Below are 55,888 nucleotides of genomic sequence, written 5' to 3'. Positions count from 1 at the left end.
CGTCGTCGACGTCCCCGGGTCGCCCTGGACCGCGGCCCAGGCCCTGGACCCGGCCATCCCGCTGGCCGACCTGGCCCGGATCGTCGCCGAGGCGCCGCACCTGCGCCCGTGCGTGGCGGCGAACCCGTCGACGTACCCGGCGCTGCTGGACTGGCTCGGCGCGCTGGGCGACCCCGACGTGGACGCCGCGCTCCGCTCGCGCCGCTGACCCGGGTCTCGTCCGGGCGCCGGCGACGCGCCCGGACGGCCGGAGTGACCCGGCCCACCCACGGTGTACGGTGTCCCTGTGCATCGCACGGTGAGCCTCCTCCTTCGGTGCCGCGGCGGGGCCCACTAGAGGCCGGAACCCCGCCGCGGAGGTTCGTCGTGCCGGCCGACAGGTCACGACCGTCGGAACCGATCCGGGCAACAGCCCTCGGGGGACGGTCACCGCACCCCACCGAAGGACGCCTCATCATGCAGAACCCGCACCCCCACGGCATCGCCGGCGCCAACCCGCAGCGCCCCTCCGGGATGCCGTACACCCGCTACGCCCCGTTCCACGAGCAGATCACCGTCGACCTGCCGGACCGGACGTGGCCCGACCGCCGTATCGAGTCCGCGCCCCGCTGGTGCGCCGTCGACCTGCGGGACGGCAACCAGGCCCTGATCGAGCCGATGGACGCCGAGCGCAAGCTGCGCATGTTCGACCTGCTCGTGCGCATGGGCTACAAGGAGATCGAGGTCGGGTTCCCGTCCGCGTCGCAGACGGACTTCGACTTCGTGCGGACGCTCATCGAGTCGGGCCGCATCCCGGACGACGTCGTCATCCAGGTCCTGACCCAGTGCCGCGACCACCTGATCGAGCGCACCTACGACGCGATCCGGGGCGCCAAGCAGGCGATCGTCCACATCTACAACTCGACGTCGATCCTGCAGCGCGAGGTCGTGTTCCGCACCGACATGGACGGCATCGTCGACATCGCCCTGCAGGGCGCGCGGCTGTGCCGCAAGCTCGAGGAGACGATGCCGGAGACCACCGTCTACTACGAGTACTCGCCCGAGTCGTACACCGGCACCGAGCTGGAGTTCGCCGCCCGCATCTGCAACGAGGTGCTGGACGTGCTGGAGCCGACGGCGGAGCGCCCGGTCATCGTCAACCTGCCGGCGACGGTCGAGATGGCGACGCCGAACGTGTACGCGGACTCGATCGAGTGGATGAGCCGGAACCTCAACCACCGCGAGAACGTGGTGCTGTCGCTGCACCCGCACAACGACCGCGGCACGGCCGTGGCGGCCGCCGAGCTGGGCTACCAGGCGGGCGCGGACCGCATCGAGGGCTGCCTGTTCGGCAACGGCGAGCGCACCGGCAACGTCGACCTGGTGACGCTGGGCATGAACCTGTTCGGGCAGGGCATCGACCCGCAGATCGACTTCACCGTCGGCGGCGGCATCGACGCGATCCGCCGCACCGTGGAGCACTGCAACCAGCTCCCGGTGCACGAGCGCCACCCGTACGTCGGCGACCTGGTCTTCACCGCCTTCTCCGGCTCCCACCAGGACGCCATCAAGAAGGGCTTCGAGCACATGAAGGCCCGGGCCGAGGCCGAGGGCAAGCCGGTCGACGAGCTGACCTGGGGCGTGCCGTACCTGCCGATCGACCCCAAGGACGTCGGCCGCTCGTACGAGGCCGTCATCCGCGTCAACTCGCAGTCCGGCAAGGGCGGCGTGGCCTACCTGCTGTCGTCCGAGCACTCGCTGGAGCTGCCGCGGCGCCTGCAGATCGAGTTCTCCGGCGTCGTGCAGCACCACACGGACGCCGCGGGCAGCGAGGTCACCGGCGAGGACATCTGGCGGATGTTCACCGACGAGTACCTGCCCGTCGAGGAGGGCGACCCCCGCGGCCTGGAGCACTGGGGCCGCCTGACGCTGCGCGAGACCCGCACGACGGCGTCCGAGGGCGGGGTCACCACCCTGTCCGTGGACGTCACCGACGACGGCGTGGAGCAGACCCTGACCGGCACGGGCAACGGCCCGCTCGCCGCGTTCGTCGACGCGATCTCGCACGTCGGCCTGGACGTCCGGGTGCTGGACTACGCGGAGCACGCCCTGTCCGAGGGCGGCGACGCGACCGCCGCCGCGTACGTCGAGTGCGCCGTCGGCGCCGACGTGCTGTGGGGCGTGGGCATCGACCCGTCCATCACCACCGCGACGCTCAAGGCCGTCGTCTCCGCCGTCAACCGCGCGGCCCGCGCCTGACCGGTACCGGCCACGTGGCGCCCGCCGTGACGCGGGCGCCACGCGGGGGCGTCGACCTGGTTCAGACGGAGACCGAGTGGTCGGCGTGGCCCTACGCTTCGGCGGCGCTGGGGTACGTCGCGGTGGACGGTGCTCTCTTGGAGGGCGGTGTCGTTGCTGTGATGAACCCTGACGCCACCCACCTCGTGAGCGTCATCTTCCGGGTCCCCGCGGGGACGCTGGAGGACTCGTGGCAGTACGAGGTGCTGCGCACGATCCGCCCGGCACCATGAGTGCGGCAGCCCGTGCGGTCACGCCGCGAGCCGAACCCCGGTGATCGCCACGGCGGCCCCGAGGAGCATGAACGGGCCGAAGGGGATCGCCGTTGTCCGCGAGGCGCGGCGGGTGACGAGCAGGGCGACGGCGACGAGCCCGCCGAGGACGAACGGGAGCAGCGCGGCGGCCCAGAGTGCCGACCACCCGGACCAGGCGGTGACCGTCCCGAGCATGACGGCGAGCTTGACGTCCCCGCGCCCGAGTCCTGAGGGGCTGACGAGGTGCAGCAGCAGGTAGAGCCCACCCAGTGCCAGCCCGCCGGCCAGGGCGCGCCCGGCGGCGACCCACGTCCCGTCGGCGAGCGCCGCCAGGAGCAGCAGGGCGGCGACGGCGCCCGTCGCCGGGTAGGTGAGGGCGTTCGGCAGCCGGTGGGTGCGCGCGTCGACGACCCCGAGGGCGGCGCCCGCCGCCGCGGCGACGACGAGGGCGGGCGTGGACCAGCCCGGGCCGCTCGCCCAGATCGCCCAGGCCACGGCGGCGGCCGCCGTCCACGCGACGGCACGGCGGTGCGGCGCGATCTCGCCGCGGGCCCGGTCGAGCAGCGGCGGACGCGCCGGGGTCGCCGGCTGGTCGGTGGCCATGCTCGGATGCTACGGCGCCGGGGGCGAGGTCGTGGTTCCGTCCACAGGGTTCACCCGCCAGGTCGTGTGGGGTCGGGAGGGGGCTGACCTGTCGGCGGTACCTGGGACAATGACGACGTGCCCCTGTACCGAGACGACGCGATCGTGCTGCGCACCCACAAGCTGGGCGAGGCGGACCGCATCGTCACGTTCCTGAGCCGCGAGCACGGCAAGATCCGCGGCGTGGGGCGGGGCGTGCGGCGCACGTCCTCGCGGTTCGGGGCACGCCTGGAGCCGTTCATGATGGTCGACGTGCAGCTGCACACCGGCCGGTCCCTGGACACGGTGACCCAGGTGGAGACGATCGGGCCGTACGCCCGGCAGATCTGCGCCGACTACGCCCTGTACACGGCGGGCGCCGCGATGCTGGAGACCGCCGACCGGCTCGTCGCCGCAGAGCACGAGCCGGCGGTGCAGCAGTACTGGCTGCTCGCCGGCGGGCTGCGGGCCCTGGCCGAGCGCACCCACCCGCCGGGCCTGGTGATGGACTCCTACCTGCTGCGGGCCCTGGCGGTGGCCGGGTGGGCGCCGTCGTTCGCCGAGTGCGCCCGCTGCGGCGAGCCCGGCCCGCACCACGCGTTCTCCGTCGGGTCCGGCGGGGCCGTGTGCTCCCGGTGCCGGCCGCCGGGGTCGGCCGCACCCGCCCCCGAGACGTTCACGCTGCTGGGCGCCCTGCTCGGCGGCGACTGGGACGTCGCCGAGGCCGCCGAGCCGCGCCACCGCACCGAGGCGTCCGGGCTGGTGGCCGCGTACTCCCAGTACTACCTGGAGCGCACCCTGCGTTCCCTGCGCATGATCGAGAGAGAGGCCTGATGCCCGCGCGACAGTACGCCGAGCCCTACCCGCACCCCTCGGGTGCGACGCCGCCGCGCATCCCCGCGCAGTTCGTGCCGAACCACGTGGCGATCGTCATGGACGGCAACGGCCGCTGGGCCAACGCGCGCGGCCTGCCGCGGATCGAGGGGCACAAGCAGGGGGAGAAGTCGCTGCTGGACGTCGTGGCCGGGGCCGTGCAGATCGGCGTCAAGCACGTCTCGGCGTACGCGTTCAGCACGGAGAACTGGAAACGGTCGCCCGACGAGGTGCGCTTCCTCATGAACTTCAACCGGGACGTCATCCGCCGGCGGCGGGACGAGATGTCCTCCTGGGGCGTGCGCATCCGGTGGGCCGGGCGCCGGCCGAGGCTGTGGGGCTCGGTGATCAAGGAGCTGCAGGTCGCCGAGGAGATGACCAAGGACAACGACGCCTGCACGCTGACGATGTGCGTCAACTACGGCGGGCGGGCCGAGATCGCGGACGCCGCCGCGGCGATCGCCCGCGAGGCCGCGGCGGGGCGGATCAACCCGGCCCGCGTCACGGAGAAGACGGTGCAGAGGTACCTCGACGAGCCGGACCTGCCCGACGTCGACCTGTTCCTGCGCTCCTCGGGCGAGCAGCGCACCAGCAACTTCATGATCTGGCAGGCCGCCTACGCGGAGATGGTCTTCCTGCCCGAGCCGTGGCCCGACGTCGACCGGCGCCACCTGTGGCGCGCGTGCGAGGAGTTCGCGCGCCGCGACCGCCGGTACGGGGGAGCCGTGGACGCCGTCGGCGACGACCCCGCGGACGCCGCCGCCCGGTGACCCCCGCGCGTCGTCACCCCAGCGCGGCGATGAGTCCGGAGCCGCTCCCCGGTCCTTGCTCCTGACCGGCGCCCGACCGCGGGCGCCAGGACAGGGGAGCGGACCATGGGAGTCATCGACATCGAGCTGTTCGCCACGCTCGACCTCGTCGGGCAGGCGCCCGGCGGCCCCGAGGAGGACCCCGCCGGGTTCGCCTTCGGCGGGTGGCAGGCGCCCCTGATCGACGAGGTCGCCGGGGCGCAGATCGCGGCCGCGTACGAGGGCACGGACGCCCTGCTGCTCGGCCGGCGGACGTACGACATCTTCGCGTCCTACTGGCCCCACCAGGAGGGCGGCGCGGACGACGACATCGCCACGCTGTTCAACCGGGTGCCGAAGTACGTGGCCTCCCGCGGGCGGCCCGACCTGCCGTGGGCCGGCTCCGCGCATCTCGGGCCCGACCTGCCCGCGGCGGTGCGCGAGGTCCGCGACCGGCACGAGCGGGTCAAGGTCGTCGGGAGCCTGGACCTCGTGCAGACCCTGCTGCACGAGAAGCTCTTCGACCGCCTCGACCTGTGGGTGCACCCGATCGTCCTCGGCGCCGGCAAGAAGGTGTTCGACGGGGGCGAGGTGCCCACCAACCTCACCCTCCTCGAACCTCCGGCCGCCGGGCCCAAGGGCGCGGTGCTGCTGCGCTACGGGCTCGCCGACGGCGTCCCGGCGACGGGCGACATGAGCGCGCCCGACCGCGGCGTCGGCCAGGGCGGCTGACCGCCCCCGACGGCGGGCCCGGCACGCCCGGCCCGGGACACGGGGTCCCGGTCAGGCGGCGCCGTCGGCCCGGTGCCGCCCGACCGGCACCACCAGCGGCGTGCCGGACACCGGGTCGGGCACCACGCGGGCCGTGAGGCCGAAGGCGTCGCGCACCGCGTCCTCGGTGAGCACGTCGCCGGGGGCGCCCTCGGCGACGATCCGCCCGGCGCTCATCACCACCAGGTGGTCGGCGTACCGGGCGGCCAGGTTCAGCTCGTGCAGCACCATGACCACGGTCGTGCCGCGCTCGCGGTTGAGGTCGGCCAGCAGGTCCAGCAGCTCGACCTGGTGGGCGACGTCGAGGAACGTGGTCGGCTCGTCGAGGAGCACGACGTCGGTCTCCTGCGCGAGCACCATCGCGATCCACACGCGCTGGCGCTGGCCGCCGGACAGCTCCGCGACGGGCCGGTCGGCCAGGTCGGCGATGCCCGTGGACTCCAGCGCGCGGGCCACGACGGCGTCGTCGTCGGTGGTGTGCCGGGCGAACCAGCCCTGGTGCGGGTAGCGGCCGCGGGCCACGAGCTCCGCGACCCGCACGCCCTCCGGGGCGAGGGACGACTGCGGCAGCACGCCGACGGACCGGGCCAGCTCCCGCCGCGACAGGGACGCGACGTCCCGGCCACCGAGCGTGACGTGCCCGCCGTCCAGGGGGTGCAGGCGCGCCAGGCCCCGCAGCAGCGTCGACTTGCCGCAGGCGTTCGGGCCCACGATCGCGGTGACCCGGCCCGCGGGCAGGGCGAGGTCGAGGTCGGTGATGACGCGCAGCCCCTCGTATCCGAGGCTCACGCCGTGGGCGCGCAGGGTCACGTCCGCCGCGGCCGGACGTCCGGTGGCGGACTCAGGCATCCTGGCGCTCCTCGGCCGTGCGCCCGGCGCGCCGCGCCAGCCGGTACGCCACCCAGGCGACGAGCGCGACGAACCCGGCGCCGAGGACGGCGAGCGTCACGGGGTGGGTGATCCCCAGCATGACGGCGGCGTTCACCGCCGCCGACCCGACCGTCGTCCAGATGCCCGCCCACACGGCGCAGCCGACGAGCAGCGCCACCAGGTAGCGGGCGTACGGCATCCGGAGGTACCCGGCGGAGAGGTTCACGAGGGTCTGGACCCCGACGGTGAAGAAGCTCAGCGTGACGGCGGGCGGCCCCCACCGGTTGACCCGGTCGATGACGGCGGCGGCGCGCGGGCGGGCGAGCGCGTCGGCGACCCGGCCCTTCGCGGTGCCGCGCGCGACGCCCCGCCCGGCCCAGTAGGTGGCCTGCGCCCGCACCAGCACGATGCCGAACGCCGCCAGGTACACCACCCAGAACGGCACGCCCGCGATGGTGAAGACGCCGGTGCCGCCCTCGGCGGGTGCGGTCTCGGCGAGCAGGCGCTGGGTCGTGGCGGTCACGACGCCATTGTGCCTGACTGAGGTTTGCCTGCCCTCATCTCGGATGCGGCGGCGGTCACACGCGGGACCCGGTCATGCGCGGCACTGCGCGCAGGTGCCCCACAGCTCGACGGTGTGCTCGATGTCGGCGAACCCGTGCGAGGCGCCGACGGTCGCGGCCCACGACTCGACCGTGGGCCCGTCGATCTCCACGGCCGTGCCGCAGACGCGGCACACCAGGTGGTGGTGGTGCTCGCTGCGCTCGCAGCGCCGGTACAGGCTCTCGCCGTCCTCGCCGCGCAGCACGTCCACCTCGCCGACGTCGGCCATGGTCTGCAGCGTGCGGTACACGGTCGCGAGCCCGACGGCGTCGCCGCGCGAGCGCACGAGCTCGTGGAGCTGCTGGGCGCTGCGGAACTCGTCGGTGTCGCCGAGCGCGTCGGCCACCGCCGCGCGCTGGCGGGTGTTGCGCGGCGCGGTCCTGCCCGGCCGGGCGGCCGCCGGGCGCGGCTGGGTGTCGTTCACGGTGTGCACTCCTCCTCACGGTCTCCGGCCCGCGGTGCGGTGACCGCGACGTCGTCGGGGATGTCGGGGTGGGGGTCGGCCGGCGGGCGACGGCGGGACAGCAGCGGCTGCAGCGCCGCCACGACCGCGTACACGCCGATGGCGAGCACGACGATCAGGGCGCCCGGCGACACATTGTGCCAGTACGTGATCGACAGCCCGGTCACGCAGACCACCACGCCGATGGTGGAGGCAGCGAGCATCGTGCGGCGGAACGAGTGCGTGAGGAGCTGGCCGATCGCGACGGGCACGATCATCAGGGCGGAGACCAGCAGGAGCCCCACCACCCGCATCGCGACGGTGACCGTGAGGGCCGCCAGCACGGCGACGGCCATGTTCAGCGCCCAGACCGGCAGCCCCGAGGAGATGGCGAACTCCTCGTCGTGGCTCACGGAGAACAGCGCGCCGCGCAGGCCCAGCCCGATCGCGAGGATGAGGCCGCACAGCACCACGGTGACCCACACGTCCGCCGTGGTGACGGTGGAGATGGAGCCGAACAGGTAGGCCATGAGGCTGCCCGACGAGCCGCCGGCCAGGCCGATGAGCAGCACGCCGCCCGCGATGCCGCCGTAGAACAGGATGGCCAGGGCCAGGTCGCCGGAGGTCCGGCCGCGCCGGCGGACCACCTCGATGAGCACGGAGCCGGCCACGGCGGCGACGACGGCGCCGGGTACCGCCAGCACGTCGTCGGGGACCAGGCCCATCGCGGCGCCGACCAGCCAGCCGAGCGCCACACCGGTGAGCGCGACGTGCCCGATACCGTCGCCGAGGAGCGCGAGACGCCGCTGTACCAGGTAGGTGCCCACGACCGGGGCGCTGAGGCCGACGAGCAGCGCCGCCAGGAGGGCGCGCTGCATGAACGGGTCGGTCACCATTCCCCACAGGCCGCTCACTGCGCCGTCCTCTCGTCGTCGGTGCCGTCGAACCCGCCGTCGAACCTGCCGCCGGCCGTGCCCAGGCCGGCCTCGAACGGGCCTCCGGGCGGGCACACGTCCTGCGTGTGCACCGTGCGGGGCCGGGCGTGGGGGTGGACGTGGTCGTGTCCGGGGACCCCGTGCCCGGGCTGCGGTGCGGGGGGCGCGCCGTCGTGCACCACCGTGCCGTGCCGCAGCACCACCGCGCGCTGCACCAGCGGCGCGAGCTCGCCGAGCTCGTGCAGGACGACGAGCACCGTCAGCCCGTCGTCGACGAGGCGGGTCATCGTGGCGGCGAAGGCCTCCTGGCTCGGCCGGTCGACGCCGGCGACGGGCTCGTCCAGGACGAGCACCTCGGGGCGGCGCACGAGGGCGCGGGCGATGAGCACGCGCTGCTGCTGGCCGCCGGAGAGCTGGTGGGTGGGACGCTTGGCCCGGTCGGCGAGCCCGACGAGGTCGAGGGCCTCACGCGCCCGGGCGCGCCAGCCGCGCGGGAGGCGCAGGCGCCGCCCGTGCAGCAGCCCGGAGGCCACGACCTCCTCGGCGGTCGACGGCACACCGGCCGCGGCGCTGACCCGCTGCGGCACGTAGCCGACCCGCGCCCACGGCACGCCGGCGTCGAGCGGGTGGCCCAGCAGGCGCACGTCGCCGGCCGTGACGGGCAGGACGCCGACGAGGGTGCGCACGAGGGTCGACTTGCCGGAGCCGTTCGCCCCGAGGAGCGCGACGACCTCGCCGCGGCGGACGGTGAGGTCCACGCCCCGCAGCACGGGACTGGCGCCCAGGCGGACGTGGACGTCGTGGGCCTCGATCACGGGCGAGGCCTCGCCGCCCGTGCTAGGCGCCCCGCCGGCCGCCGGCGCGGTGCCGGCCCGCGGAGTCGTGGTGTCCGTCGCGTGGGTCATGCGCAGCCGAGCCCTTCGGTGAGTGCCGCCAGGTTCTCCTCCATGACGGACACGTAGTCGTCGCCCGCCGCGGTCTGGTCCTCGGACAGCCCCTCGAGCGGGTTGAGGACGGCCGTGCCGACACCGAGGTCGTCCGCGAGCGTCTCGGCGACCTTGGGGCTGGTGAGCGTCTCGGTGAAGATCGTCGTCACGTCGTTCTCCTCGACGATGCCACCCACCTCGCGCAGTCGCGCGGGGGAGGGCTCCGTCTCGGGGTCGAGGCCGACGATCCCGATCTGCTGAAGGTCGTAGCGCTCGGCGAGGTAGCCGAACGCCTCGTGCGACGTCACCAGGGTGCGGGAGTCGCACTGCGCCAGCGCGTCGGAGTACTCGCCGTCGAGGTCGGTGAGCCGCTTCTCCAGCGCCTCGGCATTCTGCGCGTACGCGGCCGCGTGCTCCGGGTCGGCGTCCCCGAGCGAGGCGGCGACGGCGTGCGCGACGGGCGTCAGGCGGGTGGGGTCGAGCCAGAAGTGCGGGTCGAGCGCGGAGGCGTGGTCGTGCCCGTCGTCCGCGCCCTCGTCCTCGGCGTGCTCGTCCTCGCCGGCGTGCTCCTGCTCGGTGCCCGGGTGCTCCTCGAGCGTCACGACGTCGGACGTGTCGATCACCCGCTCGGGCGACTGGGTCTCCACGGCCTCGTCGACGGCGTTCTGGAACCCCGAGGAGTACAGGACGAGGTCGGACGTGCCGATCTCGCGCACCTGCGCGGGCGACAGCTCCAGGTCGTGCGGCTCGGCGGCCGGCGGGGTGAGGTTGTCCACGGTGACGAGGTCGCCGCCGACCTGCTGGGCCACGTACTGCAGCGGGTAGAAGGACGCGAGGACCTGGAGCCCGTCGCCGCCGGAGCCGCCGCCGTCCTCGGTGGAGCACGAGGCGAGGACCGCCGGCAGGGCGAGCAGGGGGAGGGCGGCGAGAGCCGCACGACGACGAAGCATGAGAACGATTCTCAGTTCATGGGACGGTGCTTGTCAATCACGGCCCCTGTGACGTAGGGAACTCGCCGCGAGCGTGTCGCGGCGCGCCGCCAGGTGGTCGCGGTGCGCGGGGTCGTGGGTCAGCGACAGGGCCTTGTCGTAGGCCGCCGCGGCCTCGTCGCGCCGGCCGAGCCGGGCGAGGAGGTCGGCGCGCACGGCCCAGGCGGGCTGGTACCGCGCGGCCCGGTCGCCGACGGCGTCGAGCGCGGCGATCCCCGCCTCGGGGCCGTCCGTCTCGCCGACGACCGCGGCCAGCGCGACGGCGCCGCCCGTCGTCGGCGCGACGCGCTGCAGGGCCTCGTGCAGCCGGCGCAGCGTCGCCCAGTCGGGCGCCTCGCCCGCGCGGCGCGCGCAGTGCACCGCCTGGACGGCGGCCTCGAGCTGGAAGCGGCCCAGCGCGCCCCGGGCGTGCGCTGCGCGCAGGTGCTCGTGCGCCCGCGCGACGCGCGCCGCGTCCCACCGGGTGGGGTCCTGCTCGGCGAGCGGGACGAACCTGCCCCGGTCGTCGGTGCGCGCCGCCTCCCGCGCCGACGACAGCAGGACGAGCGCGGCGAGCCCGCGCGCCTCGGCGTCGTCCGGTGCGAGGTGCGCCAGGACCTCGGCCAGGCGCAGCGCCTCCGGCGGCAGCCGTCGCGGCTCGGGCGCGGCGGTGGACCACTCGATGACGTACGCGCCGTACACGGCCTCGAGCACGTCGGCCATGCGGTCCGGCAGGTGCGAACGGTCCGGCGTCGTGAACGGCACGCGTACCTCCTTGACCCGCCGCTTCGCGCGCACCAGGCGGGTGGCCATCGTGACCCGGGGTACGGCGAAGACGTCCGCGACCTGCTCGGCGGTGAAGCCGAGCACCACGTTGAGCATGAGCGGCGTGCGGGCGGCGGGCGCGATCGCCGGGTGGGCGCAGACCAGCAGGAGCTCGAGCCGGCGGTCGCCGACGGCGTCCGGGTCCACGTCGTCGAGGTGCACGGGCGCGTGGCGCTCGACGACCAGCGGGGCCGTCCGGCGCAGCTCCGCGGACCGCCAGCGGTCGCGCTGGCGGTTGCGGGCCACCGTGAGCAGCCAGCCCGCGGGGTTGGCCGGCACGCCGTCGCGCGGCCAGGTGCGCAGCGCGCGCTCCAGGGCGTCGGCGAGGGCGTCCTCGGCGGACTGCAGGTCGCCGTCGGCGGCCGCCAGCACCGCGACGAGACGACCGTAGCCGTCCCGCGCGGCGGCGGCCGCCTCGTCGTAGGCGTCTCGCACGGTGCCGTCCTACGCGGCGGGGCCGGACGCCGTCCACGCGCCGTCGACGATCGACGTGGCCACCGGGCGGACCTCCACGGAGCCGTAGGTCGCCCCCGGGCACTTCTCCGCCCAGGCGATCGCGGCGTCGCCGTCGGGCACCTCGATGATGAAGACGCCGGCGAGCGCCTCCTTCGTCTCGGCGAACGGCCCGTCCTGGACCTGCGTGGTGCCGGTGCGGCGCGTGACCGTCGTGGTGGCGTCCGAGAACTGCAGGACCTCGCCGGCCACGAGCACCCCGGCGTGGACCAGCGCGTCGGCGTACTCGGCGAAGAGGCGCTCCATCTCGGCCAGGCCCTCCGCGGGGATCTCGCCGGGCGCGGGCTCGGGGTTGTGCAGCAGCAGTGCGTAGCGCATCGTCCGTCTCCTTCGTCGTGAGCGGCCCGCGTGCGCGGGCTCACCATGGTGACGATCGAGCCGCCCCCGGATCGTCACCGTGCGCGCCGCCGGGCCGAACCGGCCCGCGGGGCGGGCCGGTAGGCTGGGTCCGCACCGCGGCCGGCCGGGGCCGGTCCACCCATCGTGGACCCGGCGTGCCGGCCGTGCCGCACCGAACCCCGTACCAGGCCCCACGAGCCACGTGGCGGCCCGACACCCAGGAGTGATCCGTGGCAGCACCGTCCGCCCAGCTCGACGCCGTCGTCGCCCTCGCCAAGCGGCGAGGTTTCGTCTTCCAGTCCGGGGAGATCTACGGCGGGACGCGCTCCGCGTGGGACTACGGCCCCCTGGGCGTCGAGCTCAAGGAGAACATCAAGAAGCAGTGGTGGAAGGCGATGACGCGTCGTGACGACGTCGTCGGCCTCGACTCCGCGGTGATCCTGCCGACGCCCGTGTGGGTCGCCTCCGGGCACCTCAAGGCGTTCAACGACCCGCTGACGGAGTGCCTGAGCTGCCACAAGCGGTTCCGCGAGGACCAGATGCTCGAGGAGTTCGAGGAGAAGAAGGGCCGCGCGCCCGAGGGCGGCCTCGACGAGATCGCCTGCCCGAACTGCGGCACCCGCGGGCAGTGGACCGCCCCGCGCGACTTCAACATGATGCTCAAGACGTACCTCGGCCCGGTCGAGGACGAGTCCGGGCTGCACTACCTGCGGCCCGAGACCGCGCAGGGCATCTTCGTGAACTTCAGCAACGTCGCGTCGGCGGCGCGCAAGAAGCCGCCGTTCGGCATCGCGCAGATCGGCAAGTCGTTCCGCAACGAGATCACGCCGGGCAACTTCATCTTCCGCACGCGCGAGTTCGAGCAGATGGAGATGGAGTTCTTCGTCGAGCCCGGCACCGACGCCGAGTGGCACCAGTACTGGATCGACCTGCGCCGCGACTGGTACGTCGACCTGGGCGTCGACCCGGAGAACCTGCGCCTGTACGAGCACCCGAAGGACAAGCTGTCGCACTACTCGACGCGCACCGTCGACATCGAGTACCGCTTCGGCTTCACCGGCAGCGAGTGGGGCGAGCTCGAGGGCATCGCCAACCGCACGGACTTCGACCTCACGACGCACGCGGAGCACTCGGGCAAGGACCTGTCGTACTTCGACCAGGCCTCGGGCGAGCGCTGGGTCCCGTACGTCATCGAGCCGGCCGCGGGCCTGACCCGCTCGCTCATGGCGTTCCTCATCGAGGCGTACGCCGAGGACGAGGCTCCCAACGCCAAGGGCGGCGTCGACAAGCGCACCGTGCTGCGCCTCGACCCGCGCCTCGCGCCGGTCAAGGCGGCCGTGCTGCCGCTGAGCCGCAACGAGCGGCTGTCGCCCAAGGCGCGCGACCTCGCGGCCGAGCTGCGCACGCACTGGAACGTCGACTTCGACGACGCGGGGGCGATCGGCCGCCGCTACCGTCGCCAGGACGAGATCGGCACGCCGTTCTGCATCACCGTCGACTTCGACACGCTCGACGACGACGCCGTGACGATCCGGCACCGCGACTCGATGACTCAGGAGCGCGTCGCCCTCGACAAGGTCACCGGCTACCTGGGTCAGCACCTGATCGGCGTCTGACCCGCACCCTCGACCCGATCGTTGTGGGTACGACCATGGCGAGGATCCGCCGACGGATCCTCGCCATTGTCGTACCCACAACGATCACAGGGCGACGTGGGTGGTGTGCACCACCTGCTCGATGACGGCCGCGACCGCGTCGAGCGCGGGCCGGCGGGGCGCCGAGACCGGTTCGAGCAGCACGATCTCGCGCTCGACGACGTCGCGCAGCATGCTGGTGCGCAGCTCGCCGGCCGGGCGCAGGCCCCGCATCAGCCCGGTGGCCAGCGCCACGCCGAGGCCCTGCGCGACCAGCGCCAGCGTCGTGGACGTGTCGTTGACCTCGTGCGCCGCCCGGGGCTCGAAGCCCGCCGCCCGGCACGCGTACCGCACCGCGGCGCCGTAGTGGGTCGGCATGGGCGGCAGGATCCACGGCTGCTCGGCGAGGTCCGCCAGGTGCACCCGCTCGGGCAGCCCCGACAGCGGCGCGGAGACGACCGCGAAGCGCTCCGTGCGCAGCGGCCGCAGCGCCGTGCCCGGCAGCCGGGGGATGGGGGCCGCGGGGTAGTCCAGCCCCAGCCCGAGGTCGACGTCGCCGCGCCGCACCGCCGTGGCGACGTCGTCGACCGTGAGCTCGTAGCCCGCCAGGACGATCCCCGGGTGCCGCTCGGCCACCTCCGCGACCAGGCGCGGCAGCAGGCCCGCCGTCACCGTGGCGAACGCGCCCACCCGCACGGTGCCGACCGCGTCGCCGGTGGCGGCACGCGCCGCGTCGACCGCCTCGCGCTGCGCGGTCAGCAGGCTCTCGGCGCGCGCGGCCAGCGCCGCCCCCGCCTCGGTGAGGACGACGCCGCGCCCGTGCGCGCTCACGACGTCGGTGCCGAGGGCGCGGGCCAGGGCGGCGAGCTGGTGCGACACCGCCCCCGTCGTGTACCCGAGGGCGCCCGCGGCGGCCGTCATCGTGCCGTGCTCGGACAGCGCGCGCAGGGCGCGCAGCCCCGCCCACGGCAGGTCGCGGGGGGCGACGTCCCACGGTGCGATGCTCATCGCTCCAGCCTACGACCGTTCAGAGATTCTCGACGGTCGTGACGACGAACCTTCGATGGTGCTGGACGCTCCGGCCGGTCCACGATGGGTCCAGGACGCAGGAGCCGCACGGACGAGGAGGTCGGGGTGGTGAGCGATGGCCCACGGTGACGCCCGCGGCACGCGGCCGCTGCCTGCCGCGGCCGAGGTGGTCGTCGTGGGCGGCGGGGTCATGGGCGCGTCGGTCGCGTACCACCTGGCGCGCGACGGGTCCGACGTCCTCCTCGTCGAGTCCGGCGAGCTGGCCGGCGGCAGCTCCGGCAAGCCGATCGGCGGGGTGCGCGCCCACTTCTCCGAGGCGGCCAACGTGGCGCTCGGGCTGCGCAGCCTCGAGCTGTTCGAGGACTTCGCCAGCCTCCCGGGAGCGGACATCGGCCTGGAGCAGCACGGCTACCTGTTCGCGCTGCCCACCGGCGCCGACGTGGCGGCGTTCGAGGCCTCCGCGGCGATGCAGCGGGGGCTCGGCGTCGACAGCCGGATGCTCGACGTCGCCGAGGCCCGCCGCCTCAACCCCTACCTGAGCGCCGGGTACGCCGGCGCCGCCTGGACGCCCCGCGACGGGTGGGCCCGGCCGCGCGCCGTCGTCGAGGGCTACGCCGCTGGCGCCGAGCGGCACGGCGCCCGGGTGCGCACGCACGCCGCGGTGACCGCCGTCGCGCACGACGGCGACCGGTGGCAGGTGGCCACCACCCGCGGCACCACGACCGGCTCCGCCCTCGTGCTGTGCGCCGGCGCGTGGTCCCGGGCGGTGGGCGCCATGGTCGGCCTCGACCTGCCCGTGGACCCCGTGAAGCGGCAGGTCGCGTTCACCGCGCCGCTCGACCCCGCACCGCCGCGCCTGCCGTTCACCATCGACTTCGGCACCACCTACTACCTGCACAACGCGGACGCCCCCGGCACCCTGCTGCTCGGCGCCAGCGACCCAGACACCCCGGTCGCCTTCGACACCGCCTACGACGCCGGGTGGGAGCCCTTCCTGCACGGCCTCGCGGCCCGCGCCACGCCGTCGCTCGCCGACGTGCCGCTGACCGGCGGCTGGGCCGGGCTGTACGAGACGACCCCCGACCACGACGCCCTGATCGGCGAGGCGGACGCGCCCGCCGGCGGCCGCGTGCTGTACGCCTGCGGGTTCTCCGGGCACGGCTTCCTCCAGGGGCCCGCCGTGGGGGAGGCGGTCGCCGACCTGTACGCCGGGCGGGCGGGGCCCGCCCGCCGGGGCGTCGACGTGTCCGCGTTCACCGCCGAGCGCTTCGCCGCGGCCGGCGCGGGGGCCGTGCGGCACGAGGCGAACATCATCTGAACCGCACGATCCGACGCACGATTCGACGCACGATTCGACCAGGCCCGGCGATCCCGGGCAGGAGGGAGCACGGCGGTGACGTCCGACGAGTTCTACGCACCGTGGCAGCTGCGCGCGGCGTTCGCGCGGTCGCTGTCCGACATGTACGGGCGCGAGGTGCCCGCGTACACGACGCTGCTGGAGGTGTCGCACGAGGTCAACGCCGACGTCGTCGCCGCCCGCGGCGCGGACGCCGAGCGGCTCGGGTCCATCGACCGGGTCACCGCCGAGCGGCACGGCGCCATCCGGGTCGGCACGCCCACCGAGATCTCGCAGGTGGCACGGATCTTCGGCGCCATGGGCATGCACCCGGTGGGCTTCTACGACCTGCGCGACGCCTCGAGCTCGTCCGTCCCCGTGATCTCGACGGCGTTCCGCCCGGTCGACCGCGCCGAGCTGGCCCGCAACCCGTTCCGCGTCTTCACGTCCATGCTCGTGCCGGGCGACCGCCGGTTCTTCACCGCCGACCTGCAGGAGCGCCTGGAGAGGTTCCTCGCGGCGCGGACCCTGTTCGGCCCGGACCTGCTGGCGCTCGCGGACCGCGCGGAGGCCGACGGCGGGCTCGCGGCGACCGACGCCGCGGAGTTCCTGCGCCTGGCCACCGAGGCCTTCGAGCTGTCCCACGAGCCCGTCGACCAGGCCTGGTACCGGGAGCTGGAGGCGGTCTCGGCCGTCGCGGCCGACATCGGCGGCGTCGCCTCCACGCACATCAACCACCTCACGCCGCGCGTGCTCGACATCGACGACCTGTACGCGCGCATGGAGGCGCGCGGCATCACGATGATCGACCGCGTCCAGGGTCCGCCGCTGTGGGAGGGGCCGGACGTGCTGCTGCGGCAGACGTCGTTCCGGGCGCTCGCCGAGCCGCGGACGTTCCGCACGCCCGACGGCGACGTCGTGCAGGACTCCCTGCGCGTGCGCTTCGGCGAGGTCGAGGCGCGCGGCATCGCGCTGACCCGCGAGGGGCGCGCCCGGTACGACGAGGCGATCGTGCGGGGCGCCACGCCCGAGGTGTGGCGCGAGACGTTCCCCGACACCGAGGCCGGGCTGATCGAGGCCGGGCTCGGCTACTTCACGTACGAGGTGCCCACCGGGTCGGGCGCCGCCGGCCCCGGAGACGTGCGGCGCGAGCCGGTCGTCTACGAGGACTTCCTGCCGCGCTCGGCGGCCGGCATCTTCCAGTCCAACCTCACGGACGAGGGCTCCAAGGACGCCAGCCAGGCGGGCGAGGAGCGCGACGCCGACTGGATGGCCGGCGCCGTCGGACGCGAGCTGCACGACCCCTTCGACCTCTACGCGGCGCAGGTGGCGGCCTCCCTCACGGCCGCCGCCGACCGCCTCGGCGTGGCGCCGGCGACCCTGGCCGCGACGCCGTCGACGGAGCCCATGACCAGCCCCACGACCAGCACGGGAGCCGACGCATGACCACCACGACCACCACCCCCCTCACCGTCGAGCTGCGCGACGCCGCCACCGCCGCGCTGAGCCGGCTGGGCGCCGACCTGCCCGCGGCCCCCGCGTCCGGCGGGCTGCCCGTCGTCTCGCCGCTGTCCGGGGAGCCCGTCGTCACCCTGCCCGAGGACACCGCGGACGACGTCGCGGCCGCCGTCGGCGCCGCGGCGGACGCCTTCCGCGCCTGGCGCGCCGTGCCCGGCCCGGCACGCGGCGCGGTGATCAAGCGCCTCGGTGACCTGCTCACCGAGCACAAGGACGACCTGGCCGAGCTCGTGACCATCGAGGCGGGCAAGATCGGTTCGGAGGCCGCCGGCGAGGTCCAGGAGATGATCGACATCTGCGACTTCGCCGTCGGGCTCTCGCGGTCCCTCGGCGGGCGCACGATGCCGTCCGAGCGGCCGGGCCACCGGCTCATGGAGCAGTGGCACCCCCTCGGCGTCGTCGGCGTGGTCAGCGCCTTCAACTTCCCCGTGGCCGTGTGGTCGTGGAACACCGCCGTCGCGCTGGTGTGCGGCGACACGGTCGTGTGGAAGCCGAGCGAGAAGACGCCGCTGACGGCGCTCGCGTCGAACGCGCTGCTGCGCCGGGCGCTGCGCGAGGCCGGGCACCCCGCCGAGATCAGCAGCGTCGTCGTCGGCGGGCGTGAGGCGGGCGAGGCGCTCGTGTCGGACACCCGGGTGGCTCTCCTGTCCGCGACCGGCTCGGAGCGCATGGGCCGGCAGGTGGCCCCGGCCGTCGCCGCCCGCGGCGGGCGCTACCTGCTGGAGCTCGGCGGCAACAACGCGGCCGTCGTCGCGCCGTCGGCCGACCTCGACCTCGCCGTGCGCGGCATCGTGTTCGCCGCGGCTGGCACCGCGGGTCAGCGGTGCACGTCGCTGCGGCGCCTCATCGTGCACTCGTCCGTGGTGGACGACGTCGTGGCGCGGCTGGAGCGTGCCTACACCGGCCTGCCGGTGGGGGACCCGCGCGCCGAGGGCACGCTGGTGGGCCCGCTGACCGACGCGGCGGCGCGGGACGCGATGGCCGCCGCCCTGGACGAGGCACGGGCGGACGGCGGCACCGTCGTCGTCGGCGGCGAGCCCGTCGAGGTCGAGGGTGCCCCGGGGGCGGCGTACGTCGCGCCGGCGCTCGTGCGCATGCCGGCCCAGACCGACGTGGTGCGGCGGGAGACGTTCGCGCCGATCCTCTACGTCATGTCCTACGACACCCTGGACGAGGCGATCGCGCTGCACAACGACGTCCCGCAGGGGCTGAGCAGCGCCATCTTCACGCTCGACGTGCGCGAGGCCGAGACGTTCCTGTCCGAGGGCGGCTCCGACTGCGGCATCGTCAACGTGAACATCGGCACGTCGGGGGCGGAGATCGGCGGCGCGTTCGGCGGCGAGAAGTCCACCGGCGGCGGGCGCGAGTCCGGCTCGGACGCGTGGAAGCAGTACATGCGGCGCGTCACCAACACCGTGAACTACTCCACCGAGCTGCCCCTCGCCCAGGGGGTCAACTTCGGCTGACCCCGTCGGCGCCGCCTCGCCATGACAGATGTCATGGCGAGGCGGTGACAGGCGGCTCTCCAGGTCAGGGCGCCGGGCGGTGAGGATCGAGGCATGACCTCGACCACCGCACCCACCCCCGCGCTGAGCCTGCGGGGGCTGCGCAAGGAGTTCGCCTCGCCCGCCGGCCCCGTCCGCGCGGTCGACGGCGTCGACCTGGAGATCGCCCCCGGCGAGGTGGTGGCCTTCCTCGGCCCCAACGGCGCGGGCAAGACCAGCACGATCGACATGGTGCTCGGACTGAGCGCCCCGACCTCCGGCACGGTCCGCGTCTTCGGCGCGGACCCCGCCGACGCGATCGCCGCCGGCCGCGTCGCCGCCGTCATGCAGACCGGCGGGCTGCTGCGCGACATCACCGTCGCCGAGACCGTCGCGCTCACCGCGGCGCTGTTCGGCAGCTCGGGGTCGCCGGTGCCCTACCTCGAGCGCGCCGGCATCGCCGACCTCGCCGACCGCATGGTCGGCACGTGCTCGGGCGGCCAGCAGCAGCGGCTGCGCTTCGCCATGGCGCTCGTCAGCGAGCCCGACCTCCTCCTGCTCGACGAGCCCACCACCGGCATGGACGTGGAGGGCCGCCGCGAGTTCTGGGCCGCCATCCGTGCCGACGCCGCCGCCGGCCGCACCGTCGTCTTCGCCACGCACTACCTGGAGGAGGCCGACACGTACGCCGACCGCGTCGTGCTGGTCAGCGAGGGCCGCGTCGTGGCCGACGGCTCCACGACCGAGGTCAAGAGCCTCGCGTCGGGGCGCACGGTGAGCGCCCGCGTCGACGACGACGGCGAGCGCGCGGCCGTCGCCGCGCAGCTGCGCGCCCTGCCTGTCGTGGACGCCATCGACCACCGCGGGTCGCGGCTCGTCGTGCGCACCGCCGACTCCGACGACGTCGCCCGCTTCCTGCTCACGCAGACCGCCGCGAGGGACCTCGAGGTCGCCTCCGACAACCTCGAGGACGCGTTCGTCGCCCTCACGACCGCCGCGACCGCGTCGCCCCTGGACGGAGCCACCCGATGAGCACCACGACCCCGACCGCCCCGGCGGGCACGACGCGCACGAGCGGAGCGCGGCCCCGCGTCCCGGTCGCGACGGCGGTGCGCACCTACCTCGCCGTCGAGCTGCGCCGCTCGCTGCGCAACCGGCGGTCGCTGATCTTCTCGGTGGTGATGCCGCCCGTCTTCTTTCTCATCTTCGGCCTGCAGGGCGACTACGCGGACCAGAGCGCTGGGAACGGCAACGTGACCGCGTGGATCGCCGTCTCGATGGCGCTCTACGGCGCGATGGTCACCGCCACGGGCGGCGGGGCGAGCGTCTCGGTGGAGCGCGCCCAGGGCTGGACCCGGCAGCTGCGGCTCACGCCGCTGCGGCCCACCGTCTACGTCGTGGTCAAGCTCGCCGCCGCGATGGCGCTCGGCGCGGTCTCCGTCGCGGTCACCCTGGCGGTGGCAGCGGCCACCGGGGCGCAGATGCCCGTGGGCGCCTGGATCCTGTGCGCCCTGCTCGCCTGGGTGGGCTCCCTCGTCTTCGCGGCCTTCGGCCTGTTCATGGGCTACCTGCTCCCGGCGGAGAACGTCATGCAGATCCTCGGACCGGTGCTCGCGCTCCTCTCCTTCGGCGGCGGACTGTTCGTGCCGCTGGGCGACGGCTGGTGGGCCACCGTGGCGCAGCTCTTCCCGACGTACGGCCTGGCCGAGCTGGTGCACGCGCCCCTCGGCGGCGACCTGGGTGTCGGGGCCGTCGTGAACGTGGTCGCCTGGGCCGCGATCTTCTCGGCCGGCGCCGCGTGGCGGTTCCGCAAGGACACGGCCCGGGTGTGAGCGGCCGGACCCGTCCGGCGCCCGCCGGGCGTGGCACCGTGGGGGACGTGACCACGACGCCCCCCACCGGCACCTCCGCCGACGGGCCCCGCGCGGAGGGCGCCCCCGCGCCGGACCCCGTCGGCCCGCCGCGGATCGGCCCGGTCCTCGCCGTCGTCTGGGTCGTGTTCCTCGCCGAGCCGTTCACCGCCTCGCTGGACGCCGCCGACCCGGCGCTCCGTGTGCTCGGCGTCCTGGGGGTGCTCGGTGTGGCGGCGGTGTTCGTCGTCGCGGTGCTGCGCCTGCGCGGGGGCCGCACGATGCGGCGAGGCACCGCCCTCGCCCTGCTGGCGGCGCAGACGGCGTGCGTCGCCGTGAGCTGCCTGGCCGCCCGGGAGCACGGGCTGGTGGGACTGGTCTTCGTGTGCGTCACCGCGATCTACACGTTGCGCGGTCGGGCACCGCTGGCCGTCGTGGCCGGCAGCGTGGTGGTGATGGTCGTGCTGCCGCGGGTGCTGCCCGGCTGGCAGGTCGAAGACGGCAACGTCCTCGCCGTCGTCCTGGCGAGCCTCGCCGTCTACGGCTTCCTGCAGGTCATCGACCGCAACCGCCGCCTGCGGGAGGCGCAGCAGGAGGTCGCCGACCTGGCGGTCGCCCGCGAGCGCGAGCGGATCGCCCGCGACATGCACGACGTCCTCGGGCACTCCCTCACGGTCGTCTCGGTCAAGGCCGAGCTCGCCGCCCGGCTCCTGCGGGCCGGGGCACCGCCGGACGGCGCCTCCGGGCCGCAGGCACGCGCGGCGCAGGAGGTGGCGGAGATCCAGGACCTGGCGCGCGGCGCCCTGGCGGACGTGCGCGGCATGGTGGCCGGGCAGCGCCGCGTCACGCTGGCCGCGGAGCTCGCGGCCGCCCGTTCCGCCCTCGACGCCGCCGGCATCGCCGCGCAGCTGCCCGGCGCCGTCGACGCGGTGCCGGCCGAGCGGCGTGAGCTGTTCGGCTGGGTGCTGCGCGAGGCCACCACCAACGTGCTGCGGCACGCGGGCGCCTCGCACGTGGTCGTCACCGTGACCGCCGACTCGCTCGTCGTGGACGACGACGGCCGAGGGCCCGGCGACGCGCGTCACGCTGCCGGCCACGGGCTCACGGGCCTCGCGGCGCGCGCCCGGGCGGCCGGCGCGGTCCTGGAGACCGGGCCCGGGCCCCTCGGCGGCTTCCGCCTCGCCGTCGTCGCGCGGCCGGCCGACGGCGATGCCGCGACCGGTGCCAGGATCGTCCCGTGATCCGACTGCTGCTCGCCGACGACCAGGCCCTCGTGCGCGGCGCCCTCGCCGCGCTGCTCGACCTCGAGAGCGACCTGGACGTGGTCGCCCAGGTGGGGCGCGGCGACGAGGTGCTCGACGCCGCCCGCGACTCCGGCGCCGACGTGGCCCTGCTCGACGTCGAGATGCCCGGCCTCGACGGGATCGCGGCCGCCGCCCGGCTCCGCGAGGACCTCCCGTCGTGCCGGTCCCTGATCGTGACGACGTTCGGGCGCCCCGGCTACCTGCGCCGTGCCCTCGACGCCGGCGCGAGCGGGTTCGTCGTCAAGGACACCCCGGCGGAGCAGCTCGCCGACGCCGTGCGGCGCGTGCACGCCGGGCTGCGCGCCGTCGACCCCGACCTGGCGGTGGCGTCGCTCGCGGTGGGGGACAGCCCCCTGACGGAGCGGGAGGCGCACGTGCTCGCGCTCGCCGCCGACGGCGGGACGGTCGCGCTGATCGCCGCCGAGGCCTTCCTCTCCGAGGGCACGGTGCGCAACTACCTCTCGTCGGCGATGGGCAAGACGGGCGGGCGCACCCGGGCCGAGGCCGTGCGGATCGCCCGCGAGAACGGCTGGCTCTGAGAACGCTCCCGGCCTGCTACGACGACGAGTCGACGGTCGAGGTCGTCTCCGCATCCCGAGCGGCGCCCCAGCGCCGGACCGTGACGGTCGCGAGCCCGATCGCGGCCACCGTCAGGAGCATCCCCGCGTACTGGGACGGAGTCGGGCGCTCGTGGAGCACCAGCGTGCCCAGCGCGATGGCGGCCACGGGCTGCAGGAGCATCAGGGCGGCCGCCCGGCCGGCGGGCAGCCGGACCGAGCCGTACCCGATGAGCAGGAACGCCGTCACCTGACCGCCGAGCGCCACGGCCGTCAGCCATCCCCAGGCGTGCGGGGGCAGCGAGAGGTCGACGCCGCCGGCGAGCGTCCCGGCCGCCCCGATGACGACGGCGGCCGCGGCGGTGGCGGTGGCCGTAGGGGTGACGACCATGCGACGGTCGGCGGCGCTCGCGGGGCGGAGCGCGTACAGGAACCCCGCGTAGCAGATCCCGGCGGCGATCCCGAGCACCGTCCCGCGGACGGGGTGCGGGGCGCCGGGGTCGGCGTCGAGCAGCCCGCCGGTCAGGGCGAGCCCCACGACCATCACCGGCAGCGCGAGGAGGAAGCGCCGCGGCACGTGCTCGCCGCCGAGGACGCGGGCCAGGAGCGGGAACGCCACGACCTGGATGCCGATGAGGACCGTCGCCACCCCTGCGCCGGCGTCCAGGACGCTCTGCGTCCACATGAGGTAGTCGACGCCGAGCAGCGCACCCGCGAGGGTGCCGCACCGCAGCATCTGCCGCGGCGGCCGCCCGTACCGCCGCTGCTCCAGCAGCGCGAGCGGCACGAGCACCAGCAGGGCCAGGGCGCACCGCAGGAAGGCCGCGGTGTCCGCCGTCGCGCCCGAGAGCGTGATGAACGTCGACGACGCCCCTACCAAGAGGCACCCGAGGACGAGCGTGAGCGCCGCCGCCGGGTCGTGCACCGCCGAACCGTCGTGCGGTGGGGCAGGTCGAGGGCCGTGGGTGTCGGTCGTGTGCGCCACCCGTCGATCGTTCCAAGGCAAACTGCTAACCTCAATAGAGGATTTCTTCTTCTTATTGATCAGTTGCACTGAACGGACGGGGTGTCATGCAGCAGTGGGACCGGCTCCGGGTCTTCGACGCGGTCGCCACGCACGGTTCGGTCCGGGCGGCGGCCGAGGAGCTCTACGTCAGCAGCTCGGCCGTGAGCCAGCAGCTGCGCAAGCTCGAACGGGAGCTCGGGACGACGCTGGTCGAGCCCTCCGGTCGCGGGATCCGGCTCACCGGCGCCGGCGTGGTGCTCGCCCGGCACGCGCGCGGGGTGCGCCGGGCGGTGCGGCAGGCCGACGACGAGCTGACGGCCATCTCGGGGGAGGTCGGCGGCCGGTTGCGTATCGGCGGGGTGATGTCGGCGATCCGGACCCTCATCGGCCCGGCGGTGGCGCGCCTGGTCGCGGACCACCCCCGCGTGGAGCCCGTGATCGTGGACGGGGAGGCGCCCGAGTTCGTCGAGATGCTGGCCGGGAGACGCCTCGACGCCGCGATCGTCGAGACCTGGGCGAGCAACAGCTTCGCGCGGCTGTCCTCGCTGCACGCCGACCTGCTGCTCGACGAGCCGGTGGACATGGCGGTGCCGGCCGGCCTCGCGCCGCGGCCACGCAGCGTCGTCGAGGCCGCCGACCACCCGTGGGTCGTCTGCCCCGCGGGCAGCGGGCCGTACGAGACCGTCGTCGACGTGCTCCGCCACGCCGGGCTGGACCCGGACATCCGCTACGAGATCAGCTCGTACACAGGACAGCTCGACCTGGTCGCCAGCGGGCTGGCGGTCGCGCTGGTGCCGCGGCTCGCCCGGGCGAGCGCCGACGAGCGGGGCGTCGTCTTCGTCGAGCCCGAGGCTCCGCTGCGGCGCCGGCTCCACCTGGTCACCCGGCGCGACGACGAGCGGCCGGTCGTCGCCGCGCTCACCGCGTCGTTGCTGCGGCAGCGCGACCTCCTCGGACCGGCGGAGGGCGGCGTGTGACGCGCGCCGCGCCGCCGTCCGCCCGCCCGCGGCGTCGGCTTTGCGACAATGGGGGCGTGACTTCCGCCGTCGAGACCGTCAGCACGCCGCACACCGCGTCGGCGGACACCCGTGTGCTCCCGCCGCTGCAGATCGGGCCGATCACCGTGGACACCCCGGTGGTCCTGGCGCCGATGGCGGGCGTGACCAACCGGGCGTTCCGCACCCTGTGCCGCGAGGCCGGGGCGTCCCAGGGGTTCGATCCCGGCCTGTACGTGGCCGAGATGGTAACGAGCCGGGCGCTCGTGGAGCGCAACGTCGAGGCGCTGCGCATCGTGACGTTCGGCCCCGAGGAGACGCCGCGCTCCGCCCAGGTGTACGGCGTCGACCCGGCCACGGTGGGCGCCGCCGTGGCGATCATCGCCGGCGAGGACCGCGCCGACCACGTCGACCTCAACTTCGGCTGCCCCGTGCCCAAGGTGACCCGCAAGGGCGGCGGCGCGGCGCTGCCGTGGAAGCGGCAGCTCTTCACCGACATCGTGTCCGCGGCGGTGCGGGCGGCGGAGCCGCACGGCGTCCCGGTGACGGTGAAGATGCGCGTAGGGATCGACGACGAGCACCACACGTACCTCGAGGCGGGGCGGATCGCCGAGTCGCTCGGGGTCGCGGCGGTCGCCCTGCACGGCCGCACCGCCGCCCAGCACTACTCGGGCACCGCGGACTGGACGGCGATCGCGCGGCTCAAGGAGGCGGTGCGCACCGTCCCGGTGCTCGGCAACGGCGACATCTGGTCCGCCGAGGACGCGGTGCGCATGGTGCGCGAGACGGGTGCCGACGGCGTCGTCGTCGGGCGCGGGTGCCAGGGGCGGCCGTGGCTGTTCGCCGACCTCGCGGCCGCGTTCCACGGCTCCGACGTCCGGGTCCGCCCGGTCCTGCGCGAGGTCGCGGACACCGTCTACCGGCACGGCGAGCTGATGATCGACTACTTCGACGGCGACGAGGGCAAGGGCATGCGCGACCTGCGCAAGCACATGGCCTGGTACCTCAAGGGCTACCCGGTCGGCGGGGAGCTGCGGCACGAGCTGGCGCTGGTGTCCACGCTCGCCGAGTTGCGCGAGCGCCTCGACGCCCTCGACCTCACGCTCGGCTACCCGGGCGAGGACGCCGAGGGGCCGAGGGGCCGCGCCGGCTCGCCCAAGAGGCCGCACCTGCCGTACGGGTGGCTGGACTCCCGCGAGCTCGACGCCGAGTTCGAGGCGAGGCTGCGCGAGGCGGAGCTCAGCGTCTCCGGCGGCTGACGGCTCCGGGAGCAGCACGAGAACGACCTGAGGGGCGCCACCCGCACGGGTGGCGCCCCTCAGGTCGTTCTCGGCGTGTCAGGCGCGGAGCCAGACCGTCGTGTCCGCGGGCAGGGTGCCGTCGGCTGCCAACGGGCCGGAGGCGAGCAGCACCTCGGCGCCGTCGGGCAGCGCGACGGGAGACGCGCCCAGGTTGGCGACGACGGTGACACCGCGGTTGCGCCCGGCGATGACGTCGGGGGAGTCCGCCCAGACGTCCAGCCAGGCGAGCCCGCCGTGGCCCAGCTCCTCGGTGCGCCGCGTCGCGAGGGCGGCGCGGTACAGCTCGAGCGTCGAGCCCGGGACGCCGTCCTGCACGTCCGCCGCGTACCGGGCGAAGGACTCGGGCTGCGGCAGCCACGTCGCGCCGGTCGGCCCGAACCCGAAGCCCGGCGCGTCCGCCGTCCACGGGAGCGGCACGCGGCACCCGTCCCGGCCGGCCTCGGCGCCCTCGGTGCGGAAGAACGCCGGGTCCTGGCGCACCTCGGCGGGCAGCGTGGTGTGCTCGGGCAGGCCCAGCTCCTCGCCCTGGTACAGGTACGCCGAGCCCGGCAGCGCGAGCATCAGCAGCGTGGCCGCGCGGGCGCGGCGCAGCCCCAGCTCCTCGTCCGGCTGCGGGTCGGTGGCGAAGAGCCCGTTGGGGCGCACGCCGAGGTCCGGCAGGCCGAGGCGCGACGGGTGACGCACCACGTCGTGGTTGGAGAGCACCCACGTGGTGGGCGCGCCGACGGCGTCGTTGGCGCGGTACGACGCCTCGATGACCCGCCGCAGCGCGGCGGCGTCCCACCCGGTGGTGAGGAAGGAGAAGTTGAACGCCTGGTGCATCTCGTCGGGCCGCACGTAGCGGGCGAGCCGGCTCAGCGGCTCGACCCAGGCCTCGGCCACCAGTGCCCGGTCGCCCTCGTAGGCGGCGAGCACCCGGTGCCAGTCCCGGTAGATCTCGTGCACGCCGTCCTGGTCGAACATGGGCCCGGAGTTGCCGGCGCCGGTCGAGCCGTCCTCGGGCGCGCCGGGGGCGGCGTCGTCGCCGGTGGCGTCGCCCGCGCCGGCGACCATCTCGACGTGGCCGTCCCAGTCGGGCAGCCCGTCGGCCTTGACCATGCCGTGCGCGACGTCGACGCGGAAGCCGTCCACGCCGCGGTCGAGCCAGAAGCGCAGCACGGCCTCGAACTCGGCGCGTACCTCGGGGTGCGTCCAGTCGAGGTCCGGCTGCGTGGAGTCGAACAGGTGCAGGTACCACTGCCCGTCCTCCACGCGGGTCCACGCGGGCCCGCCGAAGATGGACTGCCAGTTGTTCGGCGGCTCGTCGCCGCCCGGGCCGCGGCCGTCGCGGAACAGGTACCGGGCGCGCTCGGGGGAGCCGGGGGCCGCGGCGAGGGCCGCGGCGAACCACTCGTGCTGGTCCGAGGTGTGGTTGGGGACCAGGTCGACGACGACGCGCATGCCGCGCTCGTGGGCGCCCGCGAGCATCTCGTCGAAGTCGGCCAGCGTGCCGAACAGCGGGTCGACGTCGCGGTAGTCGGCGACGTCGTAGCCGGCGTCGTTCTGCGGGGACCGGTAGAACGGCGAGAGCCAGATCGCGTCCACGCCGAGGCGCCGCAGGTGGTCGAGGTGCGCGGTGACGCCGGGGAGGTCGCCGATCCCGTCGCCGTTCCCGTCGGCGAACGAGCGCGGGTAGACCTGGTAGATCACGGCGTCGCGCCACCACTCGCGGGCCGCGTCGCTGCCCACGTGCACGACGGAGCGGGCCGCGGCGTCGGGACCGGGCCGCGGGCTCCCGGCGGTCGTGGTCGGCTGGGTGGTCGTCATCGGGGCTTCCTCACCTGTCGGGTCGGCACTCTCGGTCGTCGGGTCCTGCGGTCCCTGAATCGAGTGTAAGCCTTGCTGCAACGATTGCAGCGACGGGCGGGCCCCGGCACCTCAGCCGCGGGGTGCCGCCCCCGTCGAGCCGCGGACCACGAGCTCGGGGCTGAAGAGCAGCTCGGTGCGGGGCGCGCGCTCCCCGTGGATCTCGGTGAGCAGCGCGCTGACCGCGGCCCGGGCCATGGCCTCGACCGGCTGGCGGACCGTGGTCAGCGGCGGGTCGGTGAAGGCGATGAGGGGCGCGTCGTCGTACCCCACGACCGACACGTCGTCCGGGACCGCGAGCCCGCGGGACCGCACCGTGCGCACGGCACCGAGCGCCATGAGATCGGAGGCGCAGACGATCGCGGTGTGCCCGGCGTCGAGGAGCTCCGCGGCCGCCGCCTGCCCGCCCTCGAGCGTGAACAGGCTGGAGCGCACGTGCTCGCGCGCCGCCTCCTCGTCGCTCGCGAGCCCCCGCGCCACGAGCGCCTTGGTGAAACCGGCGACCTTGCGCTGCACGGGCACGTACCGGTCCGGCCCGGTGGCCAGCCCGATGCGGGAGTGGCCGAGGGACACCAGGTGCTGCACGGCGACGTCCACGCTCGCGGCGTCGTCCGGGGAGACGAACGGGGCGTCGATGCCCGGCGCGTAGCCGTTGACCAGCACGATGGGCACGCCCTGGCTGCGCAGCAGCTCGTAGCGGGAGTGGTCGGCCCGGGTGTCGGCGTGCAGGCCGGAGATGAAGACGATCCCGTCGACGCTGTGGTCGACGAGCGTGCTGACGTACTCGTCCTCCGTGGTGCCGCCCGGGGCCTGCGTGCACAGCAGGGGGGTGTAGCCGCGCTGGGCGAGGATCGACTCGATGGCCTGGGCGAACGCGGGGAAGACCGGGTTGACCAGCTCGGGGACGATGAGGCCCACGAGGCCGGCGGAGCGCCCGCGCAGCAGCGAGGGGCGCTCGTAGCCGAGGACGTCCAGGGCGGCGAGCACGGCCTGGCGCGTCGAGCTGGCCACGCCGGGCTTGCCGTTGAGCACGCGCGAGACCGTCGCGGTGGACACTCCGGCCTGCTCGGCCAGGTCGCTCAGGCGTGTTCGCACCCGAGTGATCGTAAGGGACACCGGACCTCCTCGTCCTGAGGTGAGACGACGCCGCTCCCGGACGCGGTGCGGCCGGGCGGCGTCGTGGCTGTCGAAGCATGCTGAAAACGCGTTGCTGAAAAGTTATCGCAAGATCTTGCAATCCGCGCATCCGCTCCGTACGTTGTGGGCCAGCAGGGCCCGCCGACGGGCCGTGGACCGACGACATGGGAGAACACACGATGCGACGGAGCATCCTTCTTGCCTCCGCCCTGGCGACGACGCTCGCCCTCACGGCGTGCGGCAGCGGGAGCGGCACGGGCGCCGAGGAGACCGAGGAGCCGGGCGCGGGCGAGTCCGCCGCGGCCGGTGAGGCCTCCGGCTCGCTGACCGTGTGGGTCGACGAGACCCGCGAGGCCGCCGTCCAGCAGGCGGCGACGGCGTTCGAGGACGAGACCGGCGTGGACGTCGAGCTCGTGCAGAAGAACTACGAGGACATCCGCACCGACTTCATCGCCCAGGTCCCCTCGGGCAAGGGCCCCGACGTCACCGTCGGCGCGCACGACTGGCTCGGCGAGCTCACCGCGAACGGCGTCGTCGCACCCATCGAGCTCGGCGACATGGCCGGCGCCTTCGAGGACGTCGCGGTGCAGGCGTTCACCGCCGACGGCCAGGTGTACGGGCTCCCGTACGCGATCGAGAACATCGCGCTCATCCGCAACACGGAGCTGGCGCCCGAGGCGCCCGCCACCTACGACGACATGATCGCCGCGGGCAAGAAGGCGGGCACGAAGTTCCCGTTCCTCGTCCAGTCCGACGGCGAGAAGGGCGACCCGTACACGTACTACCCGTTCCAGACGTCGTTCGGTGCCCCCGTCTTCGAGCAGAACGACGACGGCTCCTACCGCCCGGAGCTCGCGCTCGGCGGCGAGAACGGCGAGGCCTACGCGGCCTGGCTCGCCGAGCAGGGCGAGGCCGGCAACCTCGACATCGACATCTCCTACGACATCGCCGTCGAGGCGTTCGCGAAGGGCAAGTCGCCGTTCATCATCGGCGGGCCGTGGATGCTCGAGCAGTTCGCGGACCTCGACCTCGCGATCGACCCGATCCCGGCGCCCGGTGACCAGCCCGCGCAGCCGTTCGTCGGCGTCCAGGGCTTCTACGTCAGCGCGCAGAGCGAGAACGCGCTGCTGGCCAACGACTTCCTCGTGAACTACCTGTCGACGCCCGAGGCGCAGACGGCGCTGTTCGAGGCCGGCGGACGCCCGCCGGCGCTCACCGAGGCCGCCGACGCGGCGTCGTCCGACCCGGTCGTGGCCGGCTTCCGCGAGGTCGGCGCCGACGCGGTGCCGATGCCGTCGATCCCGGAGATGGCCTCCGTGTGGGGCTTCTGGGGCGTCACCGAGGCGAGCATCATCTCGGGCAAGGCGAAGGACCCGGCGAAGGCCTGGGACAAGATGGTCTCCGACATCGAGGGTGAAATCGGCTGATGTCGCTGGTGCGCCTCCGGCGTGACGAGGCCGGCACCGGGTCGGGGACCCGGGCCGGCCTCGTCGCCAAGCTCGTCCTCATGGGCCTCGTGAACGCCCTCGGCCTGTACGGCGTCCTCGCCGCGTGGCAGGCCGGGTCGTGGGGGATCGTCGCGGCGGCCCTCGTGCTCCTCGTCGCCGCCGACGCCGTCTACTTCTCGCGTCGTGCCCTGCCGGGCAAGTACATCCTGCCCGGGCTGGTCTTCCTGCTGGTCTTCCAGATCTTCGTGGTCGTCTACACCGGCTACGTCGCCTTCACCAACTACGGCGACGGCCACAACTCCACCAAGGAGCAGGCCGTCGAGGCGCTGCTGGCGCAGAACGAGCGGCGCGTCGAGGGCTCGCCCTCCTCGCCGCTGACCGTGGTCGCCTCGGACGACGGCGAGCTCGGGTTCGCCGTCGTCGACGACGCCGGGCAGGTCGAGGTGGGTGCCGCCGACGAGCCGCTCGAGGCCGTCGAGGGCGCCACCGTGACCGACGGGCGCGCCACCGAGGTGCCCGGGTGGACCGTGCTCGACCGCGCCGAGGTGCTCGAGCGCCAGCAGGAGGTCACCGACCTGCGGGTGCCGGTGTCCGACGACGCGGCGGCCGGGTCGGTCCGCACGCAGGACGCCCGCACGGGGTACGTCTTCGAGCCCGTGCTCGTCTACGACGAGTCCGCGGACACGATGACGGACACCACGACCGGCGTCGTGTACACGCCGAACGACGACGGCCAGTTCGAGGCCGCCGACGGCGAGACGCTGCCCGTCGGGTGGCGGGTCACGGTCGGGTTCGAGAACTTCACCACCGCGTTCGGGGACCCGCGCTACTCGGGGCCGTTCGCGAAGATCCTCGTGTGGACGTTCGCGTTCTCGCTGCTGTCGGTCGTCACGACGTTCCTGCTGGGCATGTTCCTGGCCATGGTGTTCAACGAGCCTCGTCTGCGGGGCCGCAAGGTCTACCGCACGCTGATGATCCTGCCGTACGCGATGCCGGGGTTCCTCGCGGCGCTGCTGTGGGCGGGCATGCTCAACACGAGCTTCGGCTTCGTCAACCAGGTGCTGCTCGGCGGGGCGGAGGTGCCGTGGCTCACGGACCCGTGGCTGGCACGGCTGTCGGTCCTCGGGGTCAACCTGTGGCTCGGGTTCCCGTACATGTTCCTCGTGTGCACGGGGGCGCTGCAGTCCCTGCCGGGCGACGTGTACGAGGCCGCGCGGATCGACGGCGCGAGCGGGTGGCGCACCTGGCGGTCGATCACGATGCCGCTGCTGCTGGTGGCCACGGCGCCGCTGCTCATCTCCAGCTTCGCGTTCAACTTCAACAACGTGGCGCTGATCAAGATGCTCACGGACGGCGGGCCGCGGTTCGACGACGCCTCCGTGCCGCTGGGGCACACCGACATCCTCATCTCGATGGTCTACAACGTCTCCGGCCTGGACGGCACGGCGGCCCGCGACTACGGCCTGGCCAGCGCGCTGTCCATCGTGATCTTCGTCGTGGTCGGGATCGTGTCGGCCGTCGCGTTCCGCCAGACCCGCAAGCTCGAGGAGATGGTCTGATGACGACGGTCCGTGCGACACCGGCGACACGGTCGCCGCAAGCGGCCGCGCCCGAGCAGGAGCTGCGCGGGCGCATGCGGCCCGGGCGATGGGCCCGCGAGCTGGGGTGGCGGCACGTGGTGGGCGTCGTGGCCGTGCTGTACGCGGTCTTCCCCCTCGTGTACGTGGTCTCGGCCTCGCTGTCCTCGTCGGGGACGCTGACGGGGTCGAACGAGCTGTTCGCGGAGGTCTCCGGCGCGAACTACGCCGGCCTGTCGGCCACGGAGTTCTGGAGCTGGATGGCGAACACGCTGCAGATCGGCGTCGCCACGGCGGTGGGCACCGTGCTCATGGGCGCGGCGGCCGCGTACGCGTTCAGCCGGTTCCGCTTCGCCGGGCGCCGGTCCGGCCTCACGGCGCTGCTCATCATCCAGATGTTTCCGCAGATGCTCGCCTTCGTGGCGATCTTCCTGCTGCTCATCTCCCTCGGCGAGGTGTTCCCGCTGCTCGGGCTGAACTCCAAGGTGGCGCTGATCTGCGTCTACCTCGGCGGTGCGCTCGGGGTGAACACGTTCCTCATGTACGGGTTCTTCAACACCGTGCCGCGCGAGCTCGACGAGGCCGCGAAGATCGACGGCGCCACGCACGCGCAGATCTACTGGACGATCATCCTGCGGCTCGTGTCGCCGATCCTGGCCGTGGTGGCGCTGCTGAGCTTCATCTCGACGTTCGGGGAGTGGATCCTCGCGCGGGTGATGCTCACCTCGGAGCAGAACTGGACGCTGGCCGTGGGCCTGTACGGCTGGGTGTCCTCCCTGCTGGAGGCGAACTGGGGTCTGTTCGCCGCCGGGGCGGTGCTCTCGGCGATCCCGGTGCTCGCGCTGTTCCTGTTCCTGCAGAAGTACATCGTGGGCGGCCTCACCGCGGGGTCGGTGAAGGGCTGACGCCGGCTCCCGGGTGGCCGGCGCCGGTTTCACCGTGGCGCCGGTCACACCGGGGCCATAGCCTGAACGACATGACCGACGACCCGCGCAGCTACGCACCGGACCTGGGGCGGCTCACCGACGCCGCCGACGACTCGTTCTCCGTACGCCGTGCGTACGGGGAGCCCTACCAGCACGAAGGCCAGCTCATCGTCCCCGTCGCCAAGGTGTGGGGCGGCATCGGCACGGGATCCGGCGGTGGCGCCGGCACGGGTGCGGGCTCCGGCTCCGCCGGGGGCACCGGGCGCGGCTCCGGCAAGGGGGCCCTGCCCGAGTGGAAGCGCTCGTTCCGTGTCGGGTCCTCCGAGGCGCCCGCCGAGGGTGGCCCCGACACCGGGAGCACGGGTGGCGACGCCTCCGGGGAGACCGAGGGCGAGGCCAAGGGGGAGGCCCACGGCGAGGGCTCCGGCTCCGGCGGTGGGGGTGGCGGCGGCTACGGCCTGCGCGTCAAGCCGATCGGCGTCTTCGTGGTCTCCGCGGAGGGGACCCGGTGGCAGCCGGTGCTCGACCTCAACAAGGTGATCCTCGGCGGCCAGGCCGTCGGGATCGCGGCCGCGCTCGCCCTCGGCTGGGCGCTCGGCCGGCGTCGCCGCTGACGTACGGTATCGCGCGGTCCCGGACCGGGGCCGGTGGTTCTGATTCCGTACGGAATGCGGCTCATAGCGTACGGAGTCAGAACCACCGACGGGAGAGGCATGCTGCTCGACGACCCCCATCACGACGGGTCCGCCCTGTTCGTCCCGGACACCACGCCCGCCCTCGGCGACGAGGTGACCGTGCGCGTGCGCGTGCCCAAGGGCGCGGGCGTGCGGGACGTGCGCCTGCGCACCGTGCGCGACGGCGAGCCCCGGATGGAGCCCGCGCGCCACGACGGCGGCGACGCGCACGAGGACTGGTACGCGGCTGACGTCGTGGTGCACCACCCCGTCACGCGGTACCGGTTCTTCCTGGACGTGCCCGGTGGGTACCGGTGGCTGAACGGCACGGGCCTGCACGACCGGGAGGTCCCCGACGCCGCCGACTTCCGGCTCACCACGCACGCCCCGGCACCGTCGTGGCTGACGGACGGGCCGGCCTACCAGGTCTTCCCGGACCGGTTCGCGCGCTCGGCCGCGGCCGGCGGGCGCGAGGCGCCGGACTGGGCCGTGCCCGCCGCCTGGGACGACGAGCCCGCCGGCGCCGGCCCGCTCGCCGGCACGCAGCTGTACGGGGGAGACCTCGACGGGATCGCCCGCCACCTCGACCACCTCCAGGCCCTCGGCGTGCGCACCCTCTACCTCACACCCGTGTTCCCGGGCCGGTCGAACCATCGCTACGACGCGTCCACCTTCGACCACGTCGACCCGCTGCTCGGCGGGGACGAGGCCTACGCGCGGCTGGCCCACGCGGTGCACGCCCGCGGGATGCGGCTCATGGGCGACGTCACCACGAACCACACCGGCGACGGCCACGAGTGGTTCGCCCGGGCGCTGGCCGACCCCGCCTCGCCCGAGCACGGCATGTACCTGTGGGAGGCGGCGGGCCCCGACGTCGTCCACCGTGACGGCGTCCCCGGGTACGTGGGCTGGCTGGGGCACGGGTCGCTGCCCAAGCTGGACTGGGGCAGCGACGAGACGTGGCGCCACATGGTCACCGGCGACGACGCCGTGCTGGCGCGCTGGCTGCGCGAGCCGTACGCCCTGGACGGCTGGCGGGTCGACGTGGCGAACATGACCGGGCGGCGGGGGAGCGCCGACCGGGCGCACGCCGTCGCGCGGGCGCTGCGCGAGCGGCTGGTCGCCGAGCGGCCGGACGCGGCCCTGGTCGCGGAGCACTTCCACGACGCGTCCGGCGACCTGGACGGCGCCGGGTGGCACGCCAACATGAACTACGCGGGCTTCACGCGGCCGGCGTGGTCGTGGCTCGTGCCGGAGGGCAACGACGTGCCCTTCCTCGACCTGCCCGTGCCGGTGCCCCGCCGTCCGGCGTCGGCCATGGTGGCCGCGATGCGGGAGTTCGCGGCTCTGGTGCCGTGGCAGGTCACGGCGGCGCAGTGGAACCTGCTGGGTTCGCACGACACGCCGCGGCTGCGGTCGCTCGTCGGCTCGCCCGAGCTGGTCGAGGTGGCCGCCGGCCTGCTGTTCACCTATCCCGGGACCCCTGTCGTGTTCGCGGGCGACGAGGTCGGCGCGACCGGGACCAACGGCGAGCACGGCCGCACCACCATGGCCTGGGACCAGGCCGCGGTCGGCGGCCCGCGCTGGGACGCCGCGACGCTGGAGGTCTACCGGCGCCTGTCCGCGCTGCGCTCGGGCGTGCCTGCCCTGCGCGACGGCGGGCTGCGCTGGGCCGTCGTGGAGGACGACGCCGTGGCGTACCTGCGCGAGACGCCCGGCGAGCGGGTGCTCGTCGTCCTGGCCCGTGCCCCGTGGGCCGGCTCGACCCTGCCGCGGCACCTGCTGTCGCCCGGGGCGGCGCCGGAGCGGCTGTACGGCGACGTCGCCCTCGACGTCGCGGCGGACGGGCTCCGCGTGGCCGGCGACGGCCCCGCGGTGGGCGTGTGGCGCCTGCGGTGACCCGGTGACCCGGTGACACGGTGTGGCACCGTGGTCGGACCAGTATCCGAGCGAGCCACGGAGGATGCCGCGATGCACGGTGTCGCAGTGCTGCAGGACCTGTACTCCCGCGTCGGCCCCACGGTGCGCCGCGCCGTCCGCGGGCTGGACGACGCCGCCCTGACGCGGCGACTCGACCCCGGCGCCAACACGATCGCCTGGCTGGCCTGGCACATCGGGCGCGACCAGGACGTCCAGGTCGCGGCCGCCGTCGGGCGCCCCCAGGTCTGGACCGCCGGCGGCTGGGACGAGCGGTTCGACGTCCCGTTCGGCCCCGACGACACCGGGTACGGGCACACCCCCGAGGACGTCGCGCGGGTCGTGGCGCCCGCAGCGTTGCTGCTCGGGTACGTCGACGCGGTCCACGCCGAGTCCCTCGACGTGCTCGCGGGCCTCGCGGACGCCGACCTCGACGCCGTCGTCGACCGGGCGTGGGACCCGCCGGTGACCCTCGGCGTGCGCCTGGTGAGCGTCGCGGTCGACTCGCTGCAGCACGCGGCGCAGATCGCGTACGTGCGGGGAGTGCTCGAGCGAGAGGCCTGACGACGCCACGCGGGTCCTTGACCTGCGTGGGAGCATCGTGGCGTGGCTCCGGACCTGGAACGCGTCGCCGTGCTCTCCGACGTGCACGGGAACCTCACCGCGCTGGAGGCCGTGCTGGCGGACGTCGCGGCGCGCGGGATCGAGCGCGTGATCAACCTCGGCGACGACGCCGGCAAGGGGCCCCGCGGGCGCGCCGTCGTCGACCGGCTGCGGGAGGTCTGCGAGGTCGACGTCCGCGGCAACTGGGACGACTTCCTGCCCGGGATCAGTGACGACGGGCCCGCCGAGATGGTCTGGTGGCGCGACGAGCTGCGCGCCGACCAGCGCGCCCGGCTGGCCGGCAAGCCGCTGAGCCATGACCTGCTGCTGTCCGGGCGCCGCGTCCGGCTGTTCCACGCCTCGGCGTCGAGCGTGCACACGCGGGTGAAGCGACAGCACACGCGCGCCGAGTTCCACGGCATGTTCGCCGCGACCGCCCTCACGGGCCCGGGGCCCGAGCCGGACGTCGTCGGGTACGGCGACATCCACCAGGCGTTCGTGGACGTCCATCAGGGCCGCACGCTCTTCAACACCGGCAGTGTCGGCAACGCGATCGACGAGCCGAGCGCGAGCTACGTGGTCCTCGAGGGCGTGCCGGGCGCGGCGGAGCCGGGGCCGTTCGGGCTGCAGATCGTCCGGGTGCCGTACGACGTGGAGGCGGAGCTGGCCGTGGCGCGCGAGGTCGGGATGCCGCAGTACGAGCCGTGGGCGCGTGAGCTGCGCACCGCCGTGTACCGGGGGCTGCAGCCGGTCGGCTGACGACGGGCCCGTTCAGCCCGGCGGGTCGTCGTAGCGGTGGTAGGTCACGGCCATCGACCCCGACGGGTCGAGCCGTCCCAGGACGGCCTCGCAGATCTCGGCCAGCTGGTCGACCTGCTCGTCGGAGAGCGCGTCGATCACGTGGTCGCGCACGGTGCGCACGTGCCCGGGGGCGGCGGCGACCACGAGCGCCCAGCCGTCGTCGGTGAGGTGCGCGTTCGTCGACCGGCCGTCGTCGGGGCAGCGCTCGCGGCGCACGAGCCCGCGGCCCTCGAGTCGGCTCACGACGTGCGACAGCCGGGGGAGCGTCGCGTTGGTCCCGCGGGCCAGCTCGGTCATCCGCAGCGTGCGGGTCTCGGACTCCGACACCATCGCGAGCACGTAGTACTCGAACTCGGTGATGTCGGCGTCGCGGCGCAGCTGCCCGTCCAGCACCCCTGGCAGCAGGTCGAGGACCGCGGCCAGGCGCACCCATGCCTGGAGCTGGCGCCGGTCGAGCCAGGGCACCTCCTCGGTCACGAGACTCCTCCTTCGAAACAGTTGTCGCGACAAGCATCGCGGGTAGGGTTTCGGTTGTCGCAACAACCAAATGCTCCCGCCCCGCTCGAGAGGAACCGATGACCCTCCCCGCCGCGCTCCGTGACCTCGCCATTCTCCTCGCCCGCGTCGCCGTCGGCGCCGTCTTCGTCGCCCACGGCTGGCAGAAGCTGGTCACCAACGGTATCGACGGCACCGCCGCGTTCTTCGAGCAGGTGGGCGTCCCCGCGCCCGCGGCGGCCGCCTGGTTCGCCGCGCTCGTCGAGCTCGTCGGCGGCGCCGCGCTCGTCCTGGGCCTGCTGGTCCCCGTGGCCGGCGCGCTGCTGACGCTGAACATGATCGGCGCGTTCGCCTTCGTGCACGCCGGCAACGGCCTGTTCGTCGACCAGGGCGGCTACGAGCTCGTGCTCGTGCTCGGCGCCGCGTCGCTGCTGCTGGCCGCCGTCGGCTCCGGTCGCCTCGGCGTCGACCACCTGCTCCTCGGCCGCCGGGCCGCCCGCACGGTGCCGGAGCGTCAGAGCGCCTGACTACGCTGGGCCCGTGCAGACGTTCGAGCAGGGCGCGTTCGACCCGACCGTGGTCGGGAGGTTCCCGAGCCCGGCGCCGGGCGAGGTGGGCACCACCGCCTACACGGACCACGACGTCGAGCGCTGGTTCGCCGAGCCGCCCAAGTCCAAGGAGCGCACCCCCTTCGAGCGGGACCGAGCCCGCGTCGTGCACTCGTCCGGCCTGCGCCGCCTCGGGGCCAAGACCCAGGTGCTGGGGCCGGGCAGCGACGACTTCGTGCGCACCCGGCTGACCCACTCCCTGGAGGTGGCGCAGGTCGGCCGGGAGATGGGCCGCGCCCTCGGCTGCGACCCCGATCTCGTGGACACCGCCTGCCTCACGCACGACCTCGGACACCCGCCCTTCGGCCACAACGGCGAGCGGGCGCTCGCGGAGGTCGCCGCGCCGGTCGGCGGGTTCGAGGGCAACGCGCAGACGCTGCGGCTGCTCACCCGGCTCGAGCCCAAGATCTTCGCCGACGACGGCACCCCGCGGGGGCTGAACCTCACGCGCGCCAGCCTGGACGCGTCCGTGAAGTACCCGTGGTCCCTCGGGGACGGCCCGGCGCGCCCGGACGGCGCCCCGACGGCCAAGTTCGGCGTGTACCCCGACGACGCCCCCGTCTTCGCGTGGCTGCGCCAGGGCGCGCCGCGCGGGCGGGTGCGGTGCATGGAGGCGCAGGTGATGGACCTCGCCGACGACATCAGCTACTCCGTGCACGACGTCGAGGACGCCGTCGTCGGCGGGCGCCTCGACCTGCGCATGCTCGACGACGCGGACGAGCGCGCCCGCGTGGCCGAGCACGTGCGCGCCTGGTACGGCGACTGGCACGACCCGGACGCGCTCGACGCCGCGCTGGTCCGGCTGCGCGACGCCGGGTACCTCGTCACCGACTTCGACGGGTCGCGGCGGGCGCTGGCACGGCTCAAGGACGCCACGAGCCAGCTCATCGGCCGGTTCAGCGGGTCGGCGCAGGACGCCACCCGCGAGGTCTACGGCCCCGGGCCGCTCACGCGGTACACGGCGCGGCTGGTCGTGCCGGACGAGACCGCGGACGAGATCCTCGCGCTCAAGGGGGTCGCCGTCACCTACGTCATGGCCCCCCGTGAGGCCGAGCCCCTCTACGGGGCGCAGCGGCAGATCATCGCGGACCTGGTCGAGGTCCTGGCCGACCGGGCGCCCGTCGCGCTCGAGCCGCAGTTCGCGGCCGACTGGCGCGCCGCGGCCGACGACGACGAGCGGCTGCGCGTCGTCGTCGACCAGGTCGCCTCGCTCACCGACGTCTCGGCGATGCAGCTGCACGCCCGCCTGGTGCGGCCGCGCTGACGGGCTCGGGTCGGCGTGCCCGTCGACGGGCCACGCCGACCGGGCACGCCGACCCGAGCGGTCGTCAGGACCCCGACGCCTCGGCCATCCAGGCGTCGCTCGCCCGCTGGATGTCGTCGGCGGTCACGTGCTCGGCCACCTGGGCGAAGAACCACCGGTGCCCGGCCGGGCACCGCACGGCGGCCTGGCGGAACCCCGGGAACCAGTCGGCCGGGTCCTGCGTGCTCGTCGCGCCCGCGGTGACGGCGCGCGCGTGCGCGGCGTCGGCGTCGTCGACGTACAGGGTGAAGGACGACGTCGTCGCGCCGTCCGGCCCGGGCGCGACCGCGCCGTGGTCGGGGAACGCCGCGGCGACCGTGAACGTGGACCCGCCGATCCGCAGGTCGGAGTGGACGATCGTGTCGCCGGCGGTGATGACGTCGAGCACCTCGGCGCCGAGGCCGGCCACGTAGAAGTCGATCGCGGCACGCGGGTCGGCCACGGTGACGTTGGGGTGCAGGGTGGACAGGTCCATGGGGGCCTCCTGGGCGGTGCGGTGGGCTGACGGGACTCATGCTCCTGTCGGCGGGTGGTGCCAGTCTTGGAAGAATGCGACAGGTGTTCGAGCCCACCGCCAGCACCCGCGGCATCGTCGACCCCGGGGCGGCGCGCTTCGACCTGGTCCGCCTGGACCCCGCGCCCGACCTCGCGGACGTCGTGGAGCGGCACTGGGTGATCCGCTGGGACCTGCCTCCGGGGGAGGAGTTCACCCAGGTGGTGATCCCGCACCCGAACGCGAACCTCGTCGCCGAGCCGGACGGCGTCTTTGCCGCCCACGGCATCCCGCCCGGCCTGTTCGCCCGCACGCTGCGCGGTCAGGGCGCCGTCGTCGGCACCAAGCTGCGGCCCGGTGGCCTGCGGCTGCTCCTCGACCGGCCGGACGCCGTCCGGCGGGGTGTGGTCCTGCCGGCTCCGGCGGTCCTGGGGGCCGAGGACGAGGCCGTGGCGGCGGCCGGCGCCGCCGCCGTGGCGGCGGCGCGTGCCGGGGACGACGCGGCGGCCGTCGCGGCCGTGACACCGCTGCTGCGCGTGGCGGCGGCCCGTCGCCGCACGCCCGCCGCGAGCCGGGCGACGCGACGGATCGGCCACGTGCTGGCAGCGACCGTCGGCGGCGCGCTCGGCCCCCACGCCACCGTGCCCGACCTGGCCGCGCTCGCGGGGACCTCGACCCGGTCGCTGCAGCGCCTGTTCGCCCGCTGGGTGGGCGTCAGCCCCGCGTGGGTGCTGCGCCGCCACCGCGTGCACCTCGCGGCGGACCTCCTGGCCGCGGACCCCGCGCGCGGCCTCGCGGAGCTCGCGACGAGCGTCGGCTACTACGACCAGGCGCACTTCACCGACGACTTCTCCCGCGTCGTCGGCACGCCGCCCGGGAGCTTCGCGCGGCGGTGCGCGCGGCCCGCCGAGGGGGCGCTGGCCCGGGCATAGACTGCGCACCGTGGCAGGGCTGATCAGACGAGACGACGTGGAGGCGGTGCGCGACCGCGCACGGATCGACGAGATCGTCTCGGCCCACGTCACGCTCAAGCCCGCCGGCGTCGGCTCCCTCAAGGGGCTGTGCCCCTTCCACGACGAGCGCACCCCGTCGTTCCACGTCCGCCCCGGCGTCGGGCGGTGGCACTGCTTCGGCTGCGGCGAGGGCGGCGACGTCATCTCGTTCGTGCAGAAGATCGACGGGATGGGCTTCACCGACGCCGTCGAGTACCTGGCCTCCCGGGTCGGCGTGCAGCTGCGCTACGAGGACTCCCGCACGGGCGAGGCGGCCCAGCGCGGCCCCCGGGAGGAGCCGGGACGCCGCCAGCGGCTGCTGGAGGCGCACCGCGTCGCGGCGGAGTTCTACGCCGAGCAGCTGTTCGCCCCGGGCGCGCAGGCGGCACGGGCGTTCCTCGCCGAGCGCAGCTTCGACCGGGCCGACGCCGAGCACTTCGGCGTCGGGTACGCGCCCACCGGGTGGGACGCCCTGATGCGCCACCTGCAGGGCCGCGGGTTCACCCAGGCCGAGCTCGTCGCCACCGGGATGGTCAGCCAGGGGCAGCGGGGGATCTACGACCGCTTCCGCGGCCGGCTCGTGTGGCCGATCCGGGACGTCACCGGCGCCGTCATCGGCTTCGGCGCCCGCCGCCTGTACGACGAGGACCAGGGCCCCAAGTACCTCAACACCCCGGAGACCACGCTCTACAAGAAGGCGCAGGTGCTGTACGGCATCGACCTCGCCAAGCGCGCCATCGCGCAGAAGAAGCGGGTCGTCATCGTCGAGGGGTACACCGACGTCATGGCGGCGCACCTGTCCGGGGTGGAGTCCGCCGTGGCCACCTGCGGCACCGCGTTCGGTGGTGACCACGCCAAGGTGGTGCGCAGGCTGATGGGCGACACGACGGCGGGCGGTGGTCTGCAGCTCGCGTCCGGGGCGTCGCTGGGCGGCGAGGTGATCTTCACGTTCGACGGTGACGCGGCCGGGCAGAAGGCCGCCGTACGGGCGTTCAACGAGGACCAGCGCTTCCACGCCCAGACGTTCGTCGCGGTGGAGCCCAGCGGCATGGACCCGTGCGACCTGCGCATGGCCCGCGGCCCGGAAGCCGTCGAGGCCCTCGTGGACGGGCGGGTGCCGCTGTTCGAGTTCGTCATCAAGGCCACCCTCGACGAGTTCGACCTCGACACCGTCGAGGGCCGTGTGGGCGCTCTGCGCTCCGCCGCGCCGCTGGTGGCCGGCATCCGCGACCGTTCGATGCGGGACGGGTACGCCCGCTCGCTCGCGGGCTGGATCGGCATCGACACCGACGAGGTCCGCCGGGAGGTGGCCCGCGCGGCGAGGACACCGTCGCGCCCGGCGCCCGGAGACCGGCGTCAGGGGCGCCCGCAGGCGGAACCTGCCCCCGCGACGCCCGTCATGGCGGCGCCCGACCCGCGCGACCCCGTCGCGCGCCTGGAGCAGCAGGCCCTCGCGGTGGTGCTGCAGTACCCGCAGCACGTCCCCGAGACGTTCGACGAGCTCGGTGAGGACGCGTTCGGCGTCCCCGCCTGGCGTGCCGTGCACGACGCCGTCCGCGCGGCCGGCGGGGCCGCCACCGGCCGGTCGCTGGGCGGGGGCCGGTGGGTCGAGTCCGTCGCCGAGGAGGCCTCGACGGCGGTCGCGCCGCTCGTCACCGAGCTGGCCGTCGCGCCCGTGCCGGAGGACCGCGAGGAGGTCATCGGCGCCTACGTGGCCGACGTCGTGCGGGCGCTGGTCGACCAGGGGCTGACGCGGCGCATCGCCGACGCGAAGGGGCGGCTGCGCCGGCTCACGCCCGGCGAGGACGGCTACGACGAGGCGTTCGCCCGGCTGCTCGCCATCGAGGCGGAACGCCGCACCCTGCGCGAGAGCGCCTGAGCCGCGCCCGGGGGTCAGGCCACCGACCGCTCGCGGCTCTCCCGGCGCTCGCGGGCGGCCGCCCGGTCCGCGGGCATGCAGGCGGCCAGCACCATCAGCGCGGCCGCGCACCCCACGAGCAGCAGGAACACCAGGTGCAGGGCCGTCATCAGGCCGGGGCCGACGGGCGTGCCGTCGGGACCGAGCGTCGTGCGCGCGTTGACGACGGCGCCGCACGCCGCGACCCCGACCGCCGAGCCCAGCGACCGGGCGAACATCGTGGTGCCCGTGACGGCGCCACGCTCGGAGAACGTCGCCGCCGACTGCGCGGCGATGAGCGTGGGGACCGCCGTCAGCCCCATCCCGGCGCCGATGACGAAGCAGGCCGCGGCGACGGTCGCCAGCGCGGACGACTCGCCGAGCAGCAGCGTCAGGCCGGTGCCGGTCAGGACCAGCGTGGTGCCCACCAGGGCGGTGACGCGGAAGCCGACCCGCAGGTACAGGCGCCCCGCGTTCGACGCCGAGAGCGGCCACCCGACCATCATCGCCGCCAGCGTGAACCCGGCCAGCAGGGGGCCGCTGCCGAGGACGCCCTGGGCGTAGATCGGCACGTAGGTGGACAGCCCGAGGACGACGACGCCGACGAGCAGGGAGACGGCAGCCGGGACGCCGTAGACGCGGCGGCGCAGGATGCGCACGTCGACGACGGGGTGCCGCGCGCGCAGGGCGTGGGCGACGAAGACGGCGAGCAGCACCACCGAGGCCGCGAGCACGGCGACGGAGGCCGCCGAGCCCCACGCCCACGTGCTGCCGCCCTCCAGCAGGCCGAGCAGCAGCAGCGTGCTCCCGCCCGTGAGCAGCGCCGCGCCGACGTAGTCGATCGGCTCGCGCTCGCCGTCGCGCCCGGCCTCGTGGTACCGGCGGGCGAGCATCCAGGCGGCCAGCGCGCACAGCGGGATGTTGACTCCGAAGATCCAGCGCCAGCTGGTGAACTCCGAGAAGACGCCGCCCAGTGTGGGGCCGACGACGGCGGAGACCGCCCACACCGAGGCGAGGTACCCCTGGGTCTTCGCGCGCTCCTCGAGGGTGTAGATGTCCGCGGCGATCGTCAGGGACACGGGCATCACGACGCCGGCGCCGAGGCCCTGGAGCACCCGGCCCGCGATGAGGACGCCCATCGTCGGCGCGAGCACGCACAGGAGGGACCCCACGAAGAACAGGCCGACACCCGCGAGCATGAGCCGCTTGCGCCCGAGCACGTCGGCGAGCCGGCCGGCCAGCGGTGTCGCCACGGCCTGGGCGAGCAGGTAGCTGGAGAACAGCCACGGCACCTGGTCGAAGCCGCCGAGCTCGCGGGCGATGGTCGCGGACGCGGTCGCGATGATCGTCGCGTCCAGCGCGACGAGCGCCGTGGCGAGCATGAGCGACAGCAGGATCGGGCCGCGCTCCGAGCGCAGCCCGACGGAGACGTCGGGGGAGGGCACGTCCAGGACAATGCGTCCCGGACGTGCGGGTATTCCCGGATCTCGCCGGGTGCGCCACGTACGCTGGGCCCGACATGCGCACCCGACCTCCTCTCGCCGCGGCGTCCCCCCGCTCCGGTCTGTGCGGTCTGCCTGCTGTGCTGCTGCTGGCGGTGCTGCTGCTCGGGGTCGTGACGATGCACGCCATGAGCGGGTCGGCGAGCCACCACGGCGCGGCGCACGTCGTGGCCGCGGCGCAGGCCGATGGCGAGACTGTGGGGCACGTGGTCGCCGGGCACGTCGAACCCGCGGGGCACCCAGGCCATGCCGAGCGCGAAGGGCGCGCCGCGCACGAGGGCGGACCCGGGGCCGCGGCGGCGACCGACGGTGTGGCGCTCGGGGCGATGTGCCTCATGGTCCTCGTCGCGCTGCTGGTGCTGCTGCCGCCGCGCGGGGTGGTCCTGGCGGTGCGGCGCGCGCTCGCCCGCGCGCGGTCGCGCCGCGCGCCGCGGCCGGTGCGGTACCGGCTCGCGCCGGACCTGCGCGCGCTGGGGATCTCGAGGACGTAGGGCGGTGCCGCCTCCGGACCGTTCCACACCTCTCGAGAAGGACCACACCATGACGAAGCGATTCGTGCTGCCCGGGCTCGTGCTCGCGGCGGCCCTGCCCCTGACCGCCTGCTCCACCGACGACCCGTCCGCCGGCTCCTCGCCGGCCGCCGCCGACGCGACGGCGAGCCCCGCACCGGCGTCGCCGGACGCGGGGGACTGGTTCAACGCCGACGACGTGGCGTTCGCCCGCGGGATGGTGCCGCACCACGAGCAGGCCGTGACCATGTCCGACGTCGTGCTCGCGAAGGAGGACCTCGACCCGCGCGTGGCCGAGCTGGCGACACAGATCACCGAGGCGCAGGGTCCCGAGATCGAGCGCCTCACCGGCTGGCTGAGCGAGTGGGGGTCGGACGCCCCCGCGCACGACTCGCACGGGTCGTCCGGCGACGACGCCGGTGACGACACGGGTGGCCACGGCATGTCCGGCATGATGAGCGAGGCCGACCTGGCCGACCTGGCCGACCTCGCCGCCGCCGACGGCGCGGCCGCGGACCGGTTGTTCCTCACCCAGATGATCGAGCACCACGAGGGTGCGGTCGCCATGGCCCGCACCGAGATCGAGCGGGGCGAGCACACCGGGGCGCGGGACATGGCACGCGCCATCGTCGACTCGCAGAGCGCGGAGATCGCGCGCATGCGCGACCTGCTCGGCGACGGCTGACGGACGCGGGGTGCGCCGGGCTCGGGCGGCCCGGCGCACCCCGCGCGTCAGCCGGTGACGGACTGGACGACGCGCAGGTGCCCCGCCCGGGGCGGGACGAGCACCTTGGCCAGGTAGAGCGGCCGGTCGCCGTGCCGCGCCACCTGGGTGAGCACGAGCACGGGGTCCTCGGGCCCCACGTCGAGCAGCGCGGCGCGCGAGTCGCCCGGGACCCCGGCGACGAGCTCGCACTCACCGGCGTCCAGGACGGGCCCGAGCCGCTCCACGAGGCTCGCCAGCAGGGTGCCGGGTCCGTCGGCGACCTGGGCGACGACGTCGGCGACGGCCCGGCTCACGTCGGCCAGCTGCCGGCCGGCGGGCAGGTGCTCCTGCACGAGGGCGACCGGTTCGCCGTCGCGCACCAGGACGCTCTCGACGAACCAGGTGTCGACGTCGTCGGGCAGCCCGAGCGCCGCAGAGACGAAGTCCGTCGTGGCCTGCGTGCGGGTGCGCACCCGCCGCACCTCGACCCCGCCGTGCTCGTCGCCGAACACCTGCTCGTAGGGGCGCACCTGCTCGAGGCCGACACGGGGGAGCGACGTGGCGACGAACCGGCCGATGCCGCGGCGGTTGCGCACGAGCCCGTCCTCCTCCAGGAGCATGAGCGCCTCGCGGACGACCGTGCGGGACACGCCGAGCGCGACGCACAGGTCGGGCTCGTTGGGCAGCACGGAGCCGGGCGGGAGCACCTGGCGCCGGATCCCGTCCGCGAGCCGCGAGTAGACGGCGACCCGCATCGGCTGGCCCGGCGGGACGGCGACGGGGCGGTTCAGGAGCTCGGCGACGGGCTGGTCCACTCGGTCCTCCGGGGCTGGCGTGCGCGCGACCGCTCCATTCAAGCACGTCAGCGGCTCGCGTTAGACATCATACGAGGTCGTATGATGTCCTCTGGTGTCCGCGCCGCAGCGGAGACCCGACGAAGGAGTCCTCGTGGAACCATCGACCGTTCGCAGCGAGGCGACCGGCACCCCCGCCGTCGCCCCCAGCGCCCCTGAGACCGAGCCCGGCACCGCCCCCGCGGGCGGCGGGCTGGCCGGCCGCCCCGCCGCCGGCCTCGTCGCGTCCCTGCTGGTCGCCGTCGTGGCGTTCCAGCTCGGCGCGAGCATGGTCACCCCCGCGCTCCCCGCCATGGCCGCGACGCTCGGCGTCGGGGCGGACGACGTCGCCGGAGTGTCGTCCTACTTCTTCCTCGCGGGTGCCGTCGCGGGCGTGGTGCTGAGCCGCTGGAGCGACTACGTCGGGCGGCGCCGGATCCTCCTGGCGACGCTGCTCGTCATGGTCGGCGGGACCGTCGTGTGCCTGCTCGCGACCAGCCTGCCGCTGCTGCTGGCCGGGCGGGTGATGCAGGGGACGTCGAGCGCGGTCTTCCAGATCTCGTACATCATCCTCGCCGAGCGGCTCTCCCCGCGCGTGTTCGGCACCGCGCTGGGCGTCGTCACCGCCATCAACGGCGGCGTCGGGGGCGTCGACGGCTTCGTCGGCGGGCTGCTGACGGACCACTTCGGGTACCGGTCGATCTTCGTCGCGATCCTGGCGGTCGGGCTCCTGGCGCTCGTGTTCGTGCTCCGCGTGGTGCCGCGCGGCGAGCGGCCCGCCGACACGGGGACGATGGACTGGTGGGGCGCCGCGGCGCTGTCGATCACCATCGTGTGCCTGACGCAGGCCGTGGACGCCGGCTCGGCGAGCGGCTGGGCCTCGCCCCGCACCCTCGGCCTGCTCGCCGCCACGGCCCTGGCGGCCGCCGGGTTCTGGGCCGTCGAACGCCGCCGCCGCACCCCGCTCTTCCCGCTGCGGCACCTGCGCTCGCGCGAGGTGTGGCCGCTGGTGGCGACCACGATGCTCACGCTGACGGGGGTTTTCGCCGTCATCAACTTCACCGTCGTCGTGCTGAGCCAGGACACCGCCGCCGGCTACGGCATGAGCGCGTCGCTCTCGGCCCTCGCGTTCCTCGCGCCGCCGGCGCTCATCGGGCTGTTCGCCGGGCCCGTCGCCGGCTGGCTCGCCGGACGGCGCGGCTGGGTCGCCGTGCTGCGCTGGGGCCTCGTGCTCTGCCTCGCCGTCCTCGTCGTCATCGCGCTGATGCCCACCCACCGGTGGGTGGTGCTGGGCGGCATCGCCTGCCTGGGCGTGGCCTACAACGGGCTGTTCATGGCGACGGCGAACGGCCTCGGCGTGCTCCAGTCACCGCCCGACGCCCCGGGCGCCCTGCCCGGCCTGAACAGCTCGGCGTTCGGCATCGGCGCCGGTCTGGGGATCGGCCTCGTCGCGCCGTTCGTCGCCCAGGGCACCGTCGGCGGCTACGCCACCGCGCTGTGGGTCTCGGCGGGGATCACCGCCCTGGCCCTGGGCACCAGCCTCCTCCTCGTGCCGCGCCCCGCGGCGATGCCCGGCGCTCAGGCATGACGCCGGTGCGACACTTCCCTCCGACCGAACCGACCGTGAAGGACCCCCTCCCGTGACCCACGCACGCCGCACCGGCGCCACGCCCCTCTACCTCGACTGCGACACCGGCGTCGACGACTCCCTCGCCCTCGCCTACCTGCTCGCCTCGCCCGAGACCGACCTCGTCGGCGTCGGGACCGTCAGCGGGAACATCGGCGCGCGGCAGGGTGCCACCAACACGCTCGACCTGCTGGCCCTCGCCGGCCGCGGCGACGTCCCCGTCGCGGTCGGGGCCCACGACCCTCTGGCGGGCACGTTCGGCGGCGGGCCGGCGCACATCCACGGGCACAACGGCGTCGGGGACGTCGCGCTGCCGCCGTCCGGCCTCGAGCCCGTCGCGGAGTCCGCCGTGGACCTGCTGCTGCGGCTGTCGCACGAGCACGCCGGCGAGCTGCGCGTCGTCGCCGTCGGCCCGCTGACCAACCTGGCCATGGCGCTGCGCCAGGACCCCACGCTGCCCGGGCGCGTCGCCGACGTGACGATCATGGGCGGTGCCGCGCTGCACCCGGGGAACGTGAGCCCGGTGGCCGAGGCCAACATCGCCAACGACCCCGAGGCGGCCGCCGCCGTGCTGTCGGCGGACTGGGACGTCACCCTCGTGCCGCTCGACGTGACGATGCGCGACGTCCTCGAGGAGACCGACCGCAAGGCCCTCCTGGAAGCGGGTACCGCGCTCGCTCCCTGGCTGGGGGAGGTGCTCGACCTCTACCTCGGCTTCTACGTGGAGACCTTCGGGCGGCGGTGCTGCGCCCTGCACGACCCGCTGGCCGCCGCGCTCGCCGTCGGTGGCGTGCGGCCCGCCGTCGCGCCGCGCGTGCATGTGACCGTCGACGACTCCCGCGGGCCCGGCCGTGGCCAGACGATCTGCGACCTGCGCGGGCTGCACGCCGGGTACCCCGACCAGCCCGGCGCGCGGTGCCGCGTGGTGCTGGAGACCGACGCGCCGCTGGCGCCGCACCTGATGGAGCGCCTGCTCACCCTGTGACGCCGGCACGGCGGCCCGGCCGAGGCCGGGCCGCCGGTAGCATCCGGCCATGGCCATCGTGCACTCCGCGACGATCCGTCCCACCAAGCCCGAGCTGCTCGAGGCGGAGCTGGGAGGGCCCGTCGAGACCCTCGGCAGCTACCGGTTCGACGACCCCGCGGGAGAGGTCGGCGTGGAGGCGTTCGTGGTGCGCCGCGGCGAGCGGCTGCGCCACGTCGTCCTCACCTACCGCGGCGCCCCGCTCGACGACGCCGGGGCGCGGCTCGTGAGCACCATGGAGCACTCCGTGCTCGGCCCGCGCTGGGTCTACGACGGCACCATCGACCCGGTCGCGGTCGCCTGCTTCCGTCGCGCCGTCCTGGGCGGGCAGGAGCAGGCCCTCCTCGAGCTGTGGGAGGACGGGCGCCCCGTCGGGACCCGTGAGCCGTCGGTCCGGCTGAGCGTCAGGGCCGGGGCATCGAGCGGAGGCTCGGCCCTGCGGATCGTCCGCGACCTGGGCGAGGACCTCAGAGGCCCCGCGCTCGTGGCGCACTGGACCGGCGGCGACGCGGTCGTCGCGGGGCTCGTCGACGGGATGTGATGGCGGCGTCCGCGCCGTGCCGCTGGGTTTCCGCTGGGTCGGACCCTTGTAGCGGAAGCGAGAAGGCCCGGAATCCTGAGGATTCCGGGCCTTGTGGCTCCCGCGACTGGACTTGAACCAGTGACCGTCCGATTAACAGTCGGATGCTCTGCCAGCTGAGCTACGCGGGATCGCGTGGCCGTCCGTCCGAGGACGTCCGAACCGGGAAGAACAATACCAAACTCACAGGGGTAGTCCGGACGCCCCCCGCACCCTGGACTCCGTGGCGTCCACCACTCGGGCCACGTCGGGGTCCTCGAGGTCGACGCCGGGGCCGGCGAGGGCCTGGGAGAACATCGCGCCGTCGGCGGTGCGCCGCACCGCGACCTTCACGTCGCCGCCGCCCGGGACGGCGACGGTCTCCGCGAGGACGACCGACCACTGGACGCGCTCGCGCAGCGTCTGGGGGAGCACGGACCGCTCGGCGTCGACGAGCCGCAGCGTCGTGTCGGGGGCGGCGTCCACCCAGATGACCGTGAGCACCCCTCGGTCCGGGTCGAACGAGGCCCGGTCGACGTGCGCCCACGGGCGACGCGGGGAGCCGCCGTCGGCGCCGTGCACGACGGCGAGGTCCGCGGTCGTCGCGACTGCCCAGCCTCCGTCGGTGAGCTCGCCCACGGCGAGGATCCGCTCACCGCGGGCGAGACTCAGGCTGCGGCGGACGTCGTCGGGCAGCGAGGGGCGGCGGAACCACATGGTCACACCGTATCGGCGCGGGGCCGGGGCCGGGACGCCGTCGAGCGGCGGGTCGTCGAGCGGCCCCCGGGCTCAGGAGGGAGCGTCCTTGTCGTCGGCCCGGTCGGCCAGGCCCTGGCGGTCGCCGCCGTCCGCGGGCTGCTCGGAAGCGCCCGGCGTCTCGCCGGCGGCCGCCGCGTCGCGCTCGCGCTGCAGCCGCGCCTGCTCCAGCAGCCAGCGCATCTCCGGGTCGTCGTCGGGGTCGCCGCTCGGTGTCGGCGGGGTGGGGGAGGACTCCCACGTCCGACGCCGGGCCGGGTACCGGGCGGGCGGCACCGGGCCGGCCGGGAAGCCCGCGCGCGGGGCCGCGGACCGGCGCTGCCGGTTGCGGCGGCTCACGAGGATCCACGCGATCGAGCCGGCGAGCGGCAGGAAGAGGATGACGAGGATCCACAGGGCCTTCGGGAGCCCGCCCGTGTCGTCGTCGTCGGACTGCACGACGTCGGCGATTGCGTAGACGACGAGAGCGAGGTAGGCCAGCATCGGCAGCACGCGGAGCACGAGCCGCAGCGTAGCGGCCCGCCGCGTCCCGGGCGAGGGAGCGGTGGTGCCCCGTGCCGGACTTGAACCGGCGACCGATCGATTATGAGTCGACTGCTCTGACCAGCTGAGCTAACGGGGCGCGCCGGTGAGCATACCGGGAGCGCCGCGCGCGCCGGCCGGGTCGCGGGCGTCCCGCCGCTCCGGTGTGATGGCCCCATGGGCTTCTCGATCGCCAGGGTGTACGACCCGCGTCACGACGACGGGGTGCGCGTGCTCGTCGACCGGCTGTGGCCGCGCGGGGTGGCGAAGGGCGACGGGCGGGTCGACCGGTGGCTGCCGGAGGTGGCGCCCTCGTCCGACCTGCGGCGGTGGTTCGGGCACGACCCTGCGCGCTTCGACGAGTTCGCCGCGAGGTACCGCCACGAGCTGGACGCCGGCACCGCCGTCGCCGACCTGCGGGAGATCGGCCGCGCCTCGGAGCAGGTCACCCTCGTCTACGCGGCCTGGGACGCCGAGCACAACCACGCCCGCGTTCTCCTCGACTACCTGGAGACGGCCTTGGCGGCCGGGACCTCGCCCGTCACCGGCCCGGGCTGAGGCACGGGACGCCGCCGGGGCCGTACGAGCGCGCCGGGGGAGAGGTCCCGTACGAGCGCGCGGCGCAGCCGGGGCCCGAAGGGGCGCTCCACGAGGCGGTGGATCAGGTAGGCGGCCACGAGCATCGTCAGCGTGACGACGGCGAACGTGCCGGCCACGGGCAGGTGCGGGTTGAGCTCGGCGATCATCCACCGGCCCCAGGACATGTGGATGAGGTAGAGCGGGTAGGTCAGGGCGCCGACGACGGTCAGCCAGCCCCACGAGATGCGGTTCAGCGGCGTGAGCGTGACGAGGGCGACCAGCGCGAAGCACACGACGATGGCGGTCCAGTACGTCGCGGGCCCGATCGTGATCTCGGCGCTGGAGGCGACGCGCAGCGCCTGGGTCCGGCCGGAGATCACGCCGGCCAGCGCCACGTTGAGCCCCAGTGCCAGCCACAGGCCCAGCGAGCGGGGCCTGCGGGTGAGCAGGAACAGGACCATGCCCCCGGCGAACAGCGGGGCGTCCGCGCCGATGAGCACCGTGCTCCACAGGTTCGACTTGGCCTGCACCGCGACCGCGCCGGCGACCGGCCAGATGGTGGCGAAGGCGAGGACGCGCTCGCGGGTCAGGCCGACGGCCAGCAGGATCCCGACGAGCACGTAGAACCGCAGCTCGGACCAGAGGGTCCAGTAGACGGCCTCGAGGTCGTGCACGCCGAGCGCTCGCTGGACCATCGTCAGGTTCGCCGCCGCGTCGCCGACGGTGACGGACTTCTCCCCGGGAGCCACGAGCAGCAGGAGGACCAGCATCAGGGCCACCGACACCCAGTAGGCGGGGAACAGGCGGGCCACCCGGGAGGCGGTGAAGGCGCGCACGTCGCGCCCCCATGCCGACAGGAGGATCACGAACCCGCTCACGACGAAGAACAGCTGGACGCCGAACGAGCCGAACACCGCGAGGGGGTGCAGGTGCGGAAACGTGTCCACCGTGCCCTGTCCCCACGCGTCGTGGTTCGAGGCGAAGTAGTGGTAGAAGAGGACGGAGAGCGCCGCGAGGAACCGCATCCCGTCGAGGGCTGTCAGCCGTCGCGGGGCTCGCGCAGGGTCGTCCTTCGGGCGTGCGACGGGGGCCGTCGTAGGTGACGTCGTGGAGGGCATCGCAGCGAACGTTACCAAATCGTGATGTGAGCGCGAGGAGCGCCGACGACGTGGTCCGGCGCGGGCGATGGTGTCACCGCGACGTGGGAGAATGCCGCCCATGGCGATGCGAGAGATCCGGGTGCTGCCCGACCCCGTGCTGCGCACCCCGTGCGAGGAGATCACCGACGTCGACGACCGCGTCCGCGCGCTCGTCGAGGACCTCGTCGAGACCGTCGACGCCGACGGCCGCGCCGGCCTGGCGGCCAACCAGATCGGCGTGAGCCTGCGCGCGTTCTCCTGGAACGTCGACGACGAGATCGGGTACGTCCTCAACCCGCGCATCGTGGAGCTGTCCGAGGAGCAGCAGGACGGCGACGAGGGGTGCCTCTCCGTGCCGGGGCTGTGGTACCCCACGACACGGGCCTGGTACGCGCGCGTCGTCGGCACGGACCTCGCGGGCGACGAGGTGGTCGTGGAGGGGACGGACCTCATGGCGCGCTGCCTCCAGCACGAGTGCGACCACCTCGACGGCAAGCTCTACCTGGACCGGCTGGAGCGCGGCGCGCGCAAGAGGGCGATGCGGGAGCTGCGCGAACGGCTCTGAGGAGGACGTGCCCGGCCTCGCCGGCACCACGTCCTGCTCAACTGCTCCTCAAATCGGGGCTTTGTGCTCGCGCGCGGCCGACATCTCAGGCAGTATGTGACCGGGAAGACAACACGACACGCCGCTGGGGCGCGACAACCATGATCGATCCTGGCTGTTCGAGGACGTAGGGGAAGACGGACCTCGGAACCAGGGAGGACAACATGGCTGGTGCGATCACCCGCGGTGTGCTTTTCGTGCACTCGGCGCCGCGTGCCCTTTGCCCCCACCTCGAGTGGGCGGCGGGCAACGTGCTCGGCGGACGGGTGTCGTTGGACTGGACACCCCAGCCGGCGGCGCGCGGCCTGTACCGGGCCGAGTACTCGTGGCAGGGCGCCCAGGGGACGGGTGCCCGGCTGGCCTCTGCCCTGCGGGGTTGGGACCACCTGCGCTACGAGGTCACGGAGGAGGCGAGCCACGGCGCCGACGGCGCCCGGTGGTCGCACACCCCGGAGCTCGGCATCTTCCACGCGATGACGGACGTGCACGGCAACGTCGTGGTGCCCGAGGACCGGGTGCGCACGGCGCTCGACGCCGCGCAGGACCCGCGAGCGGTGCGTGACGCCCTCGACCTGGCGCTCGGCACCGCCTGGGACGACGAGCTCGAACCGTTCCGGTACGCCGGGGCCGGCGCTCCCGTGCGCTGGCTGCACCGGGTCGGCTGAGGGCCGGTCGCCCGAGACCCGGCTCCGATCAGGCCACCGGGACCTCGGGGCGCGCCGGCGCGCCGTCGTCCGCCTCCGACGCGGGGCGTGCGGCGCTCCCGAGGCCCAGCCGTCGCGCGAGCGCGTCCCGTGCCGGCCGTAGCCGGCGCATGATGGCCTCGAAGGTGCGGTCCCGCACGAACAGGCAGTCGCCGGCCATGATGAACAGCGAGAAGAACGGCAGCCCCATCACCACCGCGATGCCGGCGTGCATGGCGAGGATGCCGAGGATCGCCACGAGCCGCGTCCAGCGGTTCAGGAGCAGCAGCGGGAAGAGGAACTGGACGCCGACCGAGAACCAGGTGACCAGCGCGACCATCACCGAGTTCTGCACCAGCAGGTCCGCGAGCCACGGCCACGGGCGGTAGTGCGACAGCTGCAGCGGATAGTAGATCGCGGTCCCGTCCTGCCAGAACTCGCCCTGCGCCTTGTAGAGGCCCGAGGCCACGTAGATGAGGCAGATCTGGATGCCCGCCATGAGCACGGCGAAGTTGTGCAGGAGCGTCCCGAGCTGGGACGCCGTCGCGTTCGCCCGCTCCGAACCGAACCGGCCGAAGGGCCGCACCTGCCCCTCGCGCTCGACCTGGCGCGCGCGTCGCCGCGCGTCGAGAGACCAGCGTCCGCCGAGATCGGCGAAGCACAGGTAGAGCAGCAGGATGCGGAAGATGTTGTCGCTCTGGTCGCCCGTGAGCGGGCTCGACTCGAGCAGGCTCACCCACAGGACCAGGAAGACGGGCGTGACCCAGCGGGTGCGCCACCCGAGCGTGACCAGCGCGGCGAGCACGACCAGGGCGCCGTAGGCCACGGCCAGCGGCACCGGGTCCAGGCCGCCGGAGAAGAGGGTGAAGGGGAACCCGAAGTCGCCGTTGTCGTCGAGGGGCGCCGCCCACCGCGCAGCGCGGCCCCACAGGTACTCCCGGTTCGGGAAGTCCGCCAGCAGGAACACGAACGCGCCGCCGCCGAACGCGATCCGGATCAGGGCGGTGCCGTACGTGGCGCGTCGCGCCTCGCTGACCCAGCGCAGCAGGGGCATGAACCAGCTCTCACGCGCCGTCGTGCTCGTGCTCACTGCTGGAACCTCTCGATCGCCTCGCGGAAGGCCTCGCTGTCCTGGCGGGAGAACTCGTACATGGGGCGCCGGCCGAACGTGTAGGCGATGGCCTGGGGCACCTCATCGCGGGAGGCGTAGGGCGCCGCCCGCTGACGCACCACGCGGAACTGCACGTAGACGGGGTCGAGCTCGGTGACCGTGGCGCGCACGTACTCGGTGGCGTACGCCGCCATCGTCTTGTCGTAGGCGAGCACGAGGCGCCGGCGCGCGGCAGACGACGAGCCGTCGGCCTCCTCGAGCGCCTCGGCGAGGCGGGGCCACGCGTCGTGGTGGTAGTGCCCGCCCAGGGCGTGGCGCTCGTCGTCCGTGAGCTTGATGAACTGGGCGTGGGCGCGCGCGGCGAGCATCCGCGTGGGGCGGCTCGCCCGGTTCGGGAAGAGCTGGTGGGTGAAGTTCGCCGAGATCTCGACGTCGGTGACGTCGACCCACTCGGTCGCGTTGAGGTCGGCGTCGAAGGCGCGGACCTCGAGCGAGTTCGCCACGTTGATCGGGGTCGGCGCGAAGAGGGACCAGCTCTGCTGGAACATCGGGTCCATGACCTTGCCGAGCGGCTCGGCGGCCGCCTGGCTCACGGGGTTGCGCGGCGCGATCCACAGCGCGGTCGCGGCGGAGTGCACCAGGACCACCAGGGCGAGCGCGGCCGCGACGACCACGACCCAGCGGGGGATCGGAGGCGCGGAGGATTCCATCGTTGATGCTCCCGGGAAGCCACGGTGCGGCGAGAAGACCGGCCCGGCGTGACCGTGGTCACGCCGGGCCGGCCGTGTGTCGTTCAGCTGATCAGCGGATCAGCAGCTCAGCTCTGCAGAGCGCGGCGGCGACGAGCGTAGATGACCGCAGCCGCACCGCCACCGACGAGCACGACGAACGCGGCGATCAGACCCGCGATGCCCGCACCGGTCTGCGGCAGCATCCCGCCGTCGACCTCGGTGCCGTCAACGGCGGTGCCGTCGACCTCGGTGCCGTCAACGGCGGTGC

Annotated in this window: 57 protein-coding genes and 2 tRNA genes (1 of these 59 cut by a window edge); 34 read left to right on the top strand and 25 right to left on the bottom strand. The window is 74.5% G+C overall.

From position 1 onward, the window contains the following. Positions 1–208, top strand: the 3' portion of a protein-coding gene (locus EYB28_RS13540) for a hypothetical protein (protein WP_166848816.1). 1,604 nt of this gene lie to the left of the window's left edge; the window shows 208 of its 1,812 coding nt (coding positions 1,605–1,812); the start codon falls outside the window, past its left edge; its stop codon occupies positions 206–208. A gap of 248 nt (positions 209–456) precedes the next feature. Beyond that, positions 457–2,238 carry a 2-isopropylmalate synthase gene (gene leuA, locus EYB28_RS13535; protein ID WP_166848813.1) on the top strand — a complete coding sequence of 594 codons (1,782 nt, stop codon included), beginning with the start codon at positions 457–459 and terminating at the stop codon, positions 2,236–2,238. Positions 2,239–2,528: 290 nt separating this feature from the next. On the opposite strand, the gene EYB28_RS13530 is transcribed toward leuA, so the two are convergent. Then, on the bottom strand, positions 2,529–3,134 hold the full coding sequence (locus EYB28_RS13530) for an A24 family peptidase (RefSeq protein ID WP_166848810.1): 606 nt from the start codon (positions 3,132–3,134) through the stop codon (positions 2,529–2,531). 117 nt (positions 3,135–3,251) lie between these two features. Between EYB28_RS13530 and recO the strand changes: the two genes are divergently transcribed. The 3 genes from recO (at position 3,252) to EYB28_RS13515 (ending at position 5,545) form a co-directional block, all read left to right on the top strand. Beyond that, positions 3,252–3,986, top strand: a complete 735-nt coding sequence (recO, locus tag EYB28_RS13525; protein ID WP_166848807.1) for a DNA repair protein RecO — start codon at positions 3,252–3,254, stop codon at positions 3,984–3,986. Continuing rightward, complete coding sequence (locus tag EYB28_RS13520; RefSeq protein ID WP_166848804.1) at positions 3,986–4,795, top strand: isoprenyl transferase; 810 nt, start codon at positions 3,986–3,988, stop codon at positions 4,793–4,795. The genes recO and EYB28_RS13520 overlap by 1 nt, the downstream gene beginning before the upstream one ends. Positions 4,796–4,900: 105 nt before the next feature. Then, positions 4,901–5,545, top strand: a complete 645-nt coding sequence (locus EYB28_RS13515) for a dihydrofolate reductase family protein (protein ID WP_166848801.1) — start codon at positions 4,901–4,903, stop codon at positions 5,543–5,545. 51 nt (positions 5,546–5,596) lie between these two features. On the opposite strand, the gene EYB28_RS13510 is transcribed toward EYB28_RS13515, so the two are convergent. The 8 genes from EYB28_RS13510 to EYB28_RS13475 form a co-directional block, all read right to left on the bottom strand. Next, positions 5,597–6,433, bottom strand: a complete 837-nt coding sequence (locus tag EYB28_RS13510; RefSeq protein WP_166848798.1) for an ABC transporter ATP-binding protein — start codon at positions 6,431–6,433, stop codon at positions 5,597–5,599. Next, positions 6,426–6,977: a DedA family protein gene (locus EYB28_RS13505; protein WP_240930558.1), complete on the bottom strand. Its 552-nt coding sequence runs from the start codon at positions 6,975–6,977 to the stop codon at positions 6,426–6,428. The genes EYB28_RS13510 and EYB28_RS13505 overlap by 8 nt, the downstream gene beginning before the upstream one ends. A gap of 72 nt (positions 6,978–7,049) precedes the next feature. Continuing rightward, positions 7,050–7,481, bottom strand: a complete 432-nt coding sequence (locus tag EYB28_RS13500; protein ID WP_166848795.1) for a Fur family transcriptional regulator — start codon at positions 7,479–7,481, stop codon at positions 7,050–7,052. Next, positions 7,478–8,395: a metal ABC transporter permease gene (locus tag EYB28_RS13495; RefSeq protein WP_166852399.1), complete on the bottom strand. Its 918-nt coding sequence runs from the start codon at positions 8,393–8,395 to the stop codon at positions 7,478–7,480. Before EYB28_RS13495 ends, EYB28_RS13500 begins: the two co-directional genes overlap by 4 nt. 14 nt (positions 8,396–8,409) lie before the next feature. Further along, positions 8,410–9,339, bottom strand: coding sequence for a metal ABC transporter ATP-binding protein (locus tag EYB28_RS13490; RefSeq protein WP_166848792.1), 930 nt, complete (start codon positions 9,337–9,339; stop codon positions 8,410–8,412). Further along, positions 9,336–10,310, bottom strand: coding sequence for a metal ABC transporter substrate-binding protein (locus tag EYB28_RS13485; RefSeq protein WP_166848789.1), 975 nt, complete (start codon positions 10,308–10,310; stop codon positions 9,336–9,338). Before EYB28_RS13485 ends, EYB28_RS13490 begins: the two co-directional genes overlap by 4 nt. Positions 10,311–10,343: 33 nt before the next feature. After that, positions 10,344–11,588, bottom strand: coding sequence for an RNA polymerase sigma factor (locus EYB28_RS13480; RefSeq protein ID WP_166848786.1), 1,245 nt, complete (start codon positions 11,586–11,588; stop codon positions 10,344–10,346). Between the two features lie 9 nt (positions 11,589–11,597). Continuing rightward, the gene (locus EYB28_RS13475) at positions 11,598–11,984 is read right to left on the bottom strand and encodes a YciI family protein (protein WP_166848783.1); all 387 of its coding nucleotides are present in this window, start codon (positions 11,982–11,984) and stop codon (positions 11,598–11,600) included. Positions 11,985–12,235: 251 nt separating this feature from the next. Here EYB28_RS13475 and EYB28_RS13470 point away from each other — a divergent pair, with 251 nt between their 5' ends. After that, positions 12,236–13,621: a glycine--tRNA ligase gene (locus EYB28_RS13470; protein WP_166848780.1), complete on the top strand. Its 1,386-nt coding sequence runs from the start codon at positions 12,236–12,238 to the stop codon at positions 13,619–13,621. Between the two features lie 84 nt (positions 13,622–13,705). On the opposite strand, the gene EYB28_RS13465 is transcribed toward EYB28_RS13470, so the two are convergent. Beyond that, positions 13,706–14,647 (bottom strand): LysR substrate-binding domain-containing protein, encoded by a 942-nt coding sequence (locus tag EYB28_RS13465; protein WP_166848777.1) that lies wholly within the window; start codon positions 14,645–14,647, stop codon positions 13,706–13,708. Positions 14,648–14,783: 136 nt separating this feature from the next. On the opposite strand from EYB28_RS13465, the gene EYB28_RS13460 reads away from it, so the two are divergent. The 7 genes from EYB28_RS13460 to EYB28_RS13430 all read left to right on the top strand — a co-directional run bounded on the left by EYB28_RS13460 (position 14,784) and on the right by EYB28_RS13430 (position 22,699). After that, complete coding sequence (locus tag EYB28_RS13460) at positions 14,784–15,986, top strand: FAD-binding oxidoreductase (protein ID WP_205710920.1); 1,203 nt, start codon at positions 14,784–14,786, stop codon at positions 15,984–15,986. A gap of 75 nt (positions 15,987–16,061) precedes the next feature. Next, on the top strand, positions 16,062–17,450 hold the full coding sequence (locus tag EYB28_RS13455; protein ID WP_166848773.1) for a VOC family protein: 1,389 nt from the start codon (positions 16,062–16,064) through the stop codon (positions 17,448–17,450). Next, positions 17,447–18,988 (top strand): aldehyde dehydrogenase family protein, encoded by a 1,542-nt coding sequence (locus tag EYB28_RS13450; RefSeq protein ID WP_166848770.1) that lies wholly within the window; start codon positions 17,447–17,449, stop codon positions 18,986–18,988. The genes EYB28_RS13455 and EYB28_RS13450 overlap by 4 nt, the downstream gene beginning before the upstream one ends. Positions 18,989–19,081: 93 nt before the next feature. Further along, positions 19,082–20,038, top strand: coding sequence for an ABC transporter ATP-binding protein (locus EYB28_RS13445; protein ID WP_166848767.1), 957 nt, complete (start codon positions 19,082–19,084; stop codon positions 20,036–20,038). After that, complete coding sequence (locus EYB28_RS13440; protein WP_166848764.1) at positions 20,035–20,838, top strand: ABC transporter permease; 804 nt, start codon at positions 20,035–20,037, stop codon at positions 20,836–20,838. The genes EYB28_RS13445 and EYB28_RS13440 overlap by 4 nt, the downstream gene beginning before the upstream one ends. Before the next feature lie 47 nt (positions 20,839–20,885). Then, positions 20,886–22,097: a sensor histidine kinase gene (locus EYB28_RS13435; protein WP_166848761.1), complete on the top strand. Its 1,212-nt coding sequence runs from the start codon at positions 20,886–20,888 to the stop codon at positions 22,095–22,097. Then, entirely contained in the window at positions 22,094–22,699 is a 606-nt protein-coding gene (locus EYB28_RS13430; RefSeq protein ID WP_166848758.1) for a response regulator transcription factor, read from the top strand. Before EYB28_RS13435 ends, EYB28_RS13430 begins: the two co-directional genes overlap by 4 nt. 16 nt (positions 22,700–22,715) lie before the next feature. Here the strand turns inward: EYB28_RS13430 and EYB28_RS13425 are convergent, their stop codons facing one another. Further along, complete coding sequence (locus EYB28_RS13425; RefSeq protein WP_205710919.1) at positions 22,716–23,702, bottom strand: DMT family transporter; 987 nt, start codon at positions 23,700–23,702, stop codon at positions 22,716–22,718. Positions 23,703–23,788: 86 nt separating this feature from the next. Between EYB28_RS13425 and EYB28_RS13420 the strand changes: the two genes are divergently transcribed. Continuing rightward, positions 23,789–24,700, top strand: coding sequence for a LysR family transcriptional regulator (locus tag EYB28_RS13420; RefSeq protein WP_166848751.1), 912 nt, complete (start codon positions 23,789–23,791; stop codon positions 24,698–24,700). 56 nt (positions 24,701–24,756) lie between these two features. Continuing rightward, positions 24,757–25,977 (top strand): tRNA dihydrouridine synthase DusB, encoded by a 1,221-nt coding sequence (dusB, locus tag EYB28_RS13415; protein WP_255461524.1) that lies wholly within the window; start codon positions 24,757–24,759, stop codon positions 25,975–25,977. Between the two features lie 78 nt (positions 25,978–26,055). On the opposite strand, the gene EYB28_RS13410 is transcribed toward dusB, so the two are convergent. Beyond that, positions 26,056–27,825 carry a glycoside hydrolase family 13 protein gene (locus EYB28_RS13410; protein ID WP_166848744.1) on the bottom strand — a complete coding sequence of 590 codons (1,770 nt, stop codon included), beginning with the start codon at positions 27,823–27,825 and terminating at the stop codon, positions 26,056–26,058. Between the two features lie 111 nt (positions 27,826–27,936). Beyond that, on the bottom strand, positions 27,937–28,959 hold the full coding sequence (locus tag EYB28_RS13405; RefSeq protein WP_240930557.1) for a LacI family DNA-binding transcriptional regulator: 1,023 nt from the start codon (positions 28,957–28,959) through the stop codon (positions 27,937–27,939). A 221-nt stretch (positions 28,960–29,180) separates the two neighbouring features. Here EYB28_RS13405 and EYB28_RS13400 point away from each other — a divergent pair, with 221 nt between their 5' ends. From EYB28_RS13400 to EYB28_RS13370, 7 genes are all read left to right on the top strand, one after another. Beyond that, positions 29,181–30,428, top strand: coding sequence for a maltose ABC transporter substrate-binding protein (locus EYB28_RS13400; protein WP_166848737.1), 1,248 nt, complete (start codon positions 29,181–29,183; stop codon positions 30,426–30,428). Then, positions 30,428–32,008: an ABC transporter permease subunit gene (locus EYB28_RS13395; RefSeq protein WP_166848734.1), complete on the top strand. Its 1,581-nt coding sequence runs from the start codon at positions 30,428–30,430 to the stop codon at positions 32,006–32,008. The genes EYB28_RS13400 and EYB28_RS13395 overlap by 1 nt, the downstream gene beginning before the upstream one ends. Then, positions 32,008–32,931, top strand: coding sequence for a sugar ABC transporter permease (locus EYB28_RS13390; protein ID WP_166848731.1), 924 nt, complete (start codon positions 32,008–32,010; stop codon positions 32,929–32,931). The genes EYB28_RS13395 and EYB28_RS13390 overlap by 1 nt, the downstream gene beginning before the upstream one ends. Before the next feature lie 71 nt (positions 32,932–33,002). Next, complete coding sequence (locus tag EYB28_RS13385) at positions 33,003–33,566, top strand: hypothetical protein (RefSeq protein WP_166848728.1); 564 nt, start codon at positions 33,003–33,005, stop codon at positions 33,564–33,566. A 99-nt stretch (positions 33,567–33,665) separates the two neighbouring features. Next, positions 33,666–35,525 (top strand): glycoside hydrolase family 13 protein, encoded by a 1,860-nt coding sequence (locus EYB28_RS13380; protein ID WP_240930556.1) that lies wholly within the window; start codon positions 33,666–33,668, stop codon positions 35,523–35,525. 72 nt (positions 35,526–35,597) lie between these two features. After that, positions 35,598–36,107, top strand: a complete 510-nt coding sequence (locus EYB28_RS13375) for a mycothiol transferase (RefSeq protein WP_166848725.1) — start codon at positions 35,598–35,600, stop codon at positions 36,105–36,107. A gap of 42 nt (positions 36,108–36,149) precedes the next feature. After that, a complete protein-coding gene (locus tag EYB28_RS13370) occupies positions 36,150–36,905 on the top strand; it encodes a metallophosphoesterase (RefSeq protein ID WP_240930555.1) in 756 nt (251 codons plus the stop codon). 12 nt (positions 36,906–36,917) lie between these two features. Here the strand turns inward: EYB28_RS13370 and EYB28_RS13365 are convergent, their stop codons facing one another. Further along, positions 36,918–37,424, bottom strand: coding sequence for a MarR family winged helix-turn-helix transcriptional regulator (locus EYB28_RS13365; RefSeq protein WP_166848722.1), 507 nt, complete (start codon positions 37,422–37,424; stop codon positions 36,918–36,920). A gap of 98 nt (positions 37,425–37,522) precedes the next feature. Between EYB28_RS13365 and EYB28_RS13360 the strand changes: the two genes are divergently transcribed. After that, on the top strand, positions 37,523–37,969 hold the full coding sequence (locus tag EYB28_RS13360; protein WP_166848719.1) for a DoxX family protein: 447 nt from the start codon (positions 37,523–37,525) through the stop codon (positions 37,967–37,969). Between the two features lie 49 nt (positions 37,970–38,018). After that, positions 38,019–39,314: a deoxyguanosinetriphosphate triphosphohydrolase gene (locus EYB28_RS13355; protein ID WP_370459512.1), complete on the top strand. Its 1,296-nt coding sequence runs from the start codon at positions 38,019–38,021 to the stop codon at positions 39,312–39,314. 64 nt (positions 39,315–39,378) lie between these two features. Here the strand turns inward: EYB28_RS13355 and EYB28_RS13350 are convergent, their stop codons facing one another. Continuing rightward, on the bottom strand, positions 39,379–39,828 hold the full coding sequence (locus EYB28_RS13350; protein ID WP_166848713.1) for a VOC family protein: 450 nt from the start codon (positions 39,826–39,828) through the stop codon (positions 39,379–39,381). Between the two features lie 83 nt (positions 39,829–39,911). Here EYB28_RS13350 and EYB28_RS13345 point away from each other — a divergent pair, with 83 nt between their 5' ends. Together EYB28_RS13345 and dnaG are read left to right on the top strand one after the other, a co-directional pair. Further along, complete coding sequence (locus EYB28_RS13345; protein WP_166848710.1) at positions 39,912–40,778, top strand: helix-turn-helix domain-containing protein; 867 nt, start codon at positions 39,912–39,914, stop codon at positions 40,776–40,778. Between the two features lie 10 nt (positions 40,779–40,788). Further along, the gene (dnaG, locus tag EYB28_RS13340) at positions 40,789–42,717 is read left to right on the top strand and encodes a DNA primase (protein ID WP_166848708.1); all 1,929 of its coding nucleotides are present in this window, start codon (positions 40,789–40,791) and stop codon (positions 42,715–42,717) included. A 14-nt stretch (positions 42,718–42,731) separates the two neighbouring features. Here dnaG and EYB28_RS13335 read toward each other — a convergent pair whose 3' ends face one another. Then, the gene (locus tag EYB28_RS13335) at positions 42,732–44,180 is read right to left on the bottom strand and encodes an MFS transporter (RefSeq protein WP_166848705.1); all 1,449 of its coding nucleotides are present in this window, start codon (positions 44,178–44,180) and stop codon (positions 42,732–42,734) included. A 74-nt stretch (positions 44,181–44,254) separates the two neighbouring features. On the opposite strand from EYB28_RS13335, the gene EYB28_RS13330 reads away from it, so the two are divergent. Beyond that, positions 44,255–44,728: a DUF6153 family protein gene (locus EYB28_RS13330; protein WP_166848702.1), complete on the top strand. Its 474-nt coding sequence runs from the start codon at positions 44,255–44,257 to the stop codon at positions 44,726–44,728. Positions 44,729–44,777: 49 nt separating this feature from the next. After that, positions 44,778–45,431 (top strand): DUF305 domain-containing protein, encoded by a 654-nt coding sequence (locus EYB28_RS13325; protein ID WP_166848699.1) that lies wholly within the window; start codon positions 44,778–44,780, stop codon positions 45,429–45,431. Positions 45,432–45,478: 47 nt separating this feature from the next. Here the strand turns inward: EYB28_RS13325 and EYB28_RS13320 are convergent, their stop codons facing one another. Beyond that, positions 45,479–46,267, bottom strand: coding sequence for a GntR family transcriptional regulator (locus EYB28_RS13320; RefSeq protein ID WP_240930554.1), 789 nt, complete (start codon positions 46,265–46,267; stop codon positions 45,479–45,481). A gap of 133 nt (positions 46,268–46,400) precedes the next feature. Here EYB28_RS13320 and EYB28_RS13315 point away from each other — a divergent pair, with 133 nt between their 5' ends. From EYB28_RS13315 to EYB28_RS13305, 3 genes are read left to right on the top strand one after another with little or no spacing between them, the layout of a single operon-like run. Beyond that, positions 46,401–47,873, top strand: a complete 1,473-nt coding sequence (locus tag EYB28_RS13315) for an MFS transporter (RefSeq protein ID WP_166848696.1) — start codon at positions 46,401–46,403, stop codon at positions 47,871–47,873. A 52-nt stretch (positions 47,874–47,925) separates the two neighbouring features. Continuing rightward, positions 47,926–48,897 carry a nucleoside hydrolase gene (locus EYB28_RS13310; RefSeq protein ID WP_166848693.1) on the top strand — a complete coding sequence of 324 codons (972 nt, stop codon included), beginning with the start codon at positions 47,926–47,928 and terminating at the stop codon, positions 48,895–48,897. Positions 48,898–48,946: 49 nt separating this feature from the next. Next, entirely contained in the window at positions 48,947–49,477 is a 531-nt protein-coding gene (locus EYB28_RS13305; protein WP_166848690.1) for a maltokinase N-terminal cap-like domain-containing protein, read from the top strand. A 94-nt stretch (positions 49,478–49,571) separates the two neighbouring features. On the opposite strand, the gene EYB28_RS13300 is transcribed toward EYB28_RS13305, so the two are convergent. The 4 genes from EYB28_RS13300 to EYB28_RS13285 form a co-directional block, all read right to left on the bottom strand. After that, positions 49,572–49,647 (bottom strand) — tRNA-Asn (locus EYB28_RS13300). A 52-nt stretch (positions 49,648–49,699) separates the two neighbouring features. Continuing rightward, positions 49,700–50,212: a hypothetical protein gene (locus tag EYB28_RS13295; protein WP_166848687.1), complete on the bottom strand. Its 513-nt coding sequence runs from the start codon at positions 50,210–50,212 to the stop codon at positions 49,700–49,702. A 72-nt stretch (positions 50,213–50,284) separates the two neighbouring features. After that, complete coding sequence (locus EYB28_RS13290; RefSeq protein WP_240930553.1) at positions 50,285–50,752, bottom strand: PLD nuclease N-terminal domain-containing protein; 468 nt, start codon at positions 50,750–50,752, stop codon at positions 50,285–50,287. A gap of 44 nt (positions 50,753–50,796) precedes the next feature. Further along, positions 50,797–50,873: transfer RNA gene (locus EYB28_RS13285), tRNA-Ile, on the bottom strand. A gap of 77 nt (positions 50,874–50,950) precedes the next feature. On the opposite strand from EYB28_RS13285, the gene EYB28_RS13280 reads away from it, so the two are divergent. Continuing rightward, positions 50,951–51,331: a DUF488 domain-containing protein gene (locus EYB28_RS13280; RefSeq protein WP_166848684.1), complete on the top strand. Its 381-nt coding sequence runs from the start codon at positions 50,951–50,953 to the stop codon at positions 51,329–51,331. Here EYB28_RS13280 and EYB28_RS13275 read toward each other — a convergent pair. Next, positions 51,277–52,470: an acyltransferase gene (locus EYB28_RS13275; RefSeq protein WP_166848681.1), complete on the bottom strand. Its 1,194-nt coding sequence runs from the start codon at positions 52,468–52,470 to the stop codon at positions 51,277–51,279. The genes EYB28_RS13280 and EYB28_RS13275 overlap by 55 nt on opposite strands. A 100-nt stretch (positions 52,471–52,570) precedes the next feature. On the opposite strand from EYB28_RS13275, the gene def reads away from it, so the two are divergent. Together def and EYB28_RS13265 are read left to right on the top strand one after the other, a co-directional pair. After that, entirely contained in the window at positions 52,571–53,056 is a 486-nt protein-coding gene (def, locus tag EYB28_RS13270; protein WP_166848678.1) for a peptide deformylase, read from the top strand. Positions 53,057–53,259: 203 nt separating this feature from the next. Beyond that, positions 53,260–53,760, top strand: a complete 501-nt coding sequence (locus tag EYB28_RS13265) for a DUF3145 domain-containing protein (RefSeq protein WP_166848675.1) — start codon at positions 53,260–53,262, stop codon at positions 53,758–53,760. 28 nt (positions 53,761–53,788) lie between these two features. Here EYB28_RS13265 and EYB28_RS13260 read toward each other — a convergent pair whose 3' ends face one another. The 3 genes from EYB28_RS13260 to EYB28_RS13250 all read right to left on the bottom strand — a co-directional run. Further along, positions 53,789–54,868, bottom strand: coding sequence for an HTTM domain-containing protein (locus EYB28_RS13260; RefSeq protein WP_166848672.1), 1,080 nt, complete (start codon positions 54,866–54,868; stop codon positions 53,789–53,791). Beyond that, positions 54,865–55,599: a DUF5819 family protein gene (locus tag EYB28_RS13255; protein WP_166848668.1), complete on the bottom strand. Its 735-nt coding sequence runs from the start codon at positions 55,597–55,599 to the stop codon at positions 54,865–54,867. Before EYB28_RS13255 ends, EYB28_RS13260 begins: the two co-directional genes overlap by 4 nt. 107 nt (positions 55,600–55,706) lie before the next feature. Next, positions 55,707–55,888 (bottom strand): LPXTG cell wall anchor domain-containing protein (locus EYB28_RS13250; RefSeq protein WP_166848665.1); only part of this gene is annotated, 182 nt, incomplete at its 5' end.

The organism is Isoptericola sp. BMS4 (assembly GCF_011634835.1).
Lineage (GTDB): Bacteria > Actinomycetota > Actinomycetes > Actinomycetales > Cellulomonadaceae > Isoptericola.
This window is presented reverse-complemented; position numbering and strand designations above follow the sequence as displayed.

Excerpts from the sequence above, each read along its gene's own strand:
- EYB28_RS13460 (WP_205710920.1), top strand. The coding sequence starts at position 14,784 with ATGGCCCACGGTGACGCCCGCGGCACGCGGCCGCTGCCTGCCGCGGCC.
- EYB28_RS13255 (WP_166848668.1), bottom strand. The coding sequence starts at position 55,599 with ATGGAATCCTCCGCGCCTCCGATCCCCCGCTGGGTCGTGGTCGTCGCG.
- def (WP_166848678.1), top strand. The coding sequence starts at position 52,571 with ATGGCGATGCGAGAGATCCGGGTGCTGCCCGACCCCGTGCTGCGCACC.
- EYB28_RS13475 (WP_166848783.1), bottom strand. The coding sequence starts at position 11,984 with ATGCGCTACGCACTGCTGCTGCACAACCCCGAGCCCGCGCCCGGCGAG.
- leuA (WP_166848813.1), top strand. The coding sequence starts at position 457 with ATGCAGAACCCGCACCCCCACGGCATCGCCGGCGCCAACCCGCAGCGC.
- EYB28_RS13275 (WP_166848681.1), bottom strand. The coding sequence starts at position 52,470 with ATGCCCTCCACGACGTCACCTACGACGGCCCCCGTCGCACGCCCGAAG.
- EYB28_RS13530 (WP_166848810.1), bottom strand. The coding sequence starts at position 3,134 with ATGGCCACCGACCAGCCGGCGACCCCGGCGCGTCCGCCGCTGCTCGAC.
- EYB28_RS13350 (WP_166848713.1), bottom strand. The coding sequence starts at position 39,828 with ATGGACCTGTCCACCCTGCACCCCAACGTCACCGTGGCCGACCCGCGT.
- EYB28_RS13330 (WP_166848702.1), top strand. The coding sequence starts at position 44,255 with ATGCGCACCCGACCTCCTCTCGCCGCGGCGTCCCCCCGCTCCGGTCTG.
- EYB28_RS13385 (WP_166848728.1), top strand. The coding sequence starts at position 33,003 with ATGACCGACGACCCGCGCAGCTACGCACCGGACCTGGGGCGGCTCACC.
- EYB28_RS13495 (WP_166852399.1), bottom strand. The coding sequence starts at position 8,395 with ATGGTGACCGACCCGTTCATGCAGCGCGCCCTCCTGGCGGCGCTGCTC.
- EYB28_RS13450 (WP_166848770.1), top strand. The coding sequence starts at position 17,447 with ATGACCACCACGACCACCACCCCCCTCACCGTCGAGCTGCGCGACGCC.
- EYB28_RS13400 (WP_166848737.1), top strand. The coding sequence starts at position 29,181 with ATGCGACGGAGCATCCTTCTTGCCTCCGCCCTGGCGACGACGCTCGCC.
- EYB28_RS13380 (WP_240930556.1), top strand. The coding sequence starts at position 33,666 with ATGCTGCTCGACGACCCCCATCACGACGGGTCCGCCCTGTTCGTCCCG.
- EYB28_RS13515 (WP_166848801.1), top strand. The coding sequence starts at position 4,901 with ATGGGAGTCATCGACATCGAGCTGTTCGCCACGCTCGACCTCGTCGGG.
- EYB28_RS13440 (WP_166848764.1), top strand. The coding sequence starts at position 20,035 with ATGAGCACCACGACCCCGACCGCCCCGGCGGGCACGACGCGCACGAGC.
- EYB28_RS13360 (WP_166848719.1), top strand. The coding sequence starts at position 37,523 with ATGACCCTCCCCGCCGCGCTCCGTGACCTCGCCATTCTCCTCGCCCGC.
- EYB28_RS13280 (WP_166848684.1), top strand. The coding sequence starts at position 50,951 with ATGGGCTTCTCGATCGCCAGGGTGTACGACCCGCGTCACGACGACGGG.
- EYB28_RS13490 (WP_166848792.1), bottom strand. The coding sequence starts at position 9,339 with ATGACCCACGCGACGGACACCACGACTCCGCGGGCCGGCACCGCGCCG.
- EYB28_RS13420 (WP_166848751.1), top strand. The coding sequence starts at position 23,789 with ATGCAGCAGTGGGACCGGCTCCGGGTCTTCGACGCGGTCGCCACGCAC.
- EYB28_RS13375 (WP_166848725.1), top strand. The coding sequence starts at position 35,598 with ATGCACGGTGTCGCAGTGCTGCAGGACCTGTACTCCCGCGTCGGCCCC.
- EYB28_RS13305 (WP_166848690.1), top strand. The coding sequence starts at position 48,947 with ATGGCCATCGTGCACTCCGCGACGATCCGTCCCACCAAGCCCGAGCTG.
- EYB28_RS13485 (WP_166848789.1), bottom strand. The coding sequence starts at position 10,310 with ATGCTTCGTCGTCGTGCGGCTCTCGCCGCCCTCCCCCTGCTCGCCCTG.
- EYB28_RS13390 (WP_166848731.1), top strand. The coding sequence starts at position 32,008 with ATGACGACGGTCCGTGCGACACCGGCGACACGGTCGCCGCAAGCGGCC.
- EYB28_RS13465 (WP_166848777.1), bottom strand. The coding sequence starts at position 14,647 with ATGAGCATCGCACCGTGGGACGTCGCCCCCCGCGACCTGCCGTGGGCG.
- EYB28_RS13445 (WP_166848767.1), top strand. The coding sequence starts at position 19,082 with ATGACCTCGACCACCGCACCCACCCCCGCGCTGAGCCTGCGGGGGCTG.
- EYB28_RS13510 (WP_166848798.1), bottom strand. The coding sequence starts at position 6,433 with ATGCCTGAGTCCGCCACCGGACGTCCGGCCGCGGCGGACGTGACCCTG.
- EYB28_RS13325 (WP_166848699.1), top strand. The coding sequence starts at position 44,778 with ATGACGAAGCGATTCGTGCTGCCCGGGCTCGTGCTCGCGGCGGCCCTG.
- EYB28_RS13395 (WP_166848734.1), top strand. The coding sequence starts at position 30,428 with ATGTCGCTGGTGCGCCTCCGGCGTGACGAGGCCGGCACCGGGTCGGGG.
- EYB28_RS13410 (WP_166848744.1), bottom strand. The coding sequence starts at position 27,825 with ATGACGACCACCCAGCCGACCACGACCGCCGGGAGCCCGCGGCCCGGT.
- EYB28_RS13295 (WP_166848687.1), bottom strand. The coding sequence starts at position 50,212 with ATGTGGTTCCGCCGCCCCTCGCTGCCCGACGACGTCCGCCGCAGCCTG.
- EYB28_RS13520 (WP_166848804.1), top strand. The coding sequence starts at position 3,986 with ATGCCCGCGCGACAGTACGCCGAGCCCTACCCGCACCCCTCGGGTGCG.
- EYB28_RS13265 (WP_166848675.1), top strand. The coding sequence starts at position 53,260 with ATGGCTGGTGCGATCACCCGCGGTGTGCTTTTCGTGCACTCGGCGCCG.